Raw genomic sequence first — 55221 nt, 5'->3', positions numbered from 1 at the left:
CGGGCTGGGAATATTTGTCGTTCGTGTCGGAGCGAATCGCCATCAACTCGACGCCGGAGATCAGGTCGTCCGGCCCGCCGTTCAGTGCCTTGAGGAACGGGGCCGCGCCATTGAACTCGCTGCCGACCAGCATCGTGTCGGAGATCACGATGCCCTTGTTCGGCGTGCCGCACAGCACGGCATGGCTCACAGAGTCGGCCCCGCCGCCGTTCTTGAGGTAGTTGCGCACCGTGTTGCCCCCGCGCGACGAGGCGATCAGCGCCACCTTGCGGCGACGCGTCTCCTTTTTCACCTGCGCCACGAATGCCGCCAGCTCCTTCATCGCCTCGGCCGTGGACGAGCGGAACGGCTGCATCTTCGAATCGTCGCTCAGCGCCACCGGATTGCTGAAATCGATGGCGAAGAGCTGGTTGCGCTTGTAGCCGTTGGCCTCGAAGCGCCAGATGTTGTTGATCCACAGCGCGCCCGAATCGCCGTTGCCGTGCACGAACACGATCGGCGGCGGCATACCGGGCTCGGACGCCGGCACCTGCCGTCGCTGCTGTTGTTGCGGCTGCTGGCCAAGCGCCGTCACCGGCCAAAGTGCCGCTGCGCCCGCCAGCAGGTTACGCCGGCTCATTCTCCCCCTGCACATGGCCCCATGTTGGCAAAGCACGGAGGCGAAGGCTACGCTCGCGGTATGACGATTTGTTGCTATGTCGAGAGCCCCGTCGGCCGGTTGGCACTGGAAGCCGATGGCGAGGCGCTGACCGGCGTGCGCTGGGCGAGCGGCGGCGAACGGACACGGGACAAACCTTCGCCTGTCCTCGAGGAGGCCCGTCGCCAGCTCGAGCGCTACTTTGCGCGCAGCCTCAAGTCCTTCGACCTGCCGCTTGCCGGCCGCGGCACCGACTTCCAGAAGAGCGTCTGGAAGATGATGCGCGAGATCCCGTACGGCGAGACCGCGACCTACGGCGGCATGGCCATGGCATTGGGCTCCGGCCCGCGCGCGGTCGGCATGGCGTGCGGCCGCAATCCCATCCCGATCATCGTGCCCTGCCATCGCGTGCTGGGCAGCGGCGGCAAGGAAGGCGGCTTCTCCGGCGGCCAGGGCCTGCCGACCAAACGCAAGCTGCTGGCGCTGGAAGGCGTCGTCCTGCTTTAACCAAGTTCAACATTCATTCTCCTCTCCCCCACTAGGGGGCACCCCCTAGCGGGGGAGAGGAAAATGAGGGACAGATAAAACCATGCGCGTACTGATCACCCGGCCGGAACGCGAGGCGACGGCGCTGGCCCAGGCGCTCGGCGCGCGCGGCCATTCTCCTGTCATTGCGCCGCTCTTCCGGCTGCAGGTGCTGCATCCGCCCGACGACTTCGCCGCGTCGCTCGCCGATAGCCAGGCCGTGCTGATCACCAGCGCCAACGGCGCCCGCGCGCTGGCCGAAGCGAGCGAGCAGCGCAGCAAGCCGATCTTCGCCGTCGGCGATACGACCGCCGCGACCGCCGAGGGCTTGGGCTTCGGCATCGTCACCTCGGCCTCGGGCGACGCCGCGTCCCTGTCCGACCTCGTACGCCAGCGCCTCGATCCCGCCAACGGTCCCCTTCTCCATGTCAGCGGCGCCGATGTCGTGGGAGAGCTTGCGCCTGAAGGTTTCGAGACCAGGAGGATCGTACTCTACGAGGCACGCGAAACCGATGCGCTGCCGGACTCCGCACGCGCCGCGCTGGAAGCCCGCGCGCTCGATGTCGCGACTTTCTTCTCGCCGCGCGCGTCGGAGGCGTTCGTTCGGCTCGTCACCCACGCGAAACTTGCCGATAGCTGCCGCAGCATCACGGCGATCGCAATCAGCCCCGCCGCCGCACAGCCTCTCGCCGGGCTGCCCTTCGCCAGGACGGTCGCGGCAGAGCGTCCCACCCGCCAGGCTGTGCTGGATGAGATCGACCGGCTGCCCCCGCCCGGCGTACAAAGTCCCACCCCGATGACCGACACTCCAGCGTCCCCGCCTCCGCCCGAGCCGATCGAGCCGCCCGTCGCTCCCGCCGCCGTGCCTCCTGCGGTGTCCAGGGCCCGCGGCCTGGGCATTGTCGGTGCCTTCGTGATCGGGCTGATTGCCGCCGTGATCGTGCTCGCCGTCGCACTGGTCTCGTTGCCCTACTGGCCGCAGGAGGCGCGCACCTTGTGGCGCGGTCCGGCGGTCGCCCAACCGGCGCCGCCTCCGCCCGTCGCGCCGCCATCGGCACCGATCATCGACACCGCCGCCCTCGATGCCGCCAAGCGCGAGCTCACGGCCCGCCTCGACGATCTCGACAAGCGCGTGCGGGCCGCCGCCGCGACGGCAGCCCAGGCCGATCGTCCCCCGGCGGACCGGCCGGCGACGCCGGATCCCGCGATCGCCGAGCTCCAACGCAAGCTGGAGGCGCTCGAAAGCAAGCCTGCCGCCACGGAGCCCGACACGTCGGCCCTGAAATCGGAGATCGTGGCGCTGCGCGCGGGCCTGCAATCGCTCGACCAGGCAGTCGCCGGCCAGAAGGCCGCGGTCGACAAGGCCGCAGCAGCCGCAAACGCCAGCACCACCGGCGAGCAGAAAGCCCTGGCCGCCGCGCGCGGCTCTGCGGTGATCGGCATCGCCGCCCGCATCAGCGCCGGCCTGACGGCCGGCCAGCCCTTCGCGACCGATCTCGGCCTGCTCACGCCGCTGGCGCAGGGCGACGCCAAGCTCGGCGCGTTGATCGCGACGCTGCAGCCCGTGGCGGCCAAAGGCGCCGCCTCGCGAGCAAGCCTCGCCGCCTCCTTCCCCGCGATGGCCAAGGCAGCTCTTGCCGACGATCTCGCCGACGATTCCTTCTGGCAGCGCCTCCTGGGCAAGCTGAAGAACTTGGTCTCGCTGCGCCGCATCGGCGCCGACGTGCAGGGTGATTCGGTCGAAGCCAAGCTGGCGCGCGCCGAAGCCGCGATCGATTCGGGCGACCTCACCAAGGCGGTCGAGCTCGTCAAGTCGCTGCCGCCACTGACCTCGCGCGCCACCGCCGACTGGCTGGCCCGTGCCGAGGCGCATCTTGCGGCGCAACGCGCGGTCGACCAGCTTGCGGCACAGGCCGTCACGCTGCTGGGCAGCAGCCGGTAGTCCGCCATGACCATGCTGCGTACGCTGATCTGGTTCGCCGTCGCCGCTGTCGCGATGCTGGGCGCGGTGTGGCTCGCCGCCCGGCCGGGAAGCGTCATCGTCGAATGGCGCGGCTGGCGCCTCGACACCAGCGTGGGCGTACTGCTGGTCGGCGTCGTCTTCCTCATCCTGCTCGGCGTGGCGCTGTGGCTGCTCTACCGCTGGATCGTCGGCGCGCCGGGGGCGTTCCTCGAAGGCTGGGGCGAGAGCCGGCGGCGGCGCGGCTATCGCGAGCTGACGCAGGGGCTTGCCGCGGTCGCGGCCGGCGACGGCGGCGAAGCGCAGCGCCACGCGCGCAAGGCCGAGCAGCTGCTCTCCGAGCCCGCGCTCACGCTGCTGCTGTCGGCACAGGCCGCCCAGCTCAACGGCGACCGCGAGGGAGCGAACCGCGCCTTCAAGGCGATGCTCGCGGACGAGCAGATGGCCTTCCTCGGGCTGCGCGGGCTGATCGCCCAGTCGCTGCGCGACGGCAACCAGGCGCAGGCGCTCGACTATGCCGAGCGCGCCTTCGCGCTCAAGCCGCAGACGCCGTGGGTCGTGCATTCCCTGTTCGACATGCAGGCGCAGCTCCATCTGTGGCGGGCGGCGCAGGATACCCTCGACAGCGGCGTGCGCCGCAAGGTGGTGAGCGCCGACCGCGGCCGCACCCTGCGCGCGCTGCTGCTGGTCGAACGCAGCCGTGCCGCCGAGCACGATGGCCACGACAGCGACGTACTCGGCATGGCGCGCGAAGCCTTCGGCCTCGCCCCCGAGCGCATTGCCGTGGCGAGCCGCCTCGCCGAGCTGCAGATCAAGACGGGTGACGCCCGGCGGGCGATGAAGACCTTGGAGCGCGGCTGGTCGCTGTCGCCACACCCGGACCTGGCCGCGCTCTATCTCAAGGCGTCGGGCGAAAGCGATCCGCTGAAGCGGGTCGGCGTGGTGCGCAAGCTCGCCGCGCACAAGCCCGACGACCTCGAAAGCCATCTGGCGCTCGCCCAGGCGACACTCGACGCCGGCCTGTGGGGCGAGGCGCGGCGGCATCTCGACGCCGCCGGCGGCAGCAACCCATCGGTGCGCGTCTGCCGGATGATGGCCGAGCTCGAGGAGCGCGCCGAGTCCGACCAGACCAAGGTGCGCAGCTGGCTGGCGCGTGCGGCCGATGCACCTGCCGACAAGGCTTGGCGCTGCACCGCCTGCGGCGCGCATCACGAGACCTGGCACTCGGTGTGCGAGAGCTGCGGCGCCTTCGGCACCTTGCATTGGCGTGCGCCGGGGACTTTCGGCCAGATCCTGGCGCCGGGCGCGCCCAAGCCGGCAATCGGCATGACGACAATGAATACCGTTTCGGGGGGATAGATGTTCGAGACGACCCTGGCCGGCAGCCTGCCCAAGCCCTCGTGGCTCGCCACGCCGAACGTCCTGTGGGCGCCATGGACCCTCACCGGCGCGCCTTTGCAGGAAGCCAAGGAAGACGCCACCGCGCTTGCCATCCGGCGCCAGGAAGACGCCGGCATCGACATCGTGAGCGACGGCGAGCAGGCACGTCAGCATTTCGTGCACGGCTTCCTGGCCGAGGTCGACGGCGTCGACTTCGACAAGAAGATCCGCATGGGCATCCGCAACAATCGTTATGACGCCGACTGTCCGACCGTCACCGCGCCGCTCAGGCGCCGCAAGTTCGTGCACGAGAAGGAAGCGCGCGTCGCCCGCACCGCGACCGCACGCAAGCTCAAATTCACCCTGCCCGGCCCGATGACCCTCATCGATACCTTGGCCGACGGCTATTACGGCGACCGCGTGAAGATGGCCTTCGCCTTCGCCGAGCTGCTGAACCAGGAGGCGAAGGACTTGGAGGCGCTGGGCGTCGATGTCGTGCAGTTCGACGAGCCCGCCTTCAACGTCTATCTCGACGAGACGGTCGAATGGGGCGTGCCGGCGCTCGAGAAGGCGGCCGAGGGGCTGAAGTGCACGACCGCCGTGCACATCTGCTACGGCTACGGCATCGAGGCCAACATCAAGTGGAAGCAGACGCTGGGCGAGAGCTGGCGTCAGTACGAGAACACCTTCCCCGCGCTCGATCGCAGCAGGATCCAGCAGGTCTCACTCGAATGCCGCAACAGCCATGTGCCGCCCGAGCTGATGAAGCTGCTCAAGACCAAGACCGTGCTGGTCGGCGCGATCGACGTCGCGTCCGACCGGATCGACACGCCGGAGGAAGTGGCCGCCACGCTGAAGCTCGCGACCGAGTTCGTCGACCCCGAGCGCATCCAGGCCTGCACCAATTGCGGCATGGCGCCGATGACCCTCGCCACCGCCTACGGCAAGCTGCGCGCCCTTGCCGAGGGCGCTGCCTTGGCCCGCAAGAGCCTGTAGCTCCGAAACCGTCGTCCCGACCGCAGCGGAGGGACCTTGGTTCTACAAATTGCAGCCATTTGTTAGATGAGGTCTCTCCACTACGCGCCTTCGGCGCTCCGGTCGAGACGACGGGCTTTGCGCTACTTCTGGAGCCGACGCAGCTCATACACGAGGTCGAGCGCTTGGCGGGGCGTCAGCTCGTCGGGATTGATCCTGGCGAGGGCCTTCTCGACCTCGGACTCCTTCGTCTTCACCGTGCCGCCGGCCGGCCGCACCGGCGCGGCGGCGAACAGCGGCAGATCGTCGGCGAGCCGCGTCACCGCGCCGGACTGCTCGCCTTTTTCCAGCTCGGCCAGCACCTCTTCGGCGCGCGCCACGACCGAGGCCGGCAGGCCGGCGAGCTGCGCGACATGGATGCCGTAGGAGCGGTCGGCGGCGCCGGGCGCCACCTCGTGCAGGAACACGACCTGGTTCTGCCACTCCTTCACGCGCATCGTGTAAGGCGCGAGGGCGCTCAGCCGCTCCTTGAGCGCGCCGAGCTCGTGATAGTGCGTGGCGAACAGCGCGCGGCACTTGTTGACCTCGTGCAGATGCTCGAGCGCGGCCCAGGCGATCGACAGGCCGTCGAACGTCGCCGTGCCACGGCCGATCTCGTCCAGGATCACCAGGCTGCGCGCCGTCGCCTGGTTCAGGATCACCGCCGTCTCGACCATCTCGACCATGAAGGTCGAGCGTCCGCGCGCGAGGTCGTCGGCTGCGCCGACGCGGCTGAACAGCCGGTCGACGATCCCGATCGTGGCCTGCTTCGCCGGCACGAAGGAGCCCGCCTGCGCCATGACCGCGATCAGGGCGTTCTGGCGCAGGAAGGTCGACTTGCCGGCCATATTGGGGCCCGTCAACAGCCACAGGCGATGCGCCGGCCCGAGCTCGCAATCGTTGGGCACGAAGCCCGAGCCGCCCTGGCGCGACAGCGCCGCCTCGACCACCGGATGCCGGCCGCCGACCAGGGTGAAGGACGTGTCCTCTGACAGCGCCGGCCGTACGTAATTGCCGCTCGCCGCCAGCTCGGCCAGGGCCGCCGCGACATCGAGCGCCGCAAGCGCGCGACCGGCCGCGACGACGGCCGCAGACACCGCCATCGCCTCGCCAACCAGTGCGTCGAAGATCTGCAGCTCCAGCGCCAGCGCCTGGTCGGCCGCGCGACCGATGCGGGTCTCGAGATCGGCCAGCTCCGCGGTGCTGAAGCGCGTGGCGTTCGACATCGACTGCCGCCGGGTGAAGCCCAGCGCGGCCAGGTCGAGCCTGTCGGCGTGCGTCGCCGTCACCTCGATGTGGTAGCCGATCATGTTGTTGTGCCGGATCTTGAGCGACGTCACGCCGCTCGCCGTCCGGTATTTGGCCTCGAGTCCCGCGATGGTCTTGCGGCTGTCGTCGCGCAGGGTGCGCTGCTCGTCGAGCTCGGCGCGGTAACCGGCGCGGATGAAACCGCCGTCGCGCGCCAGCAGCGATGGCTCTTCGGTCAGCGCCGCCCCCAGCGACTCGATCAGCGTGCGGTGGTTGGAGGCCGCCGCCACGATCTCCGCCAAGGGTGCCGGCGGCGGCGTCAGGGCCTCGGGCTCGGCGCCGAGCAGCGCCGCCAGCGCCTCGGCCTGGTCCAGCCCATCGCGCAAAGCCGCGAGATCGCGCGGTCCGCCGCGGCCCATCGACAATCGCTGCAGGGCGCGCTCGACGTCGGGCGTGCGCTTCAGTGCCTCGCGCACCCGATCACGCAAGACGGGGCGCTCGACGAAGAGCTGGACCAGGTCGAGCCGCCGCTCGATCTCTGCCCGATCGGTGAGCGGCGCCGCCAGCCGCTCAGCCAGCAGGCGCGCGCCAGGTCCGGTCAGGGTGCGGTCGATGGTAGCGAGCAGCGTGCCCTCACGCCTTCCGTCCAGGCTGCGCACCAGCTCGAGGTTGCGCCGCGTGGCTGGGTCGATCTCCATCGTGCCGTCGGGTCGCTCGCGGCGCGGCGGCGCCAGCGCCGGACGCTTGCCGGCCTGGGTCAGCTCGACATAGTCGAGCAGCGCGCCGCAGGCCGCGACCTCGGCGCGCGAGAAGGCGCCGAAGCTGTCGAGCACGGCGACGTTGAACGCCGTCTGCAGCCGCTTGCGTGCATTGTCCGAATCGAAGCGCGCCGAGGGCAACGGCGTCAGCACCGAATTCCAGTCCTCGAGCGCGGCCTTCAGCCCGTCGCGCGCCAGCAGCCGGTCGGGCACCAGCAGCTCGCCCGGCGCGAGCCGCGCCAGCGCCGCCGCGAGCTGGCCCGGCACCAGCGGCTGGGCGGCGAAGTCGGCCGTCGAGAGATCGAGCCAGGCCAGCGCCAGCTCGCCTTGCGCCTCGGCCAGCGCGCAGAGATAGTTGTGGCTGCGCGCGTCGAGCAGCGAATCCTCGGTCAGCGTGCCGGGCGTGATGACCCGCACCACGCCGCGCTCGACCACCGATTTGGCGCCGCGCTTCTTGGCCTCGGCGGGATCCTCGGTCTGCTCGCAGACGGCGACCTTGAAGCCCTGGCGGATCAGGCGCGACAGGTAGGCCTCGTGGCTGTGCACCGGCACGCCGCACATCTTGATGTCTTCGCCGAGATGCTGACCGCGCTTGGTGAGGGCAATGTCGAGCGCCGCCGAGGCCTTCACCGCATCGTCGAAGAACAGCTCGTAGAAATCGCCCATGCGGTAAAAGACGAGATGGTCCGGATGCGCGCCCTTGATCGCCAGGTACTGGCGCATCATCGGCGTGGCATCGGCCGGGATCGTCGGTGGCAGGGAAACGCTGTCGGGCACCCCCCGGCTTAACACGTGCGCTTGTGCACTCGCCACGATCGGCGAGTCACGCTTTCAACAGGTCGGCCGTTTCATCCACAAGCGCCAGGAGCGCCGCCAGACCCGCCGCGCCGGCGCCGATCCCCTGGCCGACACGGTGTGCGAAGTTTGCCGGACGTCGGCTCAACCGCTCGACGCCCGCCACCGCGCCCTTCTCATTCAGGAGATAGACCCCGTTCAGAGCGAACAGGCTCTGGCAGAGGCAGGCGACCGCGCGGAAGCCGCAGCCCGCGACATAGGTCGGGTCGTCCTTGCCGCGGCCGTGCGCGGCGTTCTCCAGCGCAAATCGCGCCTCCCAGAAGAAGCTACGGATCAGAGCCTCTGCCAAGGCCGGAGGATAGGGCTCACAGCGGCGCTTCAGGCCGACCAGCACGCTCTCCGGATCCCACAGCACCCGGCAAAGGGCGACCTCGCCCATGTAGATGGCCGAGACGAAGGCATGCGGATGGCCGGGCTGGTAGACCCGCTCGATCCGGCCGGCTTGGCAGGCCTCGATCACGCCACGGACCTTGCCGAGCTCGCGGTAGAGCAGATCGACGCGCCTGCCCTCCACCGTCAGCCAGGCGCCGCCGTTGATCCACGGCCCCCAGTCGCCGATTGCAGTGACAGAAGAAGATGCCGCGCCGGGCAGTAGCATCGCGGCCTTGGCCAGCCGCCCGACATCGATCGGATTGTCGGCCTCGTAATACAGGCCGATATCGTAGTCCGACTGTGCCGTCGCCTCGCCGCGCGCCCGCGAACCGCCGAGCACGATCGCGCGGATGCCCGGCACACCGCCCAAGGCACGGACCAGCCGGCCGAGCAGGACATCGTCGTTGGCGCTGGCTGCGGTCATCACGCCGGGTCTAGCATGGTGCCACCGGGTCGGGGAGGCGGCGCACCATGGCATCGATCGATAAGGCGGACTGGCATTCCGGCGCCGACAACTTTCCCGACGATCTTCCCGAGGAAAACGGCGCGACGCACATTGGCTGGTTCGTGCGCTGGGCGATCGGACGAGGGTTGTTCGTGCGTGACGACGGTACGCCTGCCGAACTGGTCGAGGCGGTCCGCGACGGCACGGTGTCCGGGCGGCACCTTGTGCTGGAATACTTGGACGGCAAGCTCTGGCCCTGCGATCTCAGCGAAGAAGGTCAGGCTTTCGCCGAAGCGCACTATGACGGTTTCCTGGAGGACGTCGGTCGCCAGTTCGCCGAGGATTTGGAATCCGCCTACTATGCCGAGGACAGCGAGGAAAACTACAACATGTTGGCCGACGCGCTCGATGAACGCTGGGCGCGTTTCAAGGCTGCGGCCAGGGGCACCTGACGGGCTGGCCAAACAGATAGGTCCCGGCGGCGCGCTGGCCGGTGCCGCCGGTCGCACGGATCCTCTTCTGCGGCGGCCGCTGCGCGATTTCGTCAAAGCGTACCTCATGGGAGGAGTGCGGGCAGCCCACGTCTCCGCCGAGAGAGTCAGGCGAGATGTGAAATCAAGGCCACGTTGCATCGCGGGACGGCCTTCTGGTACCGGCTGCCGATTGCAGCCAATATGGCCCCTCAATCGGGAGTGAAACGAATGACGAGCAAGGGCTCGGAAGCCGCGATCAACAGCGAAATGGGCGATCTCGACGGCGATTCGCTGATCATGCATCGCACCGGCAGGCCGGGAAAGATCGAGATCATCGCGTCCAAGCCGCTGGTGACGCAACGCGACCTGGCGCTCGCCTATTCGCCGGGCGTTGCAGCGCCCTGCATGGAGATCCACAAGAACCCGGACACTGCCTACGATTATACCGTACGCGGCAATCTGGTCGCGGTCATCTCCAACGGCACGGCTGTGCTGGGGCTGGGCGACATCGGCGCGCTGGCCGGCAAGCCGGTGATGGAGGGCAAGGCGGTCCTGTTCAAGCGCTTCGCCGACGTCGACTGCATCGACCTCGAGGTCGACACCAAGGACGTCGATCAGTTCGTCAACTGCGTGCGCTACCTCGGGCCGACCTTCGGCGGCATCAATCTCGAGGACATCAAGGCGCCGGAATGCTTCATCATCGAGCAGCGCCTGCGCGAGCTGATGGACATCCCGATCTTCCATGACGACCAGCACGGCACCGCCATCGTCTCCGCAGCCGGCCTGATCAACGCGCTGCACCTCACTGGCCGCAATATCAAAGATATCAAGATGGTGGTGAACGGCGCGGGTGCCGCATCGATCGCCTGCATCGAGCTCGTCAAGGCGATGGGCATGCCGCACGAGAACGCCATCCTGGTCGACACCAAGGGGGTGATCTACCAGGGCCGCACCGAGGGCATGAACCAGTGGAAGAGCGCCCACGCCGTGCGCACCAAGGCGCGCACGCTCAAAGAAGCCATGAAAGGCGCCGACGTCTTCTTCGGCCTGTCGGTCAAGGGCGCGGTGACCAAGGAGATGGTGGCGTCGATGGCCGACCGGCCGATCATCTTCGCCATGGCCAATCCCGATCCGGAAATCACTCCCGAGGACGTGCGCTCGGTCCGCGCCGACGCGATCGTCGCCACCGGCCGCAGCGACTACGCCAACCAGATCAACAACGTGCTGGGCTTCCCCTACATCTTCCGCGGCGCGCTCGACGTGCGCGCCCGCACCATCAACGAGGAGATGAAGGTCGCCGCCGCCGAGGCGCTGGCCAAGCTCGCCCGCGAGGACGTGCCCGACGAGGTCGACCGCGCCTACTCCGGCCGCCGGCTGCGCTACGGACCGGAATATGTCGTGCCGGTGCCGTTCGATCCGCGGCTGATCTCGGCCGTGTCCTCGGCAGTCGCGCAGGCGGCGATGGATTCCGGCGTCGCGCGGCGCCACATCCCCGACATGGCCGAGTACAGGCGCGCGCTGTCGGGCCGCCTCGACCCGACCAGCCACTGGCTGCAGAGCCTGTTCGAGCAGGTCAAGGCCAACCCGCAGCGCATCGTCTTCGCCGAGGGCGAGGAGGAGCGCACCATCCGCGCCGCGATCGTGTTCCGCGACAACGGCTACGGCACGCCAATCCTGATCGGCCGCGAGGAACAGGTCCGCGAGGCGATGAAGAGCCTCGGCATCACCGACGACAAGGACCTCGAGATCCACAACGCCCGGCTCTCGACGCGCAACGCACCCTATGTCGAGCACGTCTACAAGCGCCTGCAGCGTGACGGCTTCCTGCGCCGCGACGTGCAGCGCATGGTCAATCAGGGCCGCAACGTGTTCGGCGCCTGCATGGTGGCTCTGGGCGACGCCGACGGCCTGGTGACCGGCATTACGCGCCGCTTCCCCGAATGCTATGGCGACGTAAAGCGCGTGATCAACGTCGAGGCCAACAAGGTCGTGATGGGCTACTCGATCATCGTCGCCCGCCATGGCACGGTGTTCCTGGCCGACACCGCGATCAACGAGACTCCCTCCCCCGAAGAGCTCGCCACCATCGCCAAGCAGATGGTCAAGAACGCCCGCATCATGGGTCACGACCCGCGGGTCGCCTTCGCCTCGTTCTCGAACTTCGGCAGCCGCGAGATCGAGCGGATCGACCGCATCCGCAAGGCGATCCGCATCCTCGACGCCGAGGAAGTCGACTTCGAGTATGACGGCGAGATGCAGGCCGACATGGCGCTCGACTTCGAGCTGCTGAAGTCGACCTATCCGTTCACCCGCCTCACCGGCCCGGCCAACGTGCTGGTGATGCCGGGTCTCCATTCCGCCCATATCTCCTCGCGCCTGATGCAAAGCTTGGGCGGCGTCACCGTCATCGGCCCGGTCATCGACGGCCTCGCCAAGCCGGTGCAGATCGTGCAGATGGGCGCGACCGTGAGCGATCTCGTCAACCACGCAGCGCTCGCCGCCTATGGCGCGCTCAGCCGAAAGGGATAGCCATGACTGACTTAGTGATCCGCGGCGCAACGGTCGTCGACGGTCTGGGCAACGCACCGCGTCGCGCCGATGTCGGGGTCAAGGACGGCCGCATCGAAGCGATCGGCGACATCAAGGGCGACGGCGCAAAGACGGTCGACGCGGGCGGGTTGACCCTGTCGCCCGGCATCATCGACGTGCATACCCACTACGACGCGCAGGTGACGTGGGATTCCACGCTCTCGCCATCGCCGTCGCTTGGCGTCACCACCGCGGTGATGGGCAATTGCGGCTTCGGCATCGTGCCGGCGACGCCGGCCGGCCGCGACCTGGTGATCCGCAACCTGTCGGTCGTCGAGGGCATGGACCTCGACGCGCTGCGCACCGGCATCCAGTGGGACTTCGAGAGCTTCGGCGACTACATGGCGATGCTGCGCCGCCGCACCCCCTACGCCAACGTCGCGGTGCTGGCCGGCCATTCGACCATCCGCACCGCGGTGATGGGCGAGGCCGCCTCGCAGCGCAAGGAGGCAACCCCGGAGGAGCTGGCGAAGATGAAGGCCATGGTGGTCGACGCCATGGCCAACGGCGCGATCGGGCTCGGCGCCTCGTACTCGCTCAACCATTCGGGCTACGGCGGCGTGCCGATGCCCTCGACCATCGCGCCGATGGAGGAACTCGATGCGCTGGTCGGCGCGATGGGCCCGCGCGGCAAGGGCGTGATCGCGATCGCCTCGGGCGTGAAGACGCCACAGGAGCTGGAGCCGATGGCCGCCAAATATGGCCGGCCGTTCTTCCAGGGTACGGGCGTCGCCATGTACAATGAGCAGGCGCCCGACCGCGCGATCAAGATCTTCGAGGATTGCGCCGCCGCGATCCGCCGCGGCAACGGGCTCTACATCCAGATCCCCTGCCAGCCGCTCAGCTTCGACTTCACGATGGCCAACGCCTACCCGTTCTACAGCCATTCGGCGTTCGACCCGATCAAGGCCTACAGTCCCGAGCAGCTGAAGCCGGTGTTCCGCGACGCCTCGTGGCGCGCCGCGTTCCGCGAGAACGTGAAGACCCTGCGGCCTGGCATGATCTTCCAGGGCAACTGGGATCGCGTGATGGTCGCCGTCACCTACAAGCCCGGCAACGCCAAGTACACCAACCGCTACGTCGCGGAGATCGCCGAGACCGAGCATCGCGACTCGCTCGACGTGATGCTCGACCTCGCCCTCGATGAGGATCTCGAGACGGCGTTCCTCGGCCGCTTCCTCAACGTCGGCGACGACGGCGTGGCGAGGCTCCTGAAGCACGAGGCGGGCGTGGTCGCGCTCTCCGACGCCGGCGCGCATCTGATCTATATGTGCGATGCGGGCTTCGGGCTGCATTTCCTGGCGCGCTGGGTGCGCGAGCGCGGCGACTTCGACATGGCCGAGGGTATCCGCCGGCTCACCTCGCATCCGGCGGACCTCTACGGCATCCAGAACCGGGGCCGAATCGCCGTCGGCGCCCAGGCCGACCTGCTGCTGTTCGATGCCGCGACCGTCGGCGTCTCGCCGGCCGAGCGGGTCGCCGACCTGCCGGGCGGCGGCCGCCGCACCATCCGCCGGCCGACCGGCGTGCACGGCGTGTTCTGCAACGGCGTCATGACCTTCGACGGCAAGGATTACGTCAAGCACGACAAGGGCCCGGGCCAGGTGCTCGACCGGTTCAACGCCTCTCAGGGCGCGCACAACGTGGCGATGGCGGCGCAGTAGCTCTTCGCGCTGGGAGCGCGGCTCTCCAGAGCCGCTCTTCTTCTGATTGTGCAATCTCATGAGCGGCTCTGGAGAGCCGCGCTCCCAGCCATGACCCTGCACACCTTCTGGCTCTATCTCGGCGCGGTCGTGCTGATCTCCAGCACGCCCGGACCGAACATTTTCTACGTCATCACGCGCAGCATTCGGTTTGGGTTTGGCGCGGCGATGGCGGCGATGCTCGGCTGCCTGCTCGCGCTCGCCGCGATGCTCACCGCGTCGGTCGCGGGCGTCAGCGCATTCATGTTCGCGGTGCCGGCGGCCTTCGAGGCACTGAAGTATTTCGGTGCCGCCTACCTCATATGGCTCGGGATCCAGGCGTGGCGCGCGCCCGTTGTCGATCTCACAGATAATGCAACTGCGTCGAAGGGCGAAACCCCAAGCCGCCTCGCGCATTTTCGTGGCGGCTTTCTCGTGGGAATCAGCAACCCGAAGCTGCTTGTTTTTGCCGCAGCTTTCTTTCCCCAATTCATAGCGACTGATTCTCCGTGGGCGCCGCAGTTCCTCCTGCTCATGGCGACCTTCATTGCTGTCGAAGCCAGCACCTACGTGATTTTAGGGCTGAGCGCGCACCGCCTTGCACGCCATCTGAAGCAGGCGGTCTGGCAGCGTCGCGTGAATCGCGTGACTGGTTTGATCTTCGCCGGCTTTGGTTGCGTGCTGCTTCGTTATCGACCGTAGCTTCCGACAGTGGTCCCATCGCGATAGCCTCTCCCGAATAATCGCCTGAGAGGGCGCCATGACGACGATCATGAAAATCAGCAGCCGAAACCTTGGGGCCGTGCGCCGGCGCAGCTTGGCAGCCGGCGGCATGGCCGCCATCCTCGCTTCCGGCCTCGCCCCGACCATCGCGCGTGCCGAAGCCAAGAAGCTGGTCTTTGCCCACATCAACGCCGTTCCCGAATCGGCAGCCGTTGCCTTCGATTGGCAGGCGCAGGAGGTGAAGAAGCGTTCGAACGGCGAGCTCGACATGCAGTTCTTCGGCTCGACGCTGCTGAGCAAGGAACTCGAGATCATGAACGCCGTGAAGTCGGGCAACATCGCGATGGGCAGCCCGGCCGGCGCCGCCGCCACGATCTTCCCCGAGATGGGCGCGTTCCTCGTGCCATACCTCGTGCAGAGCTACGATCAGGCCTACAAGATGTTCAACGGCGCGATCGGCGACAAGCTCGATAAGCAGTTCCAGGAGAAGTACAAGGTCAAGACGATGTGCTTCTTCGACTATGGGTTCAGGCATTTCTGGACCAACAAGAAGGCCATCAGCGAGCCACGCGACCTGCGCGGCGCCAAGATCCGCGTGCAGCAGGCCAAGGTGTTCGGCGACACGATCAACGGGCTGGGCGGCAATGCCGTGCCGATGGCGTGGGGCGAGGTGATCTCGGCCGCCAAGCAGGGCGTGATCGACGGCGGCGACCTGCCGATCGTAAACATGGTCGCGCTCAAGATCTTCGAGGTCTCGAAATACTGCTCGATGACCTTCCACAACTACGGCCCGACCCTGAGCTGCATGAATCTCGGCGTGTGGGAGGGCCTGACCGACGCGCAGAAGAAGCTGCTGCTCGACACCAGCCGCGAGGCACAGATCAAGATCCGCGAGGCCACCGAATCGGTCGACAATATCGCCGCCGCGAAGAGGGAGCTGGAGCCCAAGGGCATGACCGTGGTCGAGGCCAAGGTCGAGGACTTCAAGAAGATCGCGCAACAGAAGATCTGGCCGGCCTATAAGTCGCAATACGGCGGGCTGTGGGACGAGATCGAGAGCGTGAAGGCCTGACCGAAGTGGCCCGCTTTGTCGCGAGCATCCCGAAGCTCGTCGTCTCGCTGCTGCTGATCGCGGCGATCATCAATCTGCTGATCGGCGTGTTCCTGCGCTACGTCATGATCGAGGTCACCGACTGGCTCGACATGGACCCGATCCGCTTCACCTGGGTCGAGGAGGTCGGCGAGATGATGCTCGCGTGGCTCACGCTGATCGGTGCAGCGATCGGCGTGCGCGAGCGCAACCACTTTACCCTGCATGTGCTTACGCACAACTGGTCGCGCAGGGCGCAGGCGACCGTGGAGCGCATCCATCACGTGCTGATCGCGGGTGTGGGCGCGATCGCCGCCTGGTACGGCGTCAAGCTCTGCATGCTCAATCACACGCTCGTCACACCGGGACTGGAGATCAACCTCGCGGTGCTCTACGCCTCGGTCGTGGTCGGCGGCGTGCTGCTGGTGGTCTACGCCGTCTCCATGATCATTGCCCCGCCGCCGATCGATCTGGACGCCGTGCACTGATGCTCCTGCTCTTCGTCGCGGCACTGTTCGTCGTCCTGATCCTGTTCTCGATGCCGATCGTCTTCGCGCTCGGCGTCGCAGGCGTCGCCGGTCTCTTCCTTGGCGGCTACGACCTGCAGGTCCTGTCCTCGAGCATGGTCTCCGGCTCGCAGAGCTGGGTGCTGCTCGCCATTCCCGCCTTTGTCTTCGCCGGCGGCCTGATGGAGAAATGCGGCATGAGCCACGCGCTGGTCGACTTCGCCCGCGCGCTGGTCGGCTGGGTCAAGGGCGGGCTCGGCATGTCGGTGATCGTGGTCGCCTACTTCTTCTCCGACATCTGCGGCTCGAAGATGGCCGAGGTCTCCGCACTCGGCTCGACCCTGATGCCGCCGCTCACCAAGGCCGGCTACAAGCGCGAGGACTCCGCCTCGCTCATCGCGGCAGGCACGGCCATGGGCATGCTGGTGCCACCCGCCATCTTCATGATCGTGATCGCGCAGGTCACCAACACCTCCGCGGTCGCGCTGTTCCTGGCGGGCTTCGTGCCGGCCGCCACCATCATGGTCTGCCTGATGGTGCTGATCTGGTTCCGCGCCCGCAAGTACGACTGGCCGGTCGACGGCAGGCCGAGCATCGCAAACATCTTCACGACCGGAAAGAGTGCGGCCGTGCCGCTGGTCATCCCGATCGTGATCCTGGGCGGCTTTTTCCTCGGCATCTTCACCGCGACCGAGGCCGGCGCGGTGGTAGCGGGCTACGGCTTCCTCGCCGCCAAGCTCCACTACCGTAATGTGAGCTGGGCGACGATGGGCCGACTCGCCTACGACAGCGCAATCCTGACCGCATCGGTCGTGTTCCTGCTCGCCGTCGCGTCGGTGTTTCAGTACCTGATGGGCGTGTCCGGCGTGCCGGCGCTGCTCGCGCACGTGCTCGAGCCCCTCAAGGAGCAGCACTGGTTGTTCCTGCTGGCGACGGCGTTGATCACGATGATGTTCGGCATGGTGCTGGAGGGCCTGCCGGCCGCGGTGGTGCTGATCCCGGTGGTGTTCCCGATCGCCGAGAAGATGGGAATCGACCCCATCCACTTCAACATCGTGCAGACCGCGGCGGTCGGAATCGGCCTGTTCCTGCCGCCGATGGGCGTCGGGCTGCTGATGGCGCTGCGCTTCGCCAACCTCACGGTCGGCCAGCACTGGCGCTCCTACATGCCGTACATCGTGGCGCTGCTGATCGGGCTGCTGCTGATCATTCTGTTCCCCGACATCTCGTTGTTCCTGCCGAGGAGCGCCGGTCTCATCAAGTGACCCTGATCAGGAGACTTTGGTCACTGTGAGCCGATGGTGCTTGCCGTCGCGCGCCGTCCAGGAGATCGACTGGCCGGTGCCGAGACCGATCAGCGCCGCGCCGACCGGGGTCATCACCGAGATGCGGTGCTCATCGAGGCTCTCGTCGACCGGCCAGACCAGCTTCAGGGTTCTCGTATGGCCGTCGTCCGAGGTGAAGGTTACGGTCGAGCCCATACGCACGACATCGGCTGGCAGCTTCGCTTCGTCGACAATCTTCGCCCGCTCCATCTCGTCGAGAAGTTCCTGTGCGACCTCGGGCAGCCGTTCGAGCGACGCGCCGGCAAGATCGGTGAGCCGTTCGTAGTCAGCACTGCTGACCACGATTCCGGGAACGGAACGTGTGCGGGTGACCATCCTCTGTAAGTGGGGTTGGCGAGCGCTCGTTTCAACCGGCTCGTGAGCGGCGGGCCGAGTACACCTGCAGGTGCGCGTAGGCCATGCGCAGGTTGGGCGTTGCGATTCCGGCCTTCTTCGCCCGGGCGATCATGTCGCCGACGACGTGGTCGGCTTCGACCATCGCGCCCTTTTCGAGATCGTGCAACATCGAGGCCGTGAAACGCGAGCCTTTCACGGTCAGGAACGAGCGGATCGTTTGCATGCCCTTGTCGCCGGGATCGTGGCCCGCGGCGGCGGCCACCTTGTGGCCCTCCTCGACCGTCTCGAGCACGATCGCCTGCCCTTCGTCGGCCTCGAGAATGTCACCCGACGAGCCACGCATCAGGCAGCATGTCGCCGCCAGTGAGCAAAGCATGATCCACTTGTCCCAAAGATCCTGGACAATGTTCGGGTTGAGGCCGCCATCGATGCCGGATTTCTTGATCGCCGTGTCGAGTTCGACGAGCGAAGCGCGAGGCGGCTTGCCGTCGCGCTCGCCGAACGAGATCGCCGCAAACGGGCTGGTGTGCAGGATCGCGCCCTCGGCCGACATGGCGACGCCGACGCGGGCAAGGCCGCCCACGACCTTGTCCTTGCCAAACTTGGCGTCGAGCACGTCGAGATGCCCCATGCCGTTCAGCAGCGGCACGATCGTCGCGTTTGGTCCGACCGCCGGCGCGATCGCCTCGATGGCCGAATCGAGATCGTAGGCCTTGCAAGTCAGGAGAACGACATCGTACGGCCCGCCCTCGCTGCCGTTCAGGACCGTCTTCACCTTCTGCGTGACGTCGCCCTTGGTGCTCTTGATCACCAGCCCGTCGCGCTGCAGCGCTTCGCTGCGCGCAGGGCGCACGAGGAAGGTCACGTCCGCGCCGCTCTGCTGCAGCCGGCCGCCGACATAGCCGCCGATCGCGCCGGCGCCAAGGATCAGGATCTTCACTTGAGCGCTCCGCGCGCGCGGCGCGCCTCATAGGTTTGCAGATGGGCATAGGCGAAGCGCAGATTGGGCGCGGCGATGCCGGCCTTGCGGGCGCGCGCGAGCATGTCGCCCACGATCTGCTTGCCCTCGACGGGGCCACCCTTCTCCATGTCGCCGAGGATGGAGGCGACCGCCTTGCCGCCCTTCTGCGTCAGGCTGCCCCGCACGGCGGCCAGTGCCTTCTCGCTCGGCGCATGGCCCGCGGCGGTGGCAACCTGGCGGCACTCATCGAGGATCTCATTCATGATCGCCTCGCCGTCCTCCGACGCCATGATGTCGCCGACGCTGCCGCGCATCGCCGAGCACATCGAGGCGATCGAGCCCAGCATGATCCACTTGTCCCAGAGATCCTGGTCGATGTCGGGATTGAGCCCGCCTTCGATGCCGGCCTTCTTGCAGGCAGCATCGAGCTCGACCAGCGCGGCGCGCACCGGCTTGCCGCCGCGCTCGCCGAACGATACGCCGCTGGCGCCGCTGTGCAGGATCTCGCCGTTCGGCCCGAGCATGCCGGAAATGCGCGCCAGCCCACCCGCGACCTTGTCTGCGCCGAACCTCGCATCGAGCGAGGCAAAGTGCGCATGGCCGTTCAGGATCGGCACGATGGTCGTGCTGGCGCCGACTGCCGGCGCGACCGCGTCCATCGCCGAGTCGAGATCGTAAGCCTTGCAGGCCAGGATGATGACGTCGTACGGGCCGCCGTCGCTTGCCTTGGTTACGACCTTCACCGGCAGCGTTGCGTCACCGCGCGGGCTCTTCACCACCAGCCCGTCGCGCCTCACCGTTTCGGCGCGCTTCTCGCGCAGCAGGAAGGTCACGTCGACGCCGGCCTGATGCAGGCGCGCGCCCCAATAGCCGCCGACAGCGCCGGCGCCCAGGATCAGGATCTTCACTTCTCTACGCTCCTCTCCGCGAGCCAGTCGGCGAGCCAGGTCGCGAGATCGTCGGTCTGATGATGGATATGGTCGAGATTGGTGTCGGCCGCGCGCTTCACGCTCTCGTCGGTACGGATCCATACCGTGCGCATGCCCATGTCGTGCGCCGGCTTTAGATTGACGACGATGTCGTCGGCGAAGGCCGCGCGCGTCGGGTCGATGTCGTGCTTGCGCACGAGCTGGTCGTAGATCGCCTGGTGCGGCTTGGGCCAGTACTCGCCGGCGACGATGTCGAAGATCGCCTCGAAATGATGAGCCACGCCCAGCCGCTCCATCACCTTCTCCGCATGGGGCACGTCGCCTGCAGTGAAGATCAGCTTGCGGCCGGGCAACGCGGCCAGCGACTTCTCGAGAGCGGGATTGGGCTCAACCGGCGAGTAGTCGATATCGTGCACGTAATTGAGGTAGTGCTTCGGATCGACGCCATGCAAGCTCATCATGCCGCGCATCGAGGTGCCGTGCTCGCGCCAGTACTGCTTCTGCACGCGGCGTGCCTCCTCGGCATCGACCTTCAGCCAGTCGCAGATATAGCTGCCGATGCGCACGTCGATCTGAGCGAACAGGTTGCATTTCGCCGGATAGAGCGTGTTGTCGAGATCGAACAGCCAGACGTCGGGATCGTGCTTGGGTATGGGCATTTGGGAGTTTTGCTTAATGCCGCCTATAAGGGCTGGCAATGGATATCGTCGTCTACGTCCTGCTGGCGGTGATCGTCGTTCTCGGCACGGGTCTGGTCGCGCTGATGCTGCGCCGGAACGACGCCCAGGGGCAGATCGTGCTGGCCGACACCGTGCAGCGCATCCAGGAATCCTTACGCGACCAGGAGCGGGCGCTCGCTTCGCTGGTCAGCGAGCGGCTCGACCGCAGCGAGAAGGCGACCGTCCAGGTCGTCACCGACCTGCGTGCGCGGCTGGCTAGGATCGACGAGGCGCAGAAGAAGATCGGCGACCTCTCCACCCAGGTCGTGAGCCTGCAGCAGATCCTCACCAACAAGCAGGCGCGCGGCGCGTTCGGCGAGGTTCAGCTCAACGACCTCGTGTCGAATGCTCTTCCGCCCTCGGCCTACGAGCTGCAATGCACGCTGGCCAGCGGCGTACGCGCCGATTGCTTGTTGAAACTTCCCAACCCGCCGGGCTCGATCGCCATCGACGCCAAGTTTCCGCTCGAGAGCTATCACCTGTTGCGCGCCGTGGCAGCAGGCGACACGCAGGGTCTGGCGGCCGCACAGCGCGCCTTCCAGCAGGCGATGCGCAAGCATATCAACGACATCCGGGACAAATATATCGTGCCCGGCGAAACGGCCGAATCGGCGCTGCTGTTCCTGCCCTCCGAGGCGATCTATGCCGAGCTGCACGCCAATTTCGGCGGCATCGTCGACGAGTCCTACCGGGCGCGAGTCTGGATCGTTTCACCGACGACCATGATGGCCACGCTCAACACCGTGCGCGCCGTGCTGAAGGACGTCGAAATGCGCGAGCAGGCCGGCGAGATCCAGAAGCTGGTCGCGCTGATGATGGGCGACACGAAGCGGCTTCAGGACCGGGTGGACAACCTCAAGCGCCACTTCACGCAGACCGAGAAGGACCTGCGCGAGATCGACACCTCGGCCACGCAAATCATGCGCCGCGGCGAGCGCATCCTGGGCGTCGAGCTGGGCGACCAGCCCGACGCGCTGCCGAATCCTTAGGCGCCCCAGGGGCCGCGGCTGGTCCGCGGCACCGATCCGCCGCGCCGGAACGACGCCGCAGGCTGCGGCTGCGGCGCGCCGGCATGCTGCCCCGCCATCGCCTCCAGGCGTGCGATGCGCTCCTCCATCGGCGGATGGGTCGAGAACAGGCTGCGCAGGCCGCCGGCCGACAACGGATTGTCGATATAGAGATGCGCCGTCGCCGGATTGGCCTCCGCTGTTGCGTTGGGGATCGCCTGCGTCCCCTCATGCAGGCGCTGCAGCGCCGAGGCGAGCCACAGCGGGTTGCCGGAAATCTCCGCGCCCGCCTTGTCGGCTTCGTATTCCCGGCTTCGGCTGATCGCCATCTGCACCAGAGAGGCGGCGAGCGGCGCCAGGATCATGGCGCCGATGGCGACCACCGGGCTGACCAGCGGCCGGCCGTTCTCGTCGCGGCCGCCGCCGAACAGGCCGCCGAAGCTCGCCAGCATGCCGATCGCGCCTGACAGGGTCGCCGCCACGGTCATGGTTAGCGTGTCGCGGTTCCGGACGTGGCCGAGCTCGTGCGCCAGAACGCCGGTCACCTCCTCGCGGCTGAGGTGTTGCAGCAGCCCGGTATTGACGGCGACAGCGGCGTGCTCGGGGCTGCGGCCAGTGGCGAAGGCGTTCGGCTGGTCCTCGTTGATGATGTAGACGCGCGGCATCGGCAGCCCGGCGCGCTGCGCGAGCTGCTGGACGATGCCGTAGAGCTCCGGTGCCTCGTTGGGGCCAACCTCCTGGGCATTAGCCATGCGCAGGACCATCGAATCGCTGTTCCAGTAGGCAAAGACGTTCATGCCCAGCGCCACGACCAGCGCGATCATGAGGCCGGACTGGCCGCCGAGCAGGTAGCCGACGACCAGGAAGAAGCCCGTGAGGGCCGCTAGAAGGAGGGCGGTGCGGAAGTAGTTCATGCCGAAAACATGGTCCCGGACGGTGGCGAATCAAGTCGCAGGGCGGCATCATGTGGCCTATGACCGACACTCAAAAACCCGCCGCAGAGGCCGAAAAGCCCGACCCGGCCGCCAAGCCCGCCCTTCCCGAGAAACACAAGAAAGTCGAGGAGATCGGCGGCCCGCCCGGCCCCGAGCCGACCCGCTACGGCGACTGGCAGTTCAATGGCAAGGTCACGGATTTTTAGCCGCCATTGCCCTCGCACCGTGTCACCTCGATGACGACAGGCGCTAGCCAATGAGAAAAGACATATTCCACCCGGACTTCAAGGCACAGCCGTGGTGGTGGGAGGCATGGGCGCCGAACACGGCGCTGTCGCAGGACCCGCCGGGCAAGACGCAGGTGGTGATCGTCGGCGCGGGCTATGGCGGGCTGTCGACGGCGCTCGAGCTGCGGCGCAACGGGATCGACTGCGTGGTGCTGGAGCGCGGCGTGTTCGGTATCGGCGCCTCGACACGCAACGGCGGCATGATCTCGGGCGGCACCAATCTCGGCAAGGGGCTGGGCGGCAAGAGCCCGATCGCCGCGGAGTTCGAGCGCAACAAGGCCGAGCTGATGGCTGCGGGCGCGGATTCGCTCACCGTGCTCGAGGACATCATCGCCCGCGAGGGCATCGAGTGCGGGCTGCACCGCAACGGCCGGTTCGTCGGCGCCTGGACGCCGCGCCACTACGACGACATGGCGGCCAAGGTCGAGACCTACAACACATATGCGGGCGCGGGCGCCGCGATGATTCCCCGCGAGCAGCAGCACGCGTTCATCAAGTCCGACTATTACTTTGGCGGCATGCATTCGACCCGCGCTGGCCACCTGCATCCGGCCCTCTACTACAAGGGCCTGATCGAGGCGGCGCACCGGCAGGGCGCCATCCTGTGCGCCGAGATCGAGGCCGAGCGCACCGAGAAGACCGGGGCGGGCTGGCGCGTGCTGACATCCAAGGGGCCGATCGCGTGCCGCGAGGTCGTGGTCGCGACCAACGGCTATACCGGCGACCTCACGCCGCGCCTGAAGCGGCGGGTCGTGCCGGTGGCGAGCCACATCATCGCGACTGAGGAGCTGCCGGAACCCGCCGACACGATGATCATCCCGGGGATGCGCGCCATCGGCGACAGCAAGCGGGTGCTGACCTACTACCGGCCGTCGCCCGACGGCAAGCGGCTGATCTTCGGCGGACGCGCCCGCTTCACCCCGGCCTCTCCGAACGTGATCGCAGGGGCTCTCTACCGGTACATGGTCGACCGCTTCCCGCAGCTCGACGGCATCCGCATCACCCACGTCTGGACGGGCAACGTCGCCTTCGCGCTCGACTACATGCCGCACATGGGAACCGACGAGGGCCTGCATTACCTGCTGGGCTGCAACGGCAATGGCGTGGCGATGATGACCTATCTCGGCACCCAGACCGCCAAGAAGATCGCCGGCGGGCGCAACACGCCGGTCAACCCGCTCGACGGCCGCGAGTTCCCCGATCATCCGCTGTACAACGGCGATCCGTCCTGGTTCCTGCCGGCGATCGGCGCCTGGTACCGCACGCGCGACTGGATCGACCGGCGGCTCGCCGGCTAGACGGAGAAACCAATGTCAGTCCTGCTCGTCGACACGCCGCTTCCCGGCGTGCGTCGCGTCACCCTCAACCGGCCGGAAAAACGCAATGCGCTGAATAACGAGCTACGCGGCGCGATCTTCAGCGCGCTCGAGGCGCATGACGGCGACGCCGAGGTGAAGGTCACCATCATCCGCGGCGCCGGACCCGCCTTCTGCTCAGGCTACGACCTGTCGGCGGACAACCGGGTCGGGCAGCCCTATCACTCGGCGGCCGGCCTCGGGCAGTGGTCGCGTCATGTCGTCGAGGGTTGGTTCAAGGTCTGGGACCTCGCCAAGCCGGTGATCGCGCAGGTCCATGGCTACTGCCTCGCCGGCGGCACCGAGCTCGCGACCGCCTGCGATCTCGTCTATGTCGCCGAGGACGCGCAGATCGGCTATCCGCCGGTGCGCCTGATGAGCCCGCCCGACATGCAGTTCCACCCGTGGCTGATGGGCATGCGGCAGGCCATGGAATCGATGCTGACCGGCGATGCGCTGAGCGGCCGCGACGCGGCGGCCAAGGGCTGGGCGACGCGCGCCTACGCGGCAGCCGACCTCGAGCGCGAGGTGCTCGCGATCGCCGAAAGGGTGGCAAAGCTGCCGACCGAGCTCGCCCAGATCAACAAGCGCTCGGTTCACCGCGCCATGGAGATCGCCGGCATGCGGACGGCGATCCGGGCCGGCACCGAGATTCAGGCGCTCGCCTTCCAGACCGAACCGAGCAAGGAATATATGACCCGCTTCCGCCGCGACGGTGCCAGCGTCTCGAAGCTGCTGACCGAGCGCGATGCGCAGTTCGGCGACTATCGCGAGCGCGACGATGGCTGAGCTGCCCACTGAGCTGGCCGTCACCCTCGACGACGTGAAGCAGGCGGCGGCGCGTATCGCCGGTGTCGTCGTCCATACCCCCTGCCTGCGCAGCGAGACGCTGTCGCGCATCGCCAAGGCCGACATCTGGCTCAAGTTCGAGAATCTGCAATTCACCGCCTCGTTCAAGGAGCGCGGCGCGCTGAACACGCTGCTGCAGCTTGCGCCGGAGGAGCGCAAGCGCGGCGTGATCGCCATGTCGGCCGGCAACCATGCGCAGGGCGTCGCCTACCATGCCGGCCGGCTCGGCATCCCGGCGACCATCGTGATGCCGTCTTTCACGCCCAACACCAAGGTCACCCACACCCGCGGTCACGGCGCGAAGGTCGTGCTGAAGGGTGACACGCTGGCCGAGGCCGGCGCGGAAGCCCATCGCCTTGCCGCGGAGCACAAGCTCGTCTTCGTCCATCCCTACGACGATCCGCGCATCATCGCGGGCCAGGGCACGATGGCGCTCGAGATGCTGCAGGACGTGCCGCAGCTCGACACGCTGGTCGTGCCGGTTGGCGGCGGCGGCATGATTGCAGGCTGCGCCGTCGCCGCGCGCGGCCTGAAGCCGGATATCAAGGTGATCGGCGTCGAGTCGGCCGGCTACTCGGCGATGCGCCAGCTCCTCGCCGGCGAGCCGGTGACGGCGGGCGGCGACACGATCGCCGAGGGCATCGCCGTGCGCGACATCGGCAGGCTGCCGCTGTCACTCTGCCGTGACCTGCTCGACCGGGTGGTCGCGGTCGGCGAGGTCGAGATCGAGCAGGCCATCTGCCTGCTGATCGAGATCGAGAAGACGGTGACCGAAGGCGCCGGCGCCACCGGTCTCGCCGCGCTGCTCGCCTATCCCGACCTGTTCACCGGCCGCAGGGTCGGGCTGGTGCTGAGCGGCGGCAACATCGATACGCGCCTGCTCGCCTCGGTGCTGATGCGCGGCCTGGTGCGTGACGGCCGGATCGTCCGCCTGCGCCTTCGAATCACCGATGCGCCCGGCCAGCTCGCCCGCGTCGCCACCATCATCGGCAAGGCCGGCGGCAACATCGTCGAGGTCCAGCACCAGCGCCTGTTCGGCGGCGTGGTAGCCAAGGCCGCCGATCTCGACGTCACGGTCGAGACGCGCGACAGGCACCACATGGAGGAGCTGGTCTCGGTGCTGAAGGCCGACGGCTTCGCCGTTCGCGTCCTAGAGGGCGTCGAGGCTTAATTAAAGCGCCGGCCTTATGTCCGTCAGGACGAAGTCGTTGCCTTTGAACAGCAGCGGGAGGCCCGATGTTTTGGCGATCGCGTAGGCGCAACAGTCGCCGAAGTTCAGGGAGGCTCGATGCCGACCCTTCCCGAACCGGCGGTACGCCTCCCGAGCTTCCTCCATGTGGCTCGCATCGAAAGGCACGACCTGCAGTCGTAACGACGTCGTCAATTGATCAAGGTCACGACAGCCCGACTGGCCCCGCCTCGCCTCCGCTACCATCGAGACTTCGAAATAGTTCGGTGCTCCGATCCTCGCGCCATCGGCCATCACGATCGTCTCTGCGAAGGCGTCCTTCTCCGGTTCCTCAAGCAGAATGGCCAACAGCGCCGAACTATCGACGGCGATCAATCGAATGTGCCAATGTCGTTGTAGCCAAGGATCTCATCCGCACTCTTGTCCGTGAGGGGAGGCTTGGCGTTGAACCGTCGAACGATGGCATTCACTTCCTTCAGCCGCCGTTCCTTGTCCTTCTTCGCGCCGATTTCCCTGATCTTGTCGTCAGCCAGCTCTATCACCGTTGCCGTCATGCTCTTGCCCAGCAAGCGCGAGACCTGCCTCAGCTTGCGCTCGGCCTCGATGCTCTTGATGCTGACACCCATGGATCTCTCCACAATCTAGACTGCGGCATATAATCTAGAAAGCCATGCCTTACAACGCACCCACGACCGGGCTAAAAGACCGGCCATGTCGACTTCCCCTACCTACGTCCCCTCGTCTACGCCCGACCGCGCGAAGATCGGGCGGGCGCTGATTTCCGTGTCCGACAAGACCGGCCTCGTCGAGCTCGGCAAGGCGCTGGCCGCGCACGGCGTGGCGATCCTGTCGACCGGTGGATCGGCGAAGGCCCTGCGCGAGGCGGGCGTCGAGGTGATCGAGGTCAGCGACCACACCGGCTTCCCCGAGATCATGGACGGGCGGGTAAAGACGCTGCAGCCCGCGATCCATGGCGGCATCCTGGCGCGCCGCACCGACGCCGGTCATGCCCAGGCGATGAGCGAACACAAGATCGCACCGATCGATCTCGTGGTGGTGAACCTCTACCCGTTCGAGGCGACGGTGGCGCGCGGCGCGGACTTCCCGACCTGCGTCGAGAACATCGACATCGGCGGGCCGGCACTGATCCGCGCGTCGGCCAAGAACCACGACTTCGTCACGATCGTCGTCGATCCGGCCGACTATACGTCGGTGCTCGACGAGCTCGCGGCGAACAAGGGGGCGACGAGCCTGGCGCTGCGCCGCAAGCTCGCCGCCAAAGCCTACGGGCGCACGGCAGCCTACGATTCGGCGATCGCGAACTGGTTCGCCGGGCAACAGGGCGAGACCTTCCCCGAGCAGCTGACGCTCGCGGCCAAACGCGTGCAGACCCTGCGCTACGGCGAGAACCCCCATCAACAGGCCGCCTTCTACAGTGACAGCAGCAAGCGGCCGGGCGTGGCGACGGCCCGCCAGCTCCAGGGCAAGGAGCTTTCCTACAACAACATCAACGACACCGATGCGGCCTACGAATGCGTGGCAGAGTTCGCCGAGCCCGCCGTCGTCGTGATCAAGCACGCCAACCCGAGCGGCGTGGCGGTCGCAGCGGACCAGTACAGTGCCTATCTCAAGGCCTATGCCTGCGACCCGGTGTCGATCTACGGCGGCATCGTCGCGGTCAACCGCACGCTCGAGGCGCAGACCGCGACCGATCTCGTCAAGCGCTTCCTCGAAGTCATCATCGCACCCGACGCGACGCCGGAAGCGCTCGAGATCCTGGGGCGGCGCAAGGACGTGCGCGTGCTGCTTGCCGGCACGCTGCCCGATCCGGCGAGCGCCGGCATGACGCTGAAGAGCGTGGCCGGCGGCTATCTGTTCCAGAGCCGCGACAACGGCCATCTCAAGGCCGGCGACCTCAAGGTCGTGACCAAGCGTGCCCCCACCGACAAGGAACTCGCCGACCTGCTGTTCGCCTTCACCGTTGCCAAGCACGTGAAGTCGAACGCCATCGTCTATGCCAAGGACGGCGCCACAGTGGGCGTCGGCGCCGGCCAGATGAACCGCCGCGACTCCTCGCGCATCGCGGCACTCCGCGCCGCCGAAGCGGGCGAGATCGCCAAGCTGGCGCAGAGCCCCGCGATCGGCAGCGTGGTAGCGTCGGACGCCTTCTTCCCGTTCGCCGACGGCCTGCTGGCCGCCGCCGAAGCGGGCGCCACCGCCGTCATCCAGCCCGGCGGTTCGATGCGTGACAAGGAAGTGATCGAAGCGGCCGACAAGGCGGGGCTCGCCATGGTCTTCACCGGCATGCGCCACTTCCGGCACTGAGCAAAAATCCGGCGCCGGAAGCCGAAAACGGGCAGCGGGCCCCGTCCAATCGCGATTTAACGTCAGACCAGCTCGAGCGCGCGCGCAGCTGTCGGTGCGCTGTGGCTGGGCTCGGCCAGCTCGGCACCATAGGTCATCACCACGGCGCTGAGCCCGCAGTTGAGGCGTTGCAGCAGCACTTCGGCTCCATTGGAGAAGCGCACGGCGTCCTTGTAGGGGCCGCCCGCGAGGCGGGTCAGTACGGCCTCCTCGACGGCACCGATGCCGTGCTCCTTTTGCGTGCTCTCTCCGATGCCCTCCAGGAGCAGCTTGGACTCGGCGGGAATGCAGACGGCCGTGTCGCACACAGTGCCGCTGGCAAATCCCATCGAGCCGCTGGCGAAACGCCCGAGGGTGAGCTTCTCGCCGACGGCGGCAGGTCGTGACTGATAGGCCTCGAGTGAATAATCACACATATCGACCTCCATACTTGGGTCTCGACTCTTTTCTTCCACCTGATGCAAGCAAGACGCTGGACAGTCCGCGCCTGCCCTACCAAATCATAACGCAAAAACCGTACCGTGGTTGTGTCCATACCGATGAATAGTAGCGTCAGTAGTGTTGACCCACTTATCTACCGTCCGATGCTACCGACCAGGAATCATGACGGCTCGCTCAACGGCAGCTGCCGTCACGTCGCCGTCCGGGGGTCGAATCTTGGCGCCCTCGGCCGTAGCGATCCAGATGCCGGCGAACACCGCGATAAGGCCCAGCAATAGATCGAGGGTGAGCGGCTCCCCGACCAGTTGTTGCGCCAGCAGCGCGGCGGCGATCGGGTTGACGGTCATGGTGTTGGCGACCCTAGTCGGCGAGGCGCGCTGCAGGGCCATTACCCACAGGATGAAGGCGAGCGCGCCGCCGGCGACGCCGAGATAGACGCCGGCGCACCATTGCGCCGGGCCGAAGCTCGCGAGCACGGCGAGGCGGCCGGTCAGCAGGCCCGCCACGACCAGGGCGAGTGCGCCGCTGCCCATGCCGACGGCAAGGAAGCCGAGCGCGCTCGAGCGCTGGATGAAGGGACGGGAAAAGACGTTGTAGAAGGCCATGCACAGCACGGCGCCAGCCATAATCAGCTCGCCGCGCCAGGCGCCGTCCGGCGCCTTCGCCAGGCCCGAGGCGAGCGCTGCGCAGACGCCGAGGACAGCGATCAAGACGCCGGCGGCCTTGTGCCAGCTCAGGCGTTCGATGCCGAGCAGCGCACCCACGATCATGGTCTGCAGCGGCAGGGTCGACAGCGCGAGGCTTGCCCGCGCCGCCGTCGTGAAGCTCATGGCCAGGTTGTAGAAGATGAAGAACAGCCCGTAGAGGCAGAATCCCAGCAGGGCGACGCCCGGCCAGTCGGCGCGTGTGGGCCAGCGCACGCGCAGCAGCAGGGCGACCGGCAGCACGCACAGGAAGCCGATGCCCCAGCGCAGGATCGACAAGGTGAGCGGATCGGCGCTGCCGACGACGAGATAGCGCGTCACCGCCGCGGCCGTGCCGCCCAACGAGCTCGACACGATGGCGATCAGCACGCCGACCCATTCTCCCACCGCTGTCTCCTGTCGTTCTCGAAGAGCGCGTGCAATGTTGCGGCCGGACGGCAGGGCCGCAACTACCCGGCAGGTACAGATGTCGCGTGAGCAGGAATTCGCGTCGAAGCTTCGCACCTGGCGTCATCGCCGTGGTTGGTCGCAACTGGAACTTGCGGGCCGCGCCGAGATCTCGCAACGCCATCTCAGCTTCCTCGAGCTCGGCCGTTCCGCGCCGAGCCGCGACATGGTCCTGCGGCTCGCGACCACGCTCGACATCCCGCTGCGCCAGCACAATGCGCTGCTGATCGCGGCAGGCTTCGCGCCGCTATGGCGCGAAACCAATCTCGACGCGCCGGAGCTGGCCGAGGTGCGCGAGGCGATCGGCTACATCTTCGCCCAGCAGGAGCCCTTTCCTGCCGTCGCGGTCGATCGCCACTGGAACCTGCTCAAGGCCAACGGCGGCGCGGTGCGGCTGGTCGAGTTCCTGGTCGGTCCGCTGGCGCCCGGAACGGCCGTCAATCTCGCCGATGCGCTGGTCGGGCCCAACGTCCTGCGCCCCTATCTGCTGAACTGGGCGGAGGTGGTGCGCTATTTCCTGCGCAGCGTCGAAGCCGATGCCGCGGCCGACGGACGGCCCGAGACGGCGGCCCTGCTCGAACGCCTGTTGTCGTACGATGACGTGCGGGAGCTGCTGAAGCCGGCCGGGACCGGAAACGCGGCAATCGCCGTGCTGCCGATGCACTTCCGCAAGGACGAGGTCGCGCTGAAGCTCCTGACCACCATCGCCACGCTCGGCTCACCGCAGGACATCACCGCGCAGGAGCTGCGCATCGAGAGCTTCTTCCCGATGGATCGCGACACCGCCGCAGTGATGCGCAACTGGGCGGCGGGCTCACGCTAGGCGCGGCACCACCTTGTCGGCGAGCAGGCGGAAGCTGTCGCGGCTGAGCGGCGCGCACATCAGGTAGTTCAACCCGATCGTCTCTTTCAGCTCCGCGATCTGGTCGATCAGCGCCTCGGGCGTGCCGTGCAGGATCACGCTGTCGACATAGTGCTGCGCCGGTTCCTTGCCGTCGTAGGTGCGCGGCGGCATCTTCTTGCGATGGGCGTGCTGCGGCCCGGCATAGGCATCGACCAGCCATTGCGCGCCCCGCCGTGCGATCGCCTCGGCCTCGACCATGGTCGGCGCGAGCGCGATCAGGCGGGCCATCGGAATGTCGCGGCCCTCATCGGAGAAGCCTGAAGCGGCCATCTTCTCGGCATAGCGTTGGCGCTTGACACCCAGCTCGCGCGTCGAGGCGTGCGGGTCCATTAGAATCGAGAAGCCGCGACCAGCTGCCCAGTCGATCGCCGACTCCGACGTCGCCGCCATCCACACCGGCAGCGGCCGCTGCATCGGCTTGGGCAGTACCTCGAGGTCGTCGAACTTGAAATGCTTGCCGTGGAAGGTGAAGCGCTCCTGCGACAGGGCCGCCAGCACGATCTCGACGGCTTCCCGGAAGCGCTCGGCGCTCTCGTCGATCGGCACGCCGAAGGCGTCGAACTCGGACGGCGCGAAGCCGCGGCCGGCGCCCCAGTTCACGCGGCCGCCCGACAGCATGTCGAGCAGCGCCACCTCCTCGGCGAGCCGCACCGGATGGTAGAGCGCGGCGAGCGATACGGCCGTGCCGATACGCAAGCGCGTGGTGCGCGCCGCCGCCAGGACGCCCATCATATGCACCGACGGGCAGACGCTGTAGGTCGTGAAGTGATGCTCGGCCAACCAGACGGCGTCGAACCCGCCCTTGTCCATGATCTCGATGCGCTCGAGCGCTCGAGCGAAGACGTCTTCCAGCGGCCCGTGACGGCCAGGCCAACTGAAGAACTGCAAGACTCCGACTTTCATGGCTCCTCCCGGCTTTTTCGACAGTAGAGCATGCGGACGTCCCGATCGGTACTAGCTGAGCGCACCACTCCGCGGCGCTCATGCAGGTGAGCGCCAGCAACACGAAACACGGAAGCGCCGTAATGAGAGGTGCCCAGGGTCAGGGAGCATGGCCCTCCGGGCGCGCCCATGAGCGAGCGGCTCTGGAGAGCCGTATACAATTGCCCGCCCTGGATCGTTCAGCTCAGGCCTCCGCTATGTGCAACAGATGATTAATTTTTCCCTGTATTTGATTGGTTTGTTTCGCATCGCCAAAAAAGCTCTATCCGTCGCCGGGCGCGACCAATTGACAGTTTGCTGCAACGCAACCACATGAGCCCCTTCGCGCCGCAAAATCGGCTGGGGGAGTTTTCCATCGTGTACCCAATCCGCCGCCTCGCCCTTGTTGCAGGTTTGATGCTGATCGCTACGCCAGCCTGGGCCCAGGGCGGCCCGCCAGCCATGCCCGTTTCCGTTTCCGAGCCGATCGCCAAGCGGGTTACCCAGTGGGACGAATATTCCGGCCGTTTCGAGGCGATTGCCACCGTCGAGGTCCGGGCTCGCGTCTCCGGCTTCATCGACAAGCTTCATTTCAAGGATGGGCAGTGGGTCAATGCCGGCGATCGCCTGTTCACCATCGACAAACGGCCCTATGAGATCGCCGTCGAATCGGCGACGGCCGACGTGGCACGCAACAAGGCGCAGGTCGACCTGGCCGACCTTCAGGTCGGCCGCGGCGCCGCGCTGATCGGCTCGCGTACCATCACCGAAGCAGACAACGACACGCGCAAATCTAATCTCGCGGTGGCCAAGGCGCAGCTCAAGGCTGCCGAGGCGGCCCTGCGCAATGCCCAGCTCAATCTCGAATGGACCGAGGTCACCGCCCCCCTGAGCGGCCGCATCTCCGACCGCAAGGTCGATCCCGGCAACCTGATCCAGGGCGGCCAGCAGGGCGCGACCTTGCTCGCCACCATCGTCAGCAGCGAGCCCATCTATTTCCTGTTCGACGTCTCGGAAGCCGACCATCTGCGCTATCAGCGCCTGTTCCTGGCCGGCGAACGCGCGCAGGCCGGCAGCTCGGCCATTCCGGTGCGCATCAAGCTCACCGACGAGACCGAGTGGAAGCGGACCGGCAAGGTCGACTTCGTCGACAATTCGCTGAGCCCGCGATCCGGCACGATCCGCACCCGCGCCATCGTCGAGAACAAGGACCATCTGCTGACGCCCGGCATGTTCGGCCGCATCCAGCTCTATGGCGGACAGTACGACGCGCTGCTGATTCCCGATTCGGCGGTGATCTCCGATCAGGCGCGCAAGATCGTATTCGTGGTCGGCAACGACAACGTCGTGCAGGGGCGTCCGGTGACGCTGGGGCCGCTGGTCGACGACCTGCGAGTGGTGCGCGACGGGCTGAAGCCCGAGGACAAGGTCGTGCTCGACGGGCTTGCCAATCCGATGGTGCGCCCGGGCGCCAAGATCGCGCCCCAGAAGGGGCAGATCACCGCGAAGGCGAAATAGCCCCATGCGATTTTCCCATTTCTTCATCGACCGGCCGATCTTCGCGTCGGTCCTGTCGCTCATCATCCTGATCGTCGGCGGCATCGCCCAGCTCCGCCTGCCCGTATCGGAATATCCCGAGATCGCGCCCCCCACCGTCACGATCAACGCGACCTATCCCGGCGCGTCGGCGGAGGTGATCGCCCAGACCGTCGCCACGCCGATCGAGCAGGAGGTCAACGGCGTCGACGACATGCTCTACATATCGTCGCAATCTACCGGCGACGGTGCGCTGACCATCAGCGTGACCTTCAAGCCGGGCGTCGATATCGACCAGGCGCAGGTGCTGGTGCAGAACCGGGTCGCAGTCGCCCAGCCGCGCCTGCCGGAGGACGTGCAGCGCCTCGGCCTGGTGGTCCGCAAGGCCTCGCCCGACCTGATGATGGTCGTGCACATGACGTCTCCGGACGGCAGCCGGGACCAGCAATACATCTCCAACTACGCGACGCTCTATGTGAAGGACGTCGTGACCCGCGTCGAAGGCGTCGGCAACGTGATCGTGTTTGGTGCGCGCGACTACTCGATGCGCGTCTGGCTCGATCCGGCGCGGGTGGCGGCGCACAACATGACGGGCACCGAGGTGGTGCTGGCGATGCGGGCCGCCAACCTGCAGGTCGCCGCGGGGGCGATCAACCAGGCGCCGGCCTCGTCGCCCGGCGGCTTCACGCTGACGGTCAACACGCTCGGCCGTCTGACCTCGCCCGAGCAGTTCGGGAACATCGTGTTGCGTGCCGAGACCAACGGCTCGTTCACACGCCTGCGCGACGTGGCGCGCATCGAGCTGGGCGCGCAGGACTACACGCAGAACTCCTATCTCGACAACAAGAACGCGGTGGCGCTTGGTATTTTTCAGCGGCCGGGTTCCAATGCGCTTTCGACCTCCGACGGCATCATGGCCAAGATGGAGGAACTCAAGAAGAACTTCCCGTCGGGCATCGACTATACGATCGTCTATAACCCGACCGAGTTCATCCAGGCGTCGGTAGACGCGGTGATCCACACGCTGTTCGAGGCGCTGATCCTCGTCGTCATCGTGGTCATCCTGTTCCTGCAGACCTGGCGCGCCGCACTGATCCCATTGCTCGCCATCCCGGTGTCGCTGATCGGCTCCTTCGCCGTGATGTCGGCGGTGGGCATCTCATTCAACACGCTGTCGCTGTTCGGGCTGGTACTGGCGATCGGCATCGTGGTCGACGATGCAATCGTGGTGGTCGAGAACGTGGAGCGCTACCTGACCCAGGGCATGTCGCCCAAGGAAGCGGCGCACAAGACCATGGACGAGGTCGGCGGCGCGCTGATCGCGATCTCGCTGGTGCTGATCGCGGTGTTCCTGCCGACGGCCTTCATTACCGGCCTGCAAGGCTCGTTCTACAAGCAGTTCGCTATCACCATTGCGGCCTCGACGGCGATCTCGGCTTTCGTATCGTTGACCCTGTCGCCCGCCCTCGCCGCGCTTCTGCTCAAGACGCACGCGCTGTCGCACGTCGAGGCGCCCAAGCCGACCCTGCGGGACCGGCTGCTGTTCCCGATCAACTGGTTTTTCGAGAAGTTCAATCACGGCTTCGAGTGGCTGTCGGACGCCTATGGCAGGGTCACGGCCCGGGCGGTCCACCTCGTCGTGGTGGTGCTGGTTGTCTATGCCGGACTGCTGTTCCTCACCTACAACCGGCTGGCCAGCACGCCGACCGGCCTGATCCCGCAGCTCGACCGCTCCTACCTGATCGCGGCCATGCAGCTGCCGCCCGGCTCGACATTGGAGCGTGCGGACAAGCTGGTGCGTCAGGCCTCGGAGATGATCATGGCGACGGAAGGCGTGGCGCATGCCGTGTCGTTTGTCGGTTTCGACGGCGCCACCTTCACGAACGCCCCCAACACGGGCGTGATCTTTGTGACCCTTAAACCGTTCAGCGAGCGCGCTCACCTGGCCAAGGACCAGATCCTGAACGACCTGCGCGGCAAGATGTTCTCGCTGCGTGAGGCCTTCGTGTTCGTGCTCGAGCCGCCTTCGGTGCCCGGCATCGGCACCGGCGGCGGCCTCAAGGGTTATGTGCAGGATCGCGCTGCCCGCGGCCTGCCAGCGCTCGAGGGCGCGACATGGGCGTTGGCCGGTGCGGCGGGTCAGACGCCCGGTCTGACCCAGGCCTTCACGCTGTTCAGTACCCGCACGCCACAAATCTGGGCGGAGATCGACCGCACCAAGGCCGAGCAACTCGGCGTGCCGATCGGCAACGTGTTCCAGACGCTGTCGGTCTACATGGGCTCGGCCTACGTCAACGACTTCAACATCCTAGGCCGCACCTATCGGGTGACGGCGCAGGCCGACAACCCCTATCGCCTCACCCTGCGCGATGTCGCCAATCTCAAGACCCGCAGCGCCAGCGGCGAGATGGTGCCGATCGGCTCGGTGGCAACCTTCAGCGACACGACCGGGCCCTATCGCGTGGCGCGGTACAACCTCTACCCCGCTGCCGAGGTGCAGGTCGCCCTGGTGCGCGGGTTCTCCTCCGGACAGGGCATCGAGGCGATGGAAGGCCTTGCCAGCAAGGTGCTGCCATCAGGCTTCGGATTCGAATGGACTGAAATCGCGCTGCAGGAAAAGCTTGCCGGCAACACTGCGATTATGGCCTTCGGCCTGGCCGTGCTGTTCGTCTTCCTGCTGCTCGCGGCGCTGTATGAGAGCTGGCTTCTGCCGCTCGCCGTGATCCTGATCGTGCCGATGTGCATTCTCGCCGCGATGATCGGCGTGAACATCCGCGGGCTGGACCGCAACATCCTGGTCGAGATCGGCCTGGTGGTTCTGGTCGGCCTTGCGGCGAAGAACGCCATCCTGATCGTCGAGTTCGCCAAGCAGGCCCACGAGGCAGGGATGACGCGCTTCGATGCCGCCGTCTCGGCCGCACGCACGCGCCTCCGGCCGATCCTGATGACCTCGCTCGCCTTCATCCTGGGTGTGGTGCCGCTGGTCTTCAGTACGGGGGCCGGCGCGGAAATGCGCCAGTCGCTCGGTACCGCGGTGTTCGCAGGCATGCTGGGCGTGACGATCTTCGGCCTGATTTTCACGCCGGTCTTCTACGTTATCTCGACCGGCCTCGCCGAGCTGCGCTTCAAGTGGCGCAAGAAGGACATCGAAACGCCGACCTTCACGCCTGAGAAGTGAAGGTCGGCGTCGTGGATGTCGTTAGGCTTTAGGCGTTATCGACCGCCTTCTTGACAGCGTCCTTGGCCTTGCCGGCGGCCTGCTGCATGTCGCCCTTGGCTTCCTGCATCGTGCCCTCGACCTTCAGCTTGTCGCTGCCGACTACTTCGCCAACGCCCTGCTTCGCCTTGCCGATGGCCTCGTTGGCGGCGCCCTTAACTTTGTCTGTCGTGCTGCTCATGGTGCTCTCCTCGGTTAGTGGTGGGCATATGAAACGTCGGCCAGGCGGTGATGTTGCGGTATGCCGAATGAAAAACCACTCGCCTCGATGGCATCGGCGATTGCCTGCGCAGTCGTCTCATCCAGAGTGAAGGAGTGTTCGCTGGCCCACTCCGGGTAATTTGCCGTCTCTTCCGCGCCGACCGCGGAAGCGAGTTGCTCTGCATCCCTGGGTGTCGCGAAGGCACACAAGGTCACGGCGCAATCTTCCTCACAACGCGTCAGGATCGCGAAGTCACCGTTCGGACATAATCCTTCGATGAGCGTCGTCAGAAGCGCCGCGGGTTCGTCCGCGGCGTGAGGGGCAAGCCTGACCGCGACGAGATGCCGAGCGGCCGGTTCATCCACGAGATGGGTCCAGGGGCGTTGGGTCATGGCTCTACAACGCACTTCTTCAACCCAAGGCTCCCGGCCTCTACACTCTTTCTATGCAATCCCATCCTGCGCTCGCCCCCGGAAGGGTGGCTGTCATCACCGGTGCCGCCAGCGGCATCGGCCTCGCGGCCGCTCGCCGCTTCGCCTCGCTCGGGATGAAGCTCTGCCTCGCAGACCTCTCCGCCGACGCGCTCGCGCGGGCCGCCGCGGAAATCGGCGCGAAGGACGTGCTCACGGTCGCGACCGACGTCAGCAAGCTCGAAAGCGTGCAGGCGCTGAGGGACAAGACCTATGCCGCATTCGGCGAGGTCGCCGTGCTGATGAACAACGCGGGGACCGCGCCGGGCGGCGGGCCGTGGGACCATATCGACCGCTGGAAACGGGTGCTCGATGTCAACCTGTGGGGCGTGATTCACGGCGTGCAGACCTTCGCACCGGCGATGCTGGCGCAGAAGACCGCAGGCGCGATCGTCAGCACAGGCTCCAAGCAGGGCATCACCTGTCCGCCGGGCGACACCGCCTACAACGTCAGCAAGGCTGGCGTGAAGGTACTGACAGAGGCCCTGGCGCACGGCCTTCGCAACGAGGAGGGCAATCGCATCAGCGCACATCTCCTGATCCCGGGGTCGACCTTCACCGGCATGACCGCGCGGGGGCGGAGCGAGAAGCCGCCGGGTGCGTGGGCGCCCGACCAGGTGATCGACATGCTGGTAGAGGGCATGGCGCGCGGCGATTTCTATATCCTCTGTCCTGACAATGAAGTGACTCGGGAGATCGATAATCGCCGGATAGTGTGGGCGGCACAGGATATCACACAGAACCGGCCGCCGTTGTCGCGCTGGCATGCCGACTACAAGGATGCGTTCGCTGAATTCCTACGGGCAGAGGAATGAGATGAAAGCCTCATATGTTGTTTCCGCCATTGCCGCTTTCGCGCTCGCGTGGGCGATCGTGCCGTCTTCTGCCGAGCCGGCCCACGCCCTCCCGGCGCCGGCCGCCGACGAAGCCCCCGGTGCAACGACGAAGACGGCGGTCTTTGCCGGCGGCTGTTTCTGGGGCGTGCAGGGCGTGTTCCAGCACGTCAACGGCGTGACCAGCGCGGTGTCGGGCTATGCCGGCGGCGACAAGGACACGGCGGAATACGGGAAGATCGGCAGCGGCCGGACGGGGCACGCCGAGTCAGTGCGGATCGCCTACGATCCCGGCAAGGTGAGCTTCGGCAAGCTGATGCAGATCTATTTCTCGGTTGCGCATGATCCTACCGAGCTCAACCGACAGGGGCCCGACGTCGGTTCGCAATATCGCTCGACCGTCTTCGCCATGGACGACGAGCAGGCCCGGCTGGCGCAAGCCTACATCGCCCAGCTCGACGGGACGAAAGTGTTCCGCAAGAAGATCGTCACCACCATCGAGCGCGGAAAGCCGTTCTACGCGGCCGAGGACTACCATCAGGATTACCTGACCCTGCATCCCAACCAGCCCTATATCGCCATCAACGACCTGCCGAAGGTCGAGAACCTCAAGCGCTTGTTTCCCGAAGCCTATCGCGCCGAGCCGGCCCTGGTCTCTAGGACGGGGATGTAGGATTGGGCCGCAGCACGCGGTGGAGATCGAGCACCGGCGGCTTGTGGCCGAGTTGCGATAGCAGCGTATTGGCCTGCGCGCGGTGATGGGTCTGGTGGTTGAAGAAATGCGGCAGGATCACCGTGAGCGGATCTTCTGACGCAAAGCCAGCATTATTGACGTACCGCACGCTGCCGCGCTCGAAATCCGCCGGCAAGGCCGAGAAGAATCGCTCGATCCGGCGGTCCATCCCCTCGCGCGCCTCGCGCAGGGCATCGAATTTCTCGAACAGGATGGCGTCGAGGTTGGTCGACGGGTGCGACCCGCCCTCCAAGCGCGCCATCCAGATCGTATCGCCCACCAGCAGGTGGTTGAGCGTGCCGTGCACGCTGCCGAAGAAAGCCCCGAGATCTCGGCGATATTCCGCGCCGGAAAGCCCGGCGCAGGCAGCATAGAGGGCTTCGTTGGCCAGGCGGTTGTAGCGGGCATACTGCGCCCAGATCGTTGTCATGAGGCCGACTTAGCCGGACTCAACGCGAGGCTATCGAAATCCAGCGCGCGACATCGCGGATGAGAGTGGCGACCACGGCGCCCCTCATCCGGTGCGCCCGAACGGCATAGGCCTGGATCTGGGGGATCGTGGGGTATGGGGTCGAGAACATGGAAACCTCCAGAAGTAGATCGCAATCTAATTCCTTCTCCAGAGGCCGTTAATCCAGCATAATTGACCAACACTTATGAAGTTATTTCATTAATCTGGCAATGATCGATCACGTCGCCGAAATGGCCGCATTCGTCCGGGTGGTCGACTTCAAAGGATTCTCGGCCGCCGCACCGGTGCTCGGCCTCACACCCTCGGCAGTCAGCAAGCTCGTGACGCGGCTCGAGGCGCGGCTCGGCGTGCGGCTGCTGCAGCGCACCACCCGCGCCCTCAGCCTGACCGCCGACGGGGAGGCCTTCTATGCCGCCGCGCGCCGAATCATCGGCGAGATCGAGTCGCTGGAAAGGGAGATGACCGACCAGCGCGGCACGCCTCATGGCCTGTTGCGGGTGACGACGTCGCTTGCCTTCTCCACCCATCAACTGGCGCCGATGATAGGGGAATTTTTGGAGCGTTTTCCCGATATCCAGCTCGAATTGATGCCGACCGACCGCGTGGTCGACATGATCGACGAGAGTGTCGATATCGCGATACGCATCGGCAAGCTCGCCGATTCGAGCTTCATGGCGCGCAAGATCGGCGACGACGTGCGCCTGGTCTGTGCGGCACCCGCTTATCTCACGTCGCATCCCGCGCCGAGACGGCCGGAGGACCTTGCGCGACATAATTGCATCGTCAGCCGGGACAGGGCCTATCTCAATCGCTGGCATTTCCGCATCGAGGGCCAGGTGCGTGAAATCGAGGTCGGCGGGCGGATCTCCGTCAGCGAAGGCGAGGCGCAGATGCGGCTGGCATTGCAGGGGCTCGGCATCGTGCGCCTCACGCGCCTCACCGTGGCGGGAGCCATCAAGCGCGGCGAACTGGTGTCGTTGCTCGGCGCTTATTCGGCCGAGGAACCGGTGCCGATTCACGCGGTTTATCCCCACCGGAAACATCTGGCGTCCAAGGTGGCGGCGTTCGTCGAATTCATTCTCGAAAAGTTCACGCCGCCGCCGTGGGAAATTTGAGCCGCGATAAATCGTCCAATTATCGTTGGTTGCGCGGTGCATCCTGTGTATGTGTTTGTTCACGCTGAGCGGAAATGCGCAAATGGGGTCTGGACGAATCTACAAAGACCCTGAATGTTTCCGTGGTTCTTGTTTCGGCGATACTCGTCTAAGCCACTACTGTCTTCTTCGAGGTAGTATCCATGCCGCGCATCAAGTCTCTTTCCGTCATTCGCGCCCAGATCCGTGCGTTGGAAAAACGCGCCAAGACCATCGAGTCGAAAGCCGACAAGAGAATCACCGCGCTGATGAGACTCATTTCGCGCCACTCGCTGACGCTCGCCGATTGGAAGCGGGCGGTCTCGCTCGGCAAGGGCGGCAAGCGCGGCGCGGCGCGGGGCGCCGGCAAGCCCGTGCCTGTGAAATATGCAGACGACAAGGGCAACAAGTGGACCGGCCGCGGCCGGCCGCCGCTGTGGCTGGTTGCGGCCGAAAAGACCGGCCGCAAGCGCGAGTCGTTTCTCGTAAAAAACGCGAAGTAGGCAACTGCCGCGCCAGGACCCCTGGCAAAGGTTCGGAGAAGCCCGTGGACCAGGATACAGATCTGTTCGTGCAGGCCTTCTGGGTGAAATGCCGCGAGGTCATCCGACCCGAGATCGATGCCAGGATCGGCGATCTGCGCCGCGCCGGCCATGATGCAAATGTCGCGACACAGGAATTCTCCGTAGCTGGCGACGGGCTACCGGCGCCAGTTGGACCGTCGGTGACGCTCGCCATCCGCCCGATCGACGCAACGGCTGACGCCGTCCATCCTGCGATCGAATTCCACGGGGACGTCCGCCGCCAGGCGATCGACGTACTGACCGATGGGACGCGCACGCAAAGTTACGAACTTGCCGCCCTCGGGAGGGCCGAAGTGAAAGCCGAGATCGACGGGTGGTTGGCGGGAAGGGCCGCGGCCGCGCCTGTTTGATGCTATCCTTTCGGGCAGACATCAAAGGAATGCTCATGCCCGACGCCATCGACGATCTGTTCCGCCGCTTCGGTAAGGCCTTCAACAAGGCCGACGTAGAGGAGATCGCGGACTGCGTGACCGACGATTTCGAATGGCGCCTGAATGCCGGCGGCGCGCCGGCCGGACGGGTGCTCAAGGGCAAGGACGACCTGCGCGCCTATTTCGGAGACAAGAGCAAAGCGCATAAGGAGGCGCGCTATTCGGAGGCGCGCATCCACCGCGCGGGCGATAAGTTGTTCGGTACCTTCCGCGTCACCGGCATCGATCATGCCGGCAAGCCGTTCGATCGCTACGGCATCGACCTCTACGAGGTGAAGGACGGCAAGATCTCGCTCAAGGACAGCTACCTCAAGGTGGAGTGAAGGTGAACGACACGGTTCTCTGGAGCGTCGACCGGCGTGGCGTCGCGACGGTCACGCTCAACCGCCCGCAGGTCAACAACGCCTATAACGGCGACCTCATCGCCGGCCTGCATGCGGCGATGGATGCGCTGGGAGGCGATCCGTCGCTGCGTATCGTCGTGCTCAAGGGCAACGGCCGGCACTTCCAGGCCGGCGCCGATCTCGCCTGGATCAGCGGCGTCGCTACGCAAAGCCCACGCGAGAACGTGGCAGTCAGCCGGCTGACTGCCGAGGCGGTCTCCCGGCTCGATACCTGCCCCGTACCGACGCTCGCCCTGATCCAGGGCGGCTGCTTCGGTGGCGGCACCGGGATCGCTGCGGCTTGCGACGTCGTCGTGGCGAGCGAGGACGCGATCTTCTCGATCAGCGAGACGCGCTGGGGCCTGATGGCGGGCATCATACTGCCGCAGCTCTGCCAGGCGATCGGATTGCGCCAGGTCCGCCGTTACGCCCTGACCGGAGAACGGTTTGGCGCCGCCGAGGCGCGACGGCTCGGGCTGGTGCACGAGGTCTGCCCGACCGGCGGGCTGGAGGAGGCGGGAAACAGGATCGTCGAGGCAGTGCTTATGAACGCGCCTGCCGCCACGACCGCGACCAAGTTGCGCTCGCTCGCCTCGGCTCGTGCCTTCATCGACGAAGGCGAATTGCGCGACCTGATCGACGAACACGCCCGCACCCGCCAGCAGGACGAGGCAACCGAGGGGCTCGCGAGCTTCAAGGAAAAGCGCAAACCCTCCTGGTATCCGGGCTGAAGGCCGGAGGGCCGCCACTGGAGTGGCGCCCCCAGACAAAAGATCATTCTGCAGCTTGCTTCTGCGCGACCTGATCGGGCGTCAGCGTGTAAGTCGTGAAATGCTTGTTGAGCGCCGGCATCGGGCAGACTTCGAGGTGGCCTTCGCCCGGCCGCATCAGGATCATGGCCGAGGTCGCGACGAGGTTGCCGCGATTGTTCAACCGCGGCGGACGGCACACTGACCATGGTGAACCGTAGTCGTCGAAGAAGGCGGAGCGGAAGTCCTCGAGCGTGAGCGCGCCGCGCTTCGGCGTCAGGTGATCGCGCACCCGCTTGTCGCGGTAGATCGAGCAGGGCGTTTCCTGGATACCGGTGTCCTTCACGCGAGCGCGCGCGGCGTCGGCGATCCAGTGATTGGCATGGACGTAGATGCCATGTTCGGGCGCCACCCAGAAGGTCTCGTCCGGTGCGCATTCGAAGCCAAAGGCCTCGCCGCCGCAGTGGCTCACCGCCATATGATTTGAGCCGAGCTTGGGCGTTGCGAAGATGGTGCGCACCGCTTCGGCAAGATAGGCCGATTCCAGCACCTTGCGGCGAATGAACGGCAGCGGCACCCCCTGGCCGCGCTGGTAGTCGCGGTCGCATTCCAGCGCGTTGGCAGTAAGGCCGATACCGGCCGAATTGAGCCCCGAGCGCGCCAGCCCGCCAGCCTCGGTGAAGGTCAGGATGTCCGGCCCGTCGTCGCGGCGGATGCGGAGCACCACGCCGGATTCGGCACACTCCGCACGCCAGTCCCAGTTCTGGCCATGCAAGACCACTCCGTCGGCGCTCGCCTCAGGCAGCGCGAATGCTGCCGTACAGCCATCCGGGAAATGCTGATGGGCCTGCTGCTTGCGCGCCGCGGCGACCATCTCGGTGCGGGCGTTCATCAGCATCACACCGGCGAACGGCACGCCGGCGCCGTCGGCGATCCCGCGCATCTCCTCGACGTAGATCGGATCGAACTTCTCGACCAGCGGCACCATGGCATTGGCGCGCTGCTCGAGATGCTTCCAGTCGACGCCGTTCTTCAACAGCGATTCGGAATACATCGCAATGCCGCGCTTGATGCGGTCGGGAACGGCCTGCCCGTGCTGGCGGCCGCGCTCACGCGGGCCGCCGGTCAATTCGACGAGCGGGAAAGGCACATAATCCATCACGGGCTCCCCAACAGAGCCTGGCGGAAGCGATCCTTGAGATGGGCGCCGTCCTGCGGCGGCATGACGAACTCGAGCTTTTCAACCATCACCTTCACGAGGCGGAAGATCGGGCCCTTCTTCGTACGCAGGTCTTTCACGAGCTGCGCCACGTCGGCCTTCTCGCGCACCGTGCCGCAGTCGACGATCCCACACCCCTTGGCAATCAGAGCGAGGTCAGTGCCGGCACCCGAATCGGTCGGGCCGTTGTTGCGCGGGCTGGTGTGTGTCGCCTGATTGCCCGTCTCGCCGAACTTCTCGTTGTCGAGCACGCAGATCGCGAGATTGTCGGGCGATTGCGCGGCGACGGTGGCGAGCGAACCCAGGCTCATCAACATGTCGCCATCGCCCGTGATCACCAGCACGCGCTTGGTCGGTTGGGCGATCGCGAGGCCCAGCCCCATGCCGACCGGCGCACCCATGGCACCCCACAGCGGCATGTTGAGAGGACGGTCACCAGCGTTGGTGATATCCCAGTTCGACGAGCCGAGCCCGCCGATGACCAGCAGATTGTCGTCGGCGCCGGCGAGGATTTCCGTCACCAGCGGACGGCGCTGAAGTGTAGCCTGGCTCATGTCACTTCTTCCCGAACGTCTTGATGCCGATCAGCTTCTGGCGCAGCAGCACGGCGACCGACTGACCGCCATGGAACGCCGAGCGCGCCGCGGCATCGACGGTTGCCTTCACGTCCTCCGCCTTGTCGACCGAGTACAGCAGCATCCCCATCGCCTCGAGCACCTTGGGCGTGCCCTGGCCCATCGGATACTGCCAGGAATTGAACTCGCCATAGTCGCCGCGCATCGTGATGAGCGTCAGGAACGGAAAGCGCAGAGTCTTGGTCAACCCTACCATGTTGATAGTGTTGCCGACGCCGGAGCTCTGCATCAGCAGCGCCGAGCGCTGGCCGCCGAGCCAGGCGCCCGCGGCGATCGCGATTCCTTCCTCCTCGGTGGTCAGCGCCAAGGTGCGGACCGAGTTGGATTTTTGGCAGGCCTCGATCAGCCGCGAATGCCCTGCATCCGGCACATGATAGACCTGCTTGATGTCATGGTCCTGGAAGACCTCGAAGATGTCGTCGCGCCAATCGTTCATGTCGGTAGTCTATAGCGGCAGTGGCTCGATGCACACCATCCCGGTTTCGCCGGGCGCGAGGAGCACGAAGCCCGTATCGGCAGCGCGTGCGAACGAGGGTTTCAGCACCGCAAGGAACACGATGGCGATCATCAGCACCGTCGGTACTTCGTTCCACCAGCGATAGTAGTGGGCGGGGCGCGTATTCTTGTCGGCGGCGAACTCCTTGTGCCAGCGGCCGTAGAGATGATGGACGATGGTGAGGCCAGCCACGAGTGCGAACTTCATCTGCCACCAGCCGGCGTGCCACCACTCGCCCTGCCACGCGAGCGCGAGACCGAAGAGCCAGACGCCGATCATTGCCGGATTCATGATGCCGCGGAAAAGCCGACGCTCCATGATCTTGAAGGTCTCGCTCTGCGGTGACCCGGCGGGCGTATCGGCATGATAGACGAAGAGGCGCGGCAGATAGAGCAGGCCCGCCATCCACGAGATCACTGCGACGACGTGGAGGGCCTTCAGGATCTCGTAGACCATAATGCCGCTCGAACCAGGTTAGCCAAGCCGTGGATGAACTGCGGGTGCGTGCCGACCGTTGGCACGCGGACGTATTTCGGCACACCGGCCTGCGCCGCGAGGTGACGATAGTCGATGTCGAGCTCAACCAGTGTTTCCGAGTGCTCCGACACGAAGCTCAGCGGATAGAGCACCACGCTTGTCCTGTCAGCACCGGCGCGTCGGATCTCGGCCTCAGTCGGCGGACCGATCCATTTCAGCGGGCCGACCCGGCTTTGATAGCAGACCGACCACTCCATACCATCGAGATGCTGGCCGATCGCCGCGGCGGTCTGCTCGACCTGCGCCTGGTATGGATCGCCCGCCTTCACGATCTTCTCGGGCAGGCCATGGGCTGAAAACAGCACGCGCCTGGGACCATCGCCTGCTTCGACGAGGCCCTGTCTCACGAGCTCGATCGAGGCCCGGATGAAGCCGGGCTCGGTCGGATAGCTCTCGATCTCGGCCGCCGGTGCGTTGAATTTCGAAGCCTTCTTCCAGGCGTTGAACGACGAGGCCGTCGTGGTCGTCGAGAATTGCGGATAGAGCGGCAGCAGTACGATGCGATCGGGCGCGAAACGTTGGACCGAGCGCACCACCGCCTCGGTCATCGGATGCCAGTAGCGCATGCAGACATAGCCGCGCCACTCGTGCTCCGTGCCGAGCGCCTCTTCCAGCGCACGCGCCTGCGCCTCCGTCTGGCCGACGATCGGCGAGCCGCCGCCGATCTTCTCGTAGATGCCACGCGCCTTCGGGGTGCGGCGCCAGGCAATGAAGCGAGCGAGCGGTAGGCGGAGCCAGGCCGGCAGGGTGATGATCGCGGGATCGCTGAACAGGTTGCGCAGGAACGGCTGCACGGCGTCGAGCGAATCCGGACCGCCGAGATTGAACAGGATGATGGCGATTTTCACGTGACGGCCAATCCCTCTGCTTGCCCCGATGACGGGGTAGAGGAGGTTGAGAAGAGGATGAGACCGAGCACCTTCATCATACCGACGGCTTCCAGTTGCGCACGATCTCGACGAGCTGCGCGACATGTTCCGGCGGCGTCTGCGGCACCACGCCGTGCCCGAGGTTGAACACGAACGATCCGTGCCCGAGCTTGTCGAGGATACGCGTCGCCTCGCGCTCGAGCGCGGGGCCGCCGGCGACCAGCATGATCGGATCGAGATTGCCCTGCAGGCAGATATGCGGCTGCAGGTTCTGCGCGGCCCAGTGCGCGCCGATGCCGGTGTCGACCGACAGCGCGGTGAAGGCATCCGGCCGGCGATACATCAGTGCTGCCGGCCCGACCGCCCGCGGGAAGGCGATAATCGGCACCTTGGGATGGCGCGCCCGCAAGCCGTGCGCGATCCGCACCATCGGCTCGAGCGACCATCCGAACAGCTGCTCCTCTGGCAGGATCCCCGCCCAGGAATCGAACAGCTGGACGGCATCGGCACCGGCGTCGACCTGGTTGGCGAGATGGTCGACGATCGCGTCGACCAGCAGATCGATCAGCAGCGCGAAGGAATCGGGATGGCGATAGGCCCACAGCTTCACCTTGGCGAAGTCCTTGCTGCCGCCGCCTTCGATCATGTAGCAGGCGAGCGTGAACGGCGCGCCGGCGAATCCGAGCAGCGCGGTGTCAGCAGGCAGTGCTTTCCGGGTCGCGGAAATGGCGGAATAGACCGGCGCCAGATAGCCGGTCAGCCGCGCCCGCGAGAGCTGGCCGAACTGCACGGGATCTGTAAGAGCGTCGAGCTTGGGACCCTCGCCCTCCTCGAACCACACTTTCTGGCCCAGCGCATCGGGCACCACGAGGATGTCGGAAAAGATGATAGCCGCATCAAGGCCAAACCGCCTGATCGGCTGCAAGGTGGCTTCGACGGCCTTCTCCGGCGTGTAGCAGAAATCGAGGAACGACTTCGTCGTCGCCCGGACGGCACGGTACTCCGGCAGGTAGCGTCCTGCTTGGCGCATCAGCCAGATCGGCGGCGTCGGAAAGCGCGTCCCGGCCAGTGTCTCCAGGAACTTCCCGCTGCTCAAATTCTTTCCCTCATCTGTCTCTCTTATCCTTTCTTAATAGTAGTAGCAGTAGTAGGGGGCGGGGAACGTGGGGATGCGCCTCATTAGACACCCGTCCCCAGGGCCCTGTGGACGGGAATCGCCCGGCAATCGGCCTTGCTGGGTCGGATTCCCGTTTTGAAGGATGTTCGCGGCGGACTATCCCGAGAGGACGAATGTCGGGGTGGAAGGAGGGAGTCGGGCCCTGAATCCACCCCTTTTCTGGAAGGGTCATTGCTATCCCCGATTCGCGTCGAGCAATCCCACGTTTCTCCCAGGCAGCCTGTGGGGTAAGTTGCACCGTGGCCAATCGCAATTTCCACGTCCATCTCGTGTCTGATTCCACCGGCGAAACCGTGTCGAGTGTCGCTCGAGCCTGCCTCGTGCAATACGAAGGAATCTTCGTGCAGGAGCATGTCTGGTCTCTGGTCCGCACCCGGGGCCAGATGGAGAAGGTGATGCAGGCGGTCGAGCGGGACCGTGGCCCTGTCCTCTATACCCTGGTCGATCCGGAGCTGCGCGACCAGGTGCGCGAGAGCTGCCGCAGCCTCCAACTGCCGTGTGTCGGTGTGCTCGACCAGGCGATGAGCGTGCTGGGCCTGCATTTCCATTCCAAGAGCGAGCAGTGGCCGGGCCGCCAGCACCAGCTCGACGAGGGCTATTTCGACCGCATCGATGCCATGCATTACACCTTGGCGCACGATGACGGACAGTCGACGCACGATCTCGACGACGCCGACGTGATCCTGGTCGGGCCATCGCGCACCTCCAAGACGCCGACCTGCGTCTATCTCGCCAATCGCGGCGTGCGCGCGGCCAACGTGCCGCTGGTCCCGCTGGTGCCGCCGCCGGCCGAGCTCGAATCGGCAACGCGGCCATTGGTGGTCGGGCTGATCACCGATCCCGAGCGACTCGTGCAGATCCGGGTCAATCGTCTGCGCCTGCTGCAGCAGGATACCGAGAGCGAATACACCGACATGGATCGGGTACAGAGCGAGATCCAGGACGCGCGCAGGCTCTATGCGCGGCGCAAATGGGCGACGATCGACGTGACCCGGCGCTCGATTGAGGAGACTGCGGCATCGATCATGCAGATGCTGGCGACAAAGCGCGGCCGAAAGCAGCAGGCGCTGTAGCGCCGAGACGGCAAACGAAGGAGGGGATGATGCGTACGCGTTCCCTGTTTGCACTTGGTCTGATTATTGCTGCGCCCTCTGTACTCGCGGCGAATGGCATCGATGTCAGGCGCGGCGAGGACAGTCTGGTGTTCGGCAACTGTGTGCCGAGCCTGGTGGTCGAGAACAACTCACCGGAGACGATCGACTATCTGCAGGTCGATCTGGTCGTCGCGTTGAGCGACGGCCGGCAGCAAACCGTCGAGTTGATGTCGGCTTATCGGGAGGGCGTGCTCTATCCTATCGCACCCGGGGGGACGGCGATCTTGAAACAGCATCTCGATACATCGCGCGCACTGGGCGTTGGCTGCGCCGACGTGAAAGTCCGGAGCGTCGCCCGCACGATCTGCGAGGCCAGGGGCAAGGCTTGTAGCTCTTCAGTGAGCATCCAGCCATGAGGCGCCGGACCATCCTCGCTGGCGCGGCCGCCTCGCTGCTGCCCGCGGCTGCGATCGCGCAGAGCTATCCCAACAAACCGATCCAGATGATCGTGCCCTATCCGCCGGGTGGCGGGACGGACGGCTTCGGCCGCATCACAGCGGACGTGCTGTCCGAGAAGCTTGGCCAACAGATCGTCATCCGCAATATCGGCGGCGCCTCGGGCGTGACCGGTTCGGACACGGTCCGACGTGCCGATCCCGACGGCTACACCTTGCTGTTCAATGCGAGCCTGTTTGTGCTCGGCAAGTACGTCGTCGCCTCGTGCCCCTACGATCCGCAGGCCGACTTCCGGCCGATCGCTCAGGCGGGCGAGGCGCCGCTGGTGCTGCTGGTCAACCTAAACGTGCCCGGAACCGACTATGCGAGCACGATGGCCGCGATCGGGAATGAGCCGAAGAAGTACTTCTTTGCCCTCTCGTCCGGCGGCTCGGCCGGCCATGTCGCGACGCTGGAGTTCCTGCGCCGCGCCAAGCTGCCGCTCGACACCGTGCTCTACAAGGGCACCGCCCCGGCCAATGCCGATCTGCTGAGCGGCAGCGTACAGCTCTTCATGGATCCTTGGACGGCACTGCTGCCGCTCGCGCGGGCGGGGAAGGCGCGGGCGCTGTTCGTCACCTCCAAGGCGCGCACGGCCCTTGCCCCCGACATCCCGACGACCGAGGAAGTCGGCCTGAAGGACTTCAACATCGGTTCCTGGTACGGCGTGTGGGCGCCCAAAGGCACGCCCGACCCGATCGTCGAGCGGCTGGCCGGGGCAATGGCCGAGGTCAACAAAAACAAGGGCTTCATTGCCAAATGCGGCGCGATCGGCCTCGTGCCGACAGCGCGTGGGCCACAGGAGTTCGCAGCCTTCATCAAGAGCGAGGTCGACACCAACACGACCCTGCTGCGCGACGCGGGCTACAAGCCGGAGTAAACTCCTTCCACTGGCGCGAACAGCGGGAAGGCGGCACGCTTGCGACAACCACGCAAGCGGAGGATCGCATGACCGGTGTGCTCGACGATTACATGGTGGATCCGACTTTGTCATTCCTGGACAAGACGCGGATACAGGCTCAGGTCCTCGTGCCGGTGCTGCGCGCCCTGCGCGCGGAACTCGGCAGGGACAAAGCCGACGCGATCGTGAAGCTGGCCCTGCGCGACTGGTCGAAGCAGATGTTTGCCGCGATCGGCGAAAGCGTCGACGGCACACCGCGGCGCAAGTGGGCGGCGATGCAAGGCCATATGAACGAGGTGTCGGGACCGTCGGTCGAGTTCGAGACGCACCGCAAGGACAAGGAAGCATTCGAGTTCGACGTGACGCGATGCCGCTTCGCTGAATTCTTCCGTGCCCTCGACGAACCCGAATTGGGCTCATTACTGGCCTGCCATACCGATTTCGACATCGCCGCTGCCAGTGGCGATGAAGTCACCCTCGAACGCAACCAGACCATCATGCAGGGCGCGCCAAGCTGTACCTTTCGCTACAGGTTTGCACCGAGATAGCTTTTTATTCGTCGTTCGTTCGAAGTGACTGTTCTCATATTGACGGCGTCTGAGTGGCCTATGAGCAATATACAGCGCAAAGATGCGGAAGACGCACGCAATCAACTTCCAGATCTTCTGGAGGCTGCGCAGCGCGGAAAGTCGACGATAATCACGCGCTATGGACGGCCTGTCGCAGTTTTGGTGCCGATTGAGGAGTATCGTCCCGTTGAACGCCAGGCATCGTTGGTCCCGCTGGGAGGTTCCGGCCGGGGAATGTGGGGGAAGGACAGCACCCCTCGTATCTGGCTAGCCAGACCCGCTACCGTCGATGCCGACGTGCGTTGGCAGGTCGACCGGGAGCGGAGAGGGGTGGCCGGGATCGCCGGCCCATTGCCGCGCGATGAGCGAGTCGTTGATTGCCTGCTCGGGTGGGAGCGGCAGTTTCGGTGGCAGCAGGAGGCGGATGACGAGGCCGGCGATCGTGCCGACGGCGACCATCACGAGAATGGCCAGTGTCGCGCTGGTCATGCGTATAACCCGTTCGTCAGGGCGAGATCGGCCGGGAGGCGTCGGCCAGCACCTTGCCGCCGAGGCCGATGAAGCAGACGCCGGCAGCCCGCTCTATCCAGTGTCGTGCGCGCTGGAAGCGACGCATTACCGGGCCGGAGGACATGAACAGGCTGACGCAGGAGTACCAGAATAGCGACGACGCCGTGACCAGCGCGATCATCACGAGCATCAGCCAGTGCGGCGTGGAGGCGGTGACGGCGGTGGCGAAGACGCTGGTAAACAACACGATCGCCTTTGGATTGGTGAGAGTCACGAGGAAGCCGAACAGGATCGCGCGCTTGCCTGCGGGCCGGCCCGAAGGACCGAGCTCGACCTCCTGTGGTTTGGCACGCAGCAGCTTGATGCCGAGCCAGATCAGGTAAGCGCCGCCCAGCACGCGCACGGCCCAGGTAAGCCATTGGTACTGGACCAGGATCGCCGACAGGCCGAGCAGGCTGAGGGTCGCGTAGAGGCAAAGGCCCATCGACACGCCAAGCGTCGTCAGCAGGCCGGCGCGCGCGCCATAAGTCATCGAGGAGCGGACTACCGCGACGAAGTCGGGCCCGGGCAGGATCAGGGCAGGGATGAAGATCGCGAAGACGCCGATCAGAACCAGAGCACTATCCATGAACTGGAACCCTCCACAAGCCTGCGACAGCGATCACCTACGTCGACATCGTGTACCGCTATTCCGCCGCCTTCATCACCGGTGCGAAGCGGGCATCGAAGTCGCGGATGGACCTCTCGACCTCGGCGGAGATCTGCTTCAGCTTGTCGGCATTGACGACTTTCAGGCCGAACAGGTCCTTCACATAGAATACGTCGACCGCGCGCTCTCCATAAGTCGTGATATGGGCCGAGGCAATCTGCAGGTTGAGCCGCGTGAGCGCGCGTGTGACGATATGCAGGAAGCCCGGCCGGTCACGGCCGTTGACCTCGATCACGGTGAACGTGTCCGACGCATTGTTGTTGATCAGCACCAGTGGTGAGACGGTGAAGACGCGATCGCGCTTGGGCCACGAGCTCCGCTGCGCATCGAGCTCGCGCGCGATGTCGAGGCGGTTCGAGAGCGAGATCTCGACGCGGGCGGCAAGACGAGCAAGGCGCTGCGGCCCGTCGAACGGCTTGCCTTCGAGGTCCTGGATCCAGAACACATCGAGCGCCATGCCGTTGGCCAGGGTGAATATCTTGGCGTCGACGATGTTGGCGCCGCTGATCGCCATTGCGCCGGCGAGGCGGGCGAACAGTCCGTGCGTATCGAGTGTATAGATGGTGATCTCGGTGACCGAGCGGTCGGCCTCGACCCGGTGTTCGATGGCAAGCGGCTGATGATCGCGCTCGGCTCGGCGCACCAGCTCAGCTTGGCGCACCAGTGCGTCGGTCCCGAAGGATAGCCAGTAGGGTGCATAGCCGCGCGCGAAATGCTCTTCCTTCTCGGCCTCGGTCCAGCCGACGAGACGCTGCCCGACGTCTGCCTGGATCGCCTTGATACGCTCGGCGCGGCCACCCGACAGCGTGCCGCCCGACATCACCCTCTCCGCCGCGTTGTAGAGCTGGCGCAGCAGCGCCGCCTTCCAGCCGTTCCACACGGTGGGACCGACCGCGCGGATGTCACACACCGTCAGCACCAGCAGCAGGCGCAAGCGTTCGGGCGACTGCACCAGGGCGGCGAAGGTCTCGATGGTCTTGGGGTCCATCAGGTCGCGCTGGAACGAGGTTGCCGACATGGCGAGATGGTAGCGGACCAGCCAGGCGACGGTTTCGGTCTCGGCCTCGCTCAGGCCGAGGCGCGGCCCGAGCGCCATGGCGACCTCGGCACCGAGCACTGAATGATCCCCACCGCGGCCCTTGGCGATATCATGCAGCAGCACGGCGAGATAGAGCACGGGCCGCGACAGGATCTTGTGGACCACGTCGGCCGACAGCGGGTGATCTTCCTTCAGCGTGCCGTTCTCGATGCGAGCCAGGATGCCGATGGCGCGGATCGTGTGCTCGTCGACCGTGTATGTGTGATACATGTCGTGCTGCGTCTGCGCGACGACGCGGCCGAAGTCGGGAATGAAGCGGCCGAACACGCCGGCCTCGTTGAGCCGCCGCAAGGTCGTCTCCGGGTCATGGCGCGAGGTCAGCATCGCCATGAACAGGCGATTGGCTTCCGGATCGTTGCGCAGCTTGTCGACCAGCCGGATGTTCTGCGTGATGAGCCGCAATGTGGCGGGATGGATATCGAGGCCGTTTTCCTGCGCGACATGGAACAGGCGCAGGATCGCCGCCGGATCCTTCACGAACGCATCGGGTGTCGCTGCCGCGAGCCGCTCGCCGTCGAGCCGAAAGCCGTCGAGCTGGCGCGGCCGCAGGCTCTGCCACAGGGCCGCGAGCTTGGGCTTGCGGCGGCGGCTGTCCTCGAGTGCGGCGACGAAGATTCGCGTCAGGTCGCCGACCGTCTTCGCGTGAAGATAATAATGCTTCATGAAGCGCTCGACGCCGCGACCGCCCGATCGGTCCTGGTAGCCGAGACGCGTGGCTATCTCGCGCTGGAGATCGAACGAGAGACGGTCGTCGGCGCGACCCGAGAGATAGTGGATGTGGCAGCGCACGGTCGAGAGGAAGCGGTCGGCGCGCTCGAAGTGGCGCGCCTCGTCCCGGGTCAGCACACCCTTGTCGACCAGTTCAGCCGGCTTGCTCACGCGATAAAGATACTTTGCGATCCAGAACAGCGTATGCAGGTCGCGTAGGCCGCCCTTGCCCTCCTTGACGTTGGGCTCGACGACGTAGCGCGAATCGCCCATGCGGGTATGGCGCTGGTCGCGTTCGTTGAGCTTGGCCTCGACGAAGTCCCGGCCGTCGCCGGCGGCGAACTTCGCTGTGTAGCCCTTCATCAGCTCGTCGAACAGCTCGCGATCGCCCCAGATGTAGCGCGCCTCGAGCAAGGCGGTGCGGATCGTCTGGTCGCGCTCGGCATAGCGCAGGCTCTCTTCGACCGTGCGCGTGGCATGCCCGACCTTCAGCCCGAGGTCCCACAGCAGGTAGAGCATGAACTCGACGATCTGCTCGCCGCGCGGCGTCTGCTTGTAGGGCCGCAGGAACAGCAGGTCGATGTCGCTGAGCGGCGCCATCTCGCCCCGGCCGAAGCCGCCGGTCGCGACGACGCCGAGGCGCTCCGCGGCGCTAGGGTTGGCGGCGGGATAGGCGTGGCCGTCGGCGAAATCGAAGATCACGCGGATCAGCTGGTCCATCAGGAAAGATGTTGCCGCCAGCACCGCCAGCCCGTCGTTCTTGAGTGGGCCCGGCTGCTCGAAGCGGCGGCGGATCTCGGCGCGACCGGCCGCCAGAGCCTCGCGCATCAGGGCGAGCACCTGGGTCCGGGGCAGGTCGGCGCCGGTCGGCACGCCCTCGACCAGCTTGGCCAGGGACTCCTCCAGCGCGCGGCGGCGGACGATCGCTCGGCGGTCGGGGATGGAATCGTATGAAGTCGGCATTGCGGGCGGATACTACAGGGCCGGGGCGGGCTAAAATAGGACCATGACCCCGCCCATCCTCGCTGTTTTCACCAAGAATCGTCTCAATCCCGCCTATGACGCCGCCCGCAGCGCGGCCGATCGGGTCGCCGCCGAATCGGGCGCACGCACCATGCACTACGTACCCGCGACGCCCGACGACGTCGGCGAGCAGAAGGCGCTGGTGATCGAGGCGCTGGCCGCCCGGCCGGCCGGGGTGGTTTTCAACCCGACGGACGACCGGCTGATGGCCGAGGATCTCGGGCGCTTTGCAGCCGCGGGCATCCCGGTCGCCGTCTTCATCAACCGCATGACCGGGCCCGCCCTGACCTTCGTCGGCTCCGACGACGTCGCGATCGGCCACGCTGTTGCCACAGCCCTGATCGGCGGGCTGGGCGGCAAGGGCCGCATCGTCGCGCTCGACGGCACGCCGACAGCCCCGACCGCCCGCGATCGGGGCAAGGGATTGCGGCAGGCGGTGGCCGAGCATCCCGGCATCGAGCTGCTGGGCGCCCGGGTGGGCTATCT

General features: G+C 66.2%; 57 protein-coding genes and 2 pseudogenes (2 of these 59 cut by a window edge). 33 read left to right on the top strand and 26 right to left on the bottom strand.

The features are described 5' to 3' along the window. Positions 1-619, bottom strand: the 5' end (the start) of a protein-coding gene (locus ACQY8M_RS06235) for an alpha/beta fold hydrolase (protein WP_428669953.1). Its footprint begins 752 nt before the window's first position; only the first 619 of its 1371 coding nucleotides appear in the window; the start codon lies at positions 617-619; the stop codon falls past the left edge of the window. Between the two features lie 60 nt (positions 620-679). Between ACQY8M_RS06235 and ACQY8M_RS06230 the strand changes: the two genes are divergently transcribed. The 4 genes from ACQY8M_RS06230 (at position 680) to ACQY8M_RS06215 (ending at position 5498) form a co-directional block, all read left to right on the top strand. Beyond that, complete coding sequence (locus ACQY8M_RS06230) at positions 680-1144, top strand: methylated-DNA--[protein]-cysteine S-methyltransferase (RefSeq protein ID WP_428669951.1); 465 nt, start codon at positions 680-682, stop codon at positions 1142-1144. An 82-nt stretch (positions 1145-1226) separates the two neighbouring features. Beyond that, the gene (locus ACQY8M_RS06225; RefSeq protein ID WP_428669949.1) at positions 1227-3104 is read left to right on the top strand and encodes a uroporphyrinogen-III synthase; all 1878 of its coding nucleotides are present in this window, start codon (positions 1227-1229) and stop codon (positions 3102-3104) included. Positions 3105-3110: 6 nt separating this feature from the next. After that, complete coding sequence (locus tag ACQY8M_RS06220; protein ID WP_428669947.1) at positions 3111-4481, top strand: heme biosynthesis protein HemY; 1371 nt, start codon at positions 3111-3113, stop codon at positions 4479-4481. Then, positions 4482-5498: a methionine synthase gene (locus ACQY8M_RS06215; protein ID WP_428669945.1), complete on the top strand. Its 1017-nt coding sequence runs from the start codon at positions 4482-4484 to the stop codon at positions 5496-5498. Positions 5499-5620: 122 nt separating this feature from the next. On the opposite strand, the gene mutS is transcribed toward ACQY8M_RS06215, so the two are convergent. Next, positions 5621-8248, bottom strand: coding sequence for a DNA mismatch repair protein MutS (gene mutS / locus ACQY8M_RS06210; protein WP_428675318.1), 2628 nt, complete (start codon positions 8246-8248; stop codon positions 5621-5623). Positions 8249-8345: 97 nt separating this feature from the next. Further along, positions 8346-9173, bottom strand: coding sequence for a nucleotidyltransferase domain-containing protein (locus ACQY8M_RS06205; RefSeq protein ID WP_428669943.1), 828 nt, complete (start codon positions 9171-9173; stop codon positions 8346-8348). Between the two features lie 47 nt (positions 9174-9220). On the opposite strand from ACQY8M_RS06205, the gene ACQY8M_RS06200 reads away from it, so the two are divergent. The 7 genes from ACQY8M_RS06200 to ACQY8M_RS06170 all read left to right on the top strand — a co-directional run bounded on the left by ACQY8M_RS06200 (position 9221) and on the right by ACQY8M_RS06170 (position 17522). Continuing rightward, positions 9221-9646, top strand: a complete 426-nt coding sequence (locus ACQY8M_RS06200; RefSeq protein ID WP_428669941.1) for a hypothetical protein — start codon at positions 9221-9223, stop codon at positions 9644-9646. Positions 9647-9895: 249 nt separating this feature from the next. Then, a complete protein-coding gene (locus ACQY8M_RS06195) occupies positions 9896-12196 on the top strand; it encodes an NADP-dependent malic enzyme (RefSeq protein WP_428669939.1) in 2301 nt (766 codons plus the stop codon). A 2-nt stretch (positions 12197-12198) separates the two neighbouring features. Beyond that, positions 12199-13920 (top strand): N-acyl-D-amino-acid deacylase family protein, encoded by a 1722-nt coding sequence (locus ACQY8M_RS06190; RefSeq protein ID WP_428669937.1) that lies wholly within the window; start codon positions 12199-12201, stop codon positions 13918-13920. A 90-nt stretch (positions 13921-14010) separates the two neighbouring features. Then, positions 14011-14640 (top strand): LysE family translocator, encoded by a 630-nt coding sequence (locus tag ACQY8M_RS06185; protein WP_428669934.1) that lies wholly within the window; start codon positions 14011-14013, stop codon positions 14638-14640. 58 nt (positions 14641-14698) lie between these two features. Further along, on the top strand, positions 14699-15733 hold the full coding sequence (locus ACQY8M_RS06180; protein ID WP_428669932.1) for a TRAP transporter substrate-binding protein: 1035 nt from the start codon (positions 14699-14701) through the stop codon (positions 15731-15733). Positions 15734-15738: 5 nt separating this feature from the next. Further along, positions 15739-16239, top strand: a complete 501-nt coding sequence (locus tag ACQY8M_RS06175; RefSeq protein ID WP_428669930.1) for a TRAP transporter small permease — start codon at positions 15739-15741, stop codon at positions 16237-16239. Continuing rightward, entirely contained in the window at positions 16239-17522 is a 1284-nt protein-coding gene (locus ACQY8M_RS06170) for a TRAP transporter large permease (RefSeq protein WP_428669928.1), read from the top strand. Before ACQY8M_RS06175 ends, ACQY8M_RS06170 begins: the two co-directional genes overlap by 1 nt. 6 nt (positions 17523-17528) lie before the next feature. Here the strand turns inward: ACQY8M_RS06170 and rnk are convergent, their stop codons facing one another. The 4 genes from rnk to ACQY8M_RS06150 all read right to left on the bottom strand — a co-directional run bounded on the left by rnk (position 17529) and on the right by ACQY8M_RS06150 (position 20488). After that, positions 17529-17885 carry a nucleoside diphosphate kinase regulator gene (gene rnk, locus ACQY8M_RS06165; protein ID WP_428669926.1) on the bottom strand — a complete coding sequence of 119 codons (357 nt, stop codon included), beginning with the start codon at positions 17883-17885 and terminating at the stop codon, positions 17529-17531. Between the two features lie 64 nt (positions 17886-17949). Beyond that, positions 17950-18879, bottom strand: coding sequence for a 2-dehydropantoate 2-reductase (panE, locus tag ACQY8M_RS06160; RefSeq protein WP_428669924.1), 930 nt, complete (start codon positions 18877-18879; stop codon positions 17950-17952). Continuing rightward, positions 18876-19808 carry a 2-dehydropantoate 2-reductase gene (gene panE / locus ACQY8M_RS06155; protein WP_428669922.1) on the bottom strand — a complete coding sequence of 311 codons (933 nt, stop codon included), beginning with the start codon at positions 19806-19808 and terminating at the stop codon, positions 18876-18878. Before panE (ACQY8M_RS06155) ends, panE (ACQY8M_RS06160) begins: the two co-directional genes overlap by 4 nt. Further along, entirely contained in the window at positions 19805-20488 is a 684-nt protein-coding gene (locus tag ACQY8M_RS06150; RefSeq protein WP_428669920.1) for a pyrimidine 5'-nucleotidase, read from the bottom strand. Before ACQY8M_RS06150 ends, panE (ACQY8M_RS06155) begins: the two co-directional genes overlap by 4 nt. A gap of 38 nt (positions 20489-20526) precedes the next feature. On the opposite strand from ACQY8M_RS06150, the gene ACQY8M_RS06145 reads away from it, so the two are divergent. Further along, positions 20527-21537, top strand: coding sequence for a DNA recombination protein RmuC (locus ACQY8M_RS06145; RefSeq protein ID WP_428669918.1), 1011 nt, complete (start codon positions 20527-20529; stop codon positions 21535-21537). On the opposite strand, the gene htpX is transcribed toward ACQY8M_RS06145, so the two are convergent. Next, the gene (gene htpX, locus ACQY8M_RS06140; protein ID WP_428669916.1) at positions 21534-22469 is read right to left on the bottom strand and encodes a zinc metalloprotease HtpX; all 936 of its coding nucleotides are present in this window, start codon (positions 22467-22469) and stop codon (positions 21534-21536) included. The two genes, ACQY8M_RS06145 and htpX, sit on opposite strands and share 4 nt — an antisense overlap. Positions 22470-22528: 59 nt before the next feature. On the opposite strand from htpX, the gene ACQY8M_RS06135 reads away from it, so the two are divergent. The 4 genes from ACQY8M_RS06135 to ACQY8M_RS06120 are packed head-to-tail and all read left to right on the top strand — an operon-like array spanning position 22529 to position 26152. Beyond that, positions 22529-22696, top strand: coding sequence for a succinate dehydrogenase assembly factor 4 (locus ACQY8M_RS06135; protein WP_428669914.1), 168 nt, complete (start codon positions 22529-22531; stop codon positions 22694-22696). A gap of 50 nt (positions 22697-22746) precedes the next feature. Then, positions 22747-24075 (top strand): NAD(P)/FAD-dependent oxidoreductase, encoded by a 1329-nt coding sequence (locus tag ACQY8M_RS06130; RefSeq protein ID WP_428669912.1) that lies wholly within the window; start codon positions 22747-22749, stop codon positions 24073-24075. A 12-nt stretch (positions 24076-24087) separates the two neighbouring features. Continuing rightward, positions 24088-24921, top strand: coding sequence for an enoyl-CoA hydratase/isomerase family protein (locus ACQY8M_RS06125; RefSeq protein WP_428669910.1), 834 nt, complete (start codon positions 24088-24090; stop codon positions 24919-24921). Then, complete coding sequence (locus tag ACQY8M_RS06120) at positions 24914-26152, top strand: threonine ammonia-lyase (RefSeq protein WP_428669908.1); 1239 nt, start codon at positions 24914-24916, stop codon at positions 26150-26152. The genes ACQY8M_RS06125 and ACQY8M_RS06120 overlap by 8 nt, the downstream gene beginning before the upstream one ends. Here ACQY8M_RS06120 and ACQY8M_RS06115 read toward each other — a convergent pair whose 3' ends face one another. Together ACQY8M_RS06115 and ACQY8M_RS06110 are read right to left on the bottom strand one after the other, a co-directional pair. Beyond that, positions 26153-26545, bottom strand: coding sequence for a type II toxin-antitoxin system VapC family toxin (locus ACQY8M_RS06115; RefSeq protein ID WP_428669906.1), 393 nt, complete (start codon positions 26543-26545; stop codon positions 26153-26155). Continuing rightward, on the bottom strand, positions 26542-26796 hold the full coding sequence (locus ACQY8M_RS06110; RefSeq protein ID WP_428669904.1) for a type II toxin-antitoxin system VapB family antitoxin: 255 nt from the start codon (positions 26794-26796) through the stop codon (positions 26542-26544). The genes ACQY8M_RS06115 and ACQY8M_RS06110 overlap by 4 nt, the downstream gene beginning before the upstream one ends. 85 nt (positions 26797-26881) lie before the next feature. On the opposite strand from ACQY8M_RS06110, the gene purH reads away from it, so the two are divergent. Beyond that, positions 26882-28495 (top strand): bifunctional phosphoribosylaminoimidazolecarboxamide formyltransferase/IMP cyclohydrolase, encoded by a 1614-nt coding sequence (gene purH / locus ACQY8M_RS06105; RefSeq protein ID WP_428669902.1) that lies wholly within the window; start codon positions 26882-26884, stop codon positions 28493-28495. 62 nt (positions 28496-28557) lie between these two features. Here the strand turns inward: purH and ACQY8M_RS06100 are convergent, their stop codons facing one another. Both ACQY8M_RS06100 and ACQY8M_RS06095 read right to left on the bottom strand, forming a co-directional pair. After that, complete coding sequence (locus tag ACQY8M_RS06100; protein ID WP_428669900.1) at positions 28558-28950, bottom strand: hypothetical protein; 393 nt, start codon at positions 28948-28950, stop codon at positions 28558-28560. 171 nt (positions 28951-29121) lie between these two features. After that, on the bottom strand, positions 29122-30066 hold the full coding sequence (locus tag ACQY8M_RS06095) for a DMT family transporter (protein ID WP_428669898.1): 945 nt from the start codon (positions 30064-30066) through the stop codon (positions 29122-29124). A 79-nt stretch (positions 30067-30145) separates the two neighbouring features. On the opposite strand from ACQY8M_RS06095, the gene ACQY8M_RS06090 reads away from it, so the two are divergent. After that, the gene (locus ACQY8M_RS06090; protein ID WP_428669896.1) at positions 30146-30949 is read left to right on the top strand and encodes a helix-turn-helix domain-containing protein; all 804 of its coding nucleotides are present in this window, start codon (positions 30146-30148) and stop codon (positions 30947-30949) included. On the opposite strand, the gene ACQY8M_RS06085 is transcribed toward ACQY8M_RS06090, so the two are convergent. Beyond that, complete coding sequence (locus tag ACQY8M_RS06085; protein ID WP_428669894.1) at positions 30941-31933, bottom strand: LLM class flavin-dependent oxidoreductase; 993 nt, start codon at positions 31931-31933, stop codon at positions 30941-30943. The genes ACQY8M_RS06090 and ACQY8M_RS06085 overlap by 9 nt on opposite strands. A gap of 480 nt (positions 31934-32413) precedes the next feature. On the opposite strand from ACQY8M_RS06085, the gene ACQY8M_RS06080 reads away from it, so the two are divergent. Both ACQY8M_RS06080 and ACQY8M_RS06075 read left to right on the top strand, forming a co-directional pair. Next, positions 32414-33469, top strand: a complete 1056-nt coding sequence (locus tag ACQY8M_RS06080) for an efflux RND transporter periplasmic adaptor subunit (RefSeq protein WP_428669892.1) — start codon at positions 32414-32416, stop codon at positions 33467-33469. Positions 33470-33473: 4 nt separating this feature from the next. Further along, positions 33474-36665 carry an efflux RND transporter permease subunit gene (locus ACQY8M_RS06075; protein WP_428669890.1) on the top strand — a complete coding sequence of 1064 codons (3192 nt, stop codon included), beginning with the start codon at positions 33474-33476 and terminating at the stop codon, positions 36663-36665. A 28-nt stretch (positions 36666-36693) separates the two neighbouring features. On the opposite strand, the gene ACQY8M_RS06070 is transcribed toward ACQY8M_RS06075, so the two are convergent. Beyond that, complete coding sequence (locus tag ACQY8M_RS06070; protein WP_428669888.1) at positions 36694-36885, bottom strand: CsbD family protein; 192 nt, start codon at positions 36883-36885, stop codon at positions 36694-36696. Between the two features lie 14 nt (positions 36886-36899). Then, on the bottom strand, positions 36900-37298 hold the full coding sequence (locus ACQY8M_RS06065) for a hypothetical protein (RefSeq protein WP_428669886.1): 399 nt from the start codon (positions 37296-37298) through the stop codon (positions 36900-36902). Between the two features lie 53 nt (positions 37299-37351). Between ACQY8M_RS06065 and ACQY8M_RS06060 the strand changes: the two genes are divergently transcribed. Then, positions 37352-38191 (top strand): SDR family NAD(P)-dependent oxidoreductase, encoded by an 840-nt coding sequence (locus ACQY8M_RS06060; RefSeq protein WP_428669884.1) that lies wholly within the window; start codon positions 37352-37354, stop codon positions 38189-38191. 1 nt (position 38192) lies between these two features. Continuing rightward, positions 38193-38882 carry a peptide-methionine (S)-S-oxide reductase MsrA gene (gene msrA / locus ACQY8M_RS06055; protein ID WP_428669882.1) on the top strand — a complete coding sequence of 230 codons (690 nt, stop codon included), beginning with the start codon at positions 38193-38195 and terminating at the stop codon, positions 38880-38882. On the opposite strand, the gene ACQY8M_RS06050 is transcribed toward msrA, so the two are convergent. Together ACQY8M_RS06050 and ACQY8M_RS06045 are read right to left on the bottom strand one after the other, a co-directional pair. After that, on the bottom strand, positions 38866-39372 hold the full coding sequence (locus ACQY8M_RS06050; RefSeq protein ID WP_428669880.1) for a DinB family protein: 507 nt from the start codon (positions 39370-39372) through the stop codon (positions 38866-38868). The genes msrA and ACQY8M_RS06050 overlap by 17 nt on opposite strands. Positions 39373-39391: 19 nt before the next feature. Further along, on the bottom strand, positions 39392-39523 hold the full coding sequence (locus tag ACQY8M_RS06045; protein ID WP_428669878.1) for an RSP_7527 family protein: 132 nt from the start codon (positions 39521-39523) through the stop codon (positions 39392-39394). A gap of 100 nt (positions 39524-39623) precedes the next feature. Here ACQY8M_RS06045 and ACQY8M_RS06040 point away from each other — a divergent pair, with 100 nt between their 5' ends. The 5 genes from ACQY8M_RS06040 to ACQY8M_RS06020 all read left to right on the top strand — a co-directional run bounded on the left by ACQY8M_RS06040 (position 39624) and on the right by ACQY8M_RS06020 (position 42676). Beyond that, on the top strand, positions 39624-40529 hold the full coding sequence (locus tag ACQY8M_RS06040) for a LysR family transcriptional regulator (protein WP_428669876.1): 906 nt from the start codon (positions 39624-39626) through the stop codon (positions 40527-40529). A 182-nt stretch (positions 40530-40711) separates the two neighbouring features. Then, a complete protein-coding gene (locus ACQY8M_RS06035; protein WP_428669874.1) occupies positions 40712-41050 on the top strand; it encodes an H-NS family nucleoid-associated regulatory protein in 339 nt (112 codons plus the stop codon). Positions 41051-41094: 44 nt separating this feature from the next. After that, a complete protein-coding gene (locus tag ACQY8M_RS06030; protein WP_428669872.1) occupies positions 41095-41481 on the top strand; it encodes a hypothetical protein in 387 nt (128 codons plus the stop codon). 35 nt (positions 41482-41516) lie between these two features. Then, complete coding sequence (locus ACQY8M_RS06025; protein WP_428669870.1) at positions 41517-41885, top strand: nuclear transport factor 2 family protein; 369 nt, start codon at positions 41517-41519, stop codon at positions 41883-41885. A 2-nt stretch (positions 41886-41887) separates the two neighbouring features. Then, a complete protein-coding gene (locus ACQY8M_RS06020; RefSeq protein WP_428669868.1) occupies positions 41888-42676 on the top strand; it encodes an enoyl-CoA hydratase-related protein in 789 nt (262 codons plus the stop codon). 43 nt (positions 42677-42719) lie between these two features. Here the strand turns inward: ACQY8M_RS06020 and ACQY8M_RS06015 are convergent, their stop codons facing one another. The 6 genes and pseudogenes from ACQY8M_RS06015 to hemE form a co-directional block, all read right to left on the bottom strand. Then, entirely contained in the window at positions 42720-43853 is a 1134-nt protein-coding gene (locus ACQY8M_RS06015; RefSeq protein ID WP_428669866.1) for a C45 family autoproteolytic acyltransferase/hydolase, read from the bottom strand. After that, positions 43853-44467 (bottom strand): thiamine pyrophosphate-dependent enzyme, encoded by a 615-nt coding sequence (locus ACQY8M_RS06010; protein ID WP_428669864.1) that lies wholly within the window; start codon positions 44465-44467, stop codon positions 43853-43855. Before ACQY8M_RS06010 ends, ACQY8M_RS06015 begins: the two co-directional genes overlap by 1 nt. Position 44468: 1 nt before the next feature. Then, positions 44469-44984: a thiamine pyrophosphate-binding protein gene (locus ACQY8M_RS06005; protein ID WP_428669862.1), complete on the bottom strand. Its 516-nt coding sequence runs from the start codon at positions 44982-44984 to the stop codon at positions 44469-44471. Positions 44985-45080: 96 nt separating this feature from the next. Next, positions 45081-45500 (bottom strand): annotated as a pseudogene (hemJ, locus tag ACQY8M_RS06000) (protoporphyrinogen oxidase HemJ); the annotation flags it as partial. Then, positions 45482-46429, bottom strand: a complete 948-nt coding sequence (gene hemH, locus ACQY8M_RS05995; RefSeq protein ID WP_428669860.1) for a ferrochelatase — start codon at positions 46427-46429, stop codon at positions 45482-45484. The gene hemH and the pseudogene hemJ, both read right to left, overlap by 19 nt. A 76-nt stretch (positions 46430-46505) precedes the next feature. Continuing rightward, positions 46506-47546, bottom strand: a complete 1041-nt coding sequence (gene hemE / locus ACQY8M_RS05990; protein WP_428669858.1) for a uroporphyrinogen decarboxylase — start codon at positions 47544-47546, stop codon at positions 46506-46508. Positions 47547-47866: 320 nt separating this feature from the next. Here hemE and ACQY8M_RS05985 point away from each other — a divergent pair, with 320 nt between their 5' ends. The 5 genes and pseudogenes from ACQY8M_RS05985 to ACQY8M_RS05965 form a co-directional block, all read left to right on the top strand. Continuing rightward, complete coding sequence (locus ACQY8M_RS05985) at positions 47867-48700, top strand: pyruvate, water dikinase regulatory protein (RefSeq protein WP_428669856.1); 834 nt, start codon at positions 47867-47869, stop codon at positions 48698-48700. Positions 48701-48726: 26 nt separating this feature from the next. Beyond that, positions 48727-49137: a hypothetical protein gene (locus tag ACQY8M_RS05980; protein ID WP_428669854.1), complete on the top strand. Its 411-nt coding sequence runs from the start codon at positions 48727-48729 to the stop codon at positions 49135-49137. Beyond that, the gene (locus ACQY8M_RS05975) at positions 49134-50096 is read left to right on the top strand and encodes a Bug family tripartite tricarboxylate transporter substrate binding protein (RefSeq protein ID WP_428669852.1); all 963 of its coding nucleotides are present in this window, start codon (positions 49134-49136) and stop codon (positions 50094-50096) included. The genes ACQY8M_RS05980 and ACQY8M_RS05975 overlap by 4 nt, the downstream gene beginning before the upstream one ends. A gap of 68 nt (positions 50097-50164) precedes the next feature. Continuing rightward, entirely contained in the window at positions 50165-50665 is a 501-nt protein-coding gene (locus tag ACQY8M_RS05970) for an L-2-amino-thiazoline-4-carboxylic acid hydrolase (protein ID WP_428669850.1), read from the top strand. A gap of 60 nt (positions 50666-50725) precedes the next feature. Then, positions 50726-50833, top strand: a pseudogene (locus ACQY8M_RS05965) (hypothetical protein); the annotation flags it as partial. 120 nt (positions 50834-50953) lie between these two features. Here the strand turns inward: ACQY8M_RS05965 and ACQY8M_RS05960 are convergent. The 3 genes from ACQY8M_RS05960 to ACQY8M_RS05950 are packed head-to-tail and all read right to left on the bottom strand — an operon-like array spanning position 50954 to position 54675. Continuing rightward, positions 50954-51175, bottom strand: a complete 222-nt coding sequence (locus ACQY8M_RS05960; protein ID WP_428675627.1) for a hypothetical protein — start codon at positions 51173-51175, stop codon at positions 50954-50956. Between the two features lie 16 nt (positions 51176-51191). Continuing rightward, positions 51192-51824, bottom strand: a complete 633-nt coding sequence (locus ACQY8M_RS05955) for a LysE family translocator (protein ID WP_428669848.1) — start codon at positions 51822-51824, stop codon at positions 51192-51194. Between the two features lie 58 nt (positions 51825-51882). Continuing rightward, entirely contained in the window at positions 51883-54675 is a 2793-nt protein-coding gene (locus ACQY8M_RS05950; RefSeq protein WP_428669846.1) for a [protein-PII] uridylyltransferase, read from the bottom strand. Positions 54676-54718: 43 nt separating this feature from the next. Between ACQY8M_RS05950 and ACQY8M_RS05945 the strand changes: the two genes are divergently transcribed. Beyond that, positions 54719-55221, top strand: the 5' portion of a protein-coding gene (locus ACQY8M_RS05945; RefSeq protein WP_428669844.1) for a sugar ABC transporter substrate-binding protein. The gene runs 388 nt beyond the window's last position; the window shows 503 of its 891 coding nt (coding positions 1-503); its start codon is at positions 54719-54721; its stop codon lies off the right edge, out of view.

Source organism: Reyranella sp., assembly GCF_965279465.1.
In the GTDB taxonomy this organism is placed as follows: domain Bacteria; phylum Pseudomonadota; class Alphaproteobacteria; order Reyranellales; family Reyranellaceae; genus Reyranella.
Note: the sequence above shows the minus strand (reverse complement) of the source record. Positions and strands in the feature narration are given on the sequence as shown.

Bases quoted from the DNA above. Each gene is read 5' to 3' on its own strand.
- ACQY8M_RS06005 (WP_428669862.1), bottom strand. From the start codon at position 44,984: ATGAACGATTGGCGCGACGACATCTTCGAGGTCTTCCAGGACCATGAC.
- ACQY8M_RS06125 (WP_428669910.1), top strand. From the start codon at position 24,088: ATGTCAGTCCTGCTCGTCGACACGCCGCTTCCCGGCGTGCGTCGCGTC.
- ACQY8M_RS06225 (WP_428669949.1), top strand. From the start codon at position 1,227: ATGCGCGTACTGATCACCCGGCCGGAACGCGAGGCGACGGCGCTGGCC.
- ACQY8M_RS06070 (WP_428669888.1), bottom strand. From the start codon at position 36,885: ATGAGCAGCACGACAGACAAAGTTAAGGGCGCCGCCAACGAGGCCATC.
- ACQY8M_RS06050 (WP_428669880.1), bottom strand. From the start codon at position 39,372: ATGACAACGATCTGGGCGCAGTATGCCCGCTACAACCGCCTGGCCAAC.
- ACQY8M_RS05955 (WP_428669848.1), bottom strand. From the start codon at position 51,824: ATGGATAGTGCTCTGGTTCTGATCGGCGTCTTCGCGATCTTCATCCCT.
- ACQY8M_RS06190 (WP_428669937.1), top strand. From the start codon at position 12,199: ATGACTGACTTAGTGATCCGCGGCGCAACGGTCGTCGACGGTCTGGGC.
- ACQY8M_RS05980 (WP_428669854.1), top strand. From the start codon at position 48,727: ATGATGCGTACGCGTTCCCTGTTTGCACTTGGTCTGATTATTGCTGCG.
- msrA (WP_428669882.1), top strand. From the start codon at position 38,193: ATGAAAGCCTCATATGTTGTTTCCGCCATTGCCGCTTTCGCGCTCGCG.
- htpX (WP_428669916.1), bottom strand. From the start codon at position 22,469: ATGAACTACTTCCGCACCGCCCTCCTTCTAGCGGCCCTCACGGGCTTC.
- ACQY8M_RS06135 (WP_428669914.1), top strand. From the start codon at position 22,529: ATGACCGACACTCAAAAACCCGCCGCAGAGGCCGAAAAGCCCGACCCG.
- ACQY8M_RS05960 (WP_428675627.1), bottom strand. From the start codon at position 51,175: ATGACCAGCGCGACACTGGCCATTCTCGTGATGGTCGCCGTCGGCACG.
- ACQY8M_RS05950 (WP_428669846.1), bottom strand. From the start codon at position 54,675: ATGCCGACTTCATACGATTCCATCCCCGACCGCCGAGCGATCGTCCGC.
- ACQY8M_RS06090 (WP_428669896.1), top strand. From the start codon at position 30,146: ATGTCGCGTGAGCAGGAATTCGCGTCGAAGCTTCGCACCTGGCGTCAT.
- ACQY8M_RS06215 (WP_428669945.1), top strand. From the start codon at position 4,482: ATGTTCGAGACGACCCTGGCCGGCAGCCTGCCCAAGCCCTCGTGGCTC.
- ACQY8M_RS06205 (WP_428669943.1), bottom strand. From the start codon at position 9,173: ATGACCGCAGCCAGCGCCAACGACGATGTCCTGCTCGGCCGGCTGGTC.
- ACQY8M_RS06015 (WP_428669866.1), bottom strand. From the start codon at position 43,853: ATGGATTATGTGCCTTTCCCGCTCGTCGAATTGACCGGCGGCCCGCGT.
- ACQY8M_RS05970 (WP_428669850.1), top strand. From the start codon at position 50,165: ATGACCGGTGTGCTCGACGATTACATGGTGGATCCGACTTTGTCATTC.
- ACQY8M_RS06120 (WP_428669908.1), top strand. From the start codon at position 24,914: ATGGCTGAGCTGCCCACTGAGCTGGCCGTCACCCTCGACGACGTGAAG.
- ACQY8M_RS06195 (WP_428669939.1), top strand. From the start codon at position 9,896: ATGACGAGCAAGGGCTCGGAAGCCGCGATCAACAGCGAAATGGGCGAT.
- ACQY8M_RS06045 (WP_428669878.1), bottom strand. From the start codon at position 39,523: ATGTTCTCGACCCCATACCCCACGATCCCCCAGATCCAGGCCTATGCC.
- ACQY8M_RS06180 (WP_428669932.1), top strand. From the start codon at position 14,699: ATGACGACGATCATGAAAATCAGCAGCCGAAACCTTGGGGCCGTGCGC.
- ACQY8M_RS06220 (WP_428669947.1), top strand. From the start codon at position 3,111: ATGACCATGCTGCGTACGCTGATCTGGTTCGCCGTCGCCGCTGTCGCG.
- ACQY8M_RS06010 (WP_428669864.1), bottom strand. From the start codon at position 44,467: ATGAGCCAGGCTACACTTCAGCGCCGTCCGCTGGTGACGGAAATCCTC.
- ACQY8M_RS06075 (WP_428669890.1), top strand. From the start codon at position 33,474: ATGCGATTTTCCCATTTCTTCATCGACCGGCCGATCTTCGCGTCGGTC.
- ACQY8M_RS06150 (WP_428669920.1), bottom strand. From the start codon at position 20,488: ATGCCCATACCCAAGCACGATCCCGACGTCTGGCTGTTCGATCTCGAC.
- ACQY8M_RS06110 (WP_428669904.1), bottom strand. From the start codon at position 26,796: ATGGGTGTCAGCATCAAGAGCATCGAGGCCGAGCGCAAGCTGAGGCAG.
- ACQY8M_RS06145 (WP_428669918.1), top strand. From the start codon at position 20,527: ATGGATATCGTCGTCTACGTCCTGCTGGCGGTGATCGTCGTTCTCGGC.
- ACQY8M_RS06200 (WP_428669941.1), top strand. From the start codon at position 9,221: ATGGCATCGATCGATAAGGCGGACTGGCATTCCGGCGCCGACAACTTT.
- ACQY8M_RS06025 (WP_428669870.1), top strand. From the start codon at position 41,517: ATGCCCGACGCCATCGACGATCTGTTCCGCCGCTTCGGTAAGGCCTTC.
- ACQY8M_RS06230 (WP_428669951.1), top strand. From the start codon at position 680: ATGACGATTTGTTGCTATGTCGAGAGCCCCGTCGGCCGGTTGGCACTG.
- ACQY8M_RS06100 (WP_428669900.1), bottom strand. From the start codon at position 28,950: ATGTGTGATTATTCACTCGAGGCCTATCAGTCACGACCTGCCGCCGTC.
- ACQY8M_RS06080 (WP_428669892.1), top strand. From the start codon at position 32,414: ATGCCCGTTTCCGTTTCCGAGCCGATCGCCAAGCGGGTTACCCAGTGG.
- ACQY8M_RS06170 (WP_428669928.1), top strand. From the start codon at position 16,239: ATGCTCCTGCTCTTCGTCGCGGCACTGTTCGTCGTCCTGATCCTGTTC.
- ACQY8M_RS06185 (WP_428669934.1), top strand. From the start codon at position 14,011: ATGACCCTGCACACCTTCTGGCTCTATCTCGGCGCGGTCGTGCTGATC.
- ACQY8M_RS06065 (WP_428669886.1), bottom strand. From the start codon at position 37,298: ATGACCCAACGCCCCTGGACCCATCTCGTGGATGAACCGGCCGCTCGG.
- ACQY8M_RS06085 (WP_428669894.1), bottom strand. From the start codon at position 31,933: ATGAAAGTCGGAGTCTTGCAGTTCTTCAGTTGGCCTGGCCGTCACGGG.
- ACQY8M_RS05975 (WP_428669852.1), top strand. From the start codon at position 49,134: ATGAGGCGCCGGACCATCCTCGCTGGCGCGGCCGCCTCGCTGCTGCCC.
- ACQY8M_RS06060 (WP_428669884.1), top strand. From the start codon at position 37,352: ATGCAATCCCATCCTGCGCTCGCCCCCGGAAGGGTGGCTGTCATCACC.
- ACQY8M_RS06040 (WP_428669876.1), top strand. From the start codon at position 39,624: ATGATCGATCACGTCGCCGAAATGGCCGCATTCGTCCGGGTGGTCGAC.
- purH (WP_428669902.1), top strand. From the start codon at position 26,882: ATGTCGACTTCCCCTACCTACGTCCCCTCGTCTACGCCCGACCGCGCG.
- mutS (WP_428675318.1), bottom strand. From the start codon at position 8,248: ATGATGCGCCAGTACCTGGCGATCAAGGGCGCGCATCCGGACCATCTC.
- ACQY8M_RS06035 (WP_428669874.1), top strand. From the start codon at position 40,712: ATGCCGCGCATCAAGTCTCTTTCCGTCATTCGCGCCCAGATCCGTGCG.
- ACQY8M_RS06130 (WP_428669912.1), top strand. From the start codon at position 22,747: ATGAGAAAAGACATATTCCACCCGGACTTCAAGGCACAGCCGTGGTGG.